Genomic DNA, 53,901 nt, shown 5'->3' with positions numbered 1-53,901 from the left:
CAGCTTTTGCGGCGCACACAGTACTTGTGGTTACCCCAATCCACTGTGGAAGCTGTGTTCCCATAGCTTTTGCGGCGCACACAGTACTTGTGGTTACCCCAATCCACTGTGGAAGCTGTGTTCCCATAGCTTTTGCGGCGCACACAGTACTTGTGGTTACCCCAATCCACTGTGGAAGCTGTGTTCCCACAGCTTTTGCGGCGCACACAGAACTTGTGGTTACCCTCAATCCTATGTGGGAGCGGAGCTTGCCCGCGAAAGGGCCCTCACAAACGCCGCAGAATCCCGACAAAAACAACACTCCCTAGTATGATCTGCGCTTTGCATACCACAGGGCGTGGATCATGACCGCAACGAAAGACCGGGTTCGTATCATCAACAGCACCATCCTCTCGGACGACTGGTACCTGCTGAAGAAAACCACCTTCGACTTCCTGCGCAGCGACGGCACCTGGCAGCGGCAAAGCCGCGAGACTTATGATCGCGGCAATGGCGCGACCATCCTGCTGTTCAACCGCGAAAAACAGACTGTGGTGCTGACCCGGCAATTCCGTTTTCCGGTGTTCATCAACGGTCACGACGGCATGCTGGTGGAAGCCGCCGCCGGCCTGCTGGAAAACGCTTCACCCGAAGACCGCATCCGTGCCGAAGCCGAAGAAGAAACCGGCTACCGCGTGCAGAACGTGCAGAAGATCTTCGAAGCCTTCATGAGCCCGGGCTCAGTGACCGAAAAACTGCACTTCTTCCTCGGCGAATACGACGGCGACAGCAAAGTCAGCCACGGTGGTGGCCTGGAAGCCGAGGGCGAGGACCTGGAGGTGCTGGAGCTGTCCCTGGACGACGCGCTGCAAGCCATCCACCGCGGGGACATCGTCGATGCCAAGACCATCATGCTGTTGCAGTATGTGGCCCTGAACAAGACCCTCGACACCCCACGCTGATCCCGCCTCACACCGGCAAGTAAGGCAGGGCCCGTTTATGCGCAGTCCTGCCGTAGGCCGCTTCGATAATCGCACGGGCCTGCGCCGACACCGGCTGCCCCAGCAGGTAGGCGTCGATCTCGGCATAGGTGCAACCATAGGCGACCTCGTCCGGCTTGCCCGGCACCAGCTCTTCCAGATCGGCCGTCGGCTCCTTGTATACCAGTGGCTCCGGCGCGCCCAGGGCCGAGGCCAGCCGCCGCACCTGGCCCTTGGTCAACCCGGACAACGGCGCCAGGTCGCAGGCCCCATCACCGAACTTGGTGAAAAAGCCCATCAGCGCCTCCGCGGCATGATCGGTACCGACCACCAGCCCGTTGACGAAGTTGGCGAGCGCATACTGGGCCATCATCCGCGCCCGGGCCTTGACGTTGCCCTTGACGAAATCCACCTGCGCCGGCATTGCTTCCAAGCCCTCGGCCTCAAGACTGCCCATCAACCCGTCCACGCAAGCCGAGATGTTCGCGCTGCTGACCTGATCCGGCCGGATAAACGCCAGGGCCGCCTGGGCATCGCTTTCGTCAGCCTGAGTCCGGTACGGCAAGCGCATGGCGATAAAACGCGCCGTGCCACCCTCCTCGCGCAACTGCTCCACCGCCAACTGACACAGCCGGCCAGCCGTCAGTGAATCGACGCCGCCGCTGATCCCCAGCACCAACGCCTCGCAACCGGAGCGCTTCAACAGCGCCTTGATGAAATTGATGCGCCGAGCCAGCTCCGCCGCCTCGTCACCCTGTGCCAGTTGCCGGTTCACCCCAAGCGCCTTGGCAATACGATCCTGATTCTCGGTTCCCATCTCACACCTCCAGCTTCTGGTTGAATTCAGTCACGTTGAACACCTGCGCCGCATAACGCAGGAACGAGGGGTCCTCGCAGACGTTTTTCACCGGATCATCGGAAAACTTCACCACCGGTTCGCCATGCACGCGCACCAGCTTCATCACGATGCTCAGCGGTTCGACGCTCTCGACATCGCAGGCCAGGCTGGTGCCCATGCCGAAGCCGAACCGGGCCTTGCCGCGGATGTGACGAAGGATCGGCAGGCACTTCTCGAAGTTCAGACCATCGGAAAACATCAGGTCCTTGGTCAGCGGATCGATTCCCAGCTGCGCATAACGTGCCAACACCTTGTCGGCCCAGACAATCGGGTCGCCCGAATCCTGGCGCAGGCCGTCGTAGAGCTTGGCGAAGTAGAGGTCGAAGTCCTTGAGGAAAAAATCGGTGCTGATGCAGTCGGTCAGGGCGATCCCGAGACGCCCGCGATATTCGTGCACCCAGTTCTCCAGCGCCGCATTCTGGCTCTCGCGCAGGCGACCGAGTTGCTGGTGCACCATCAACCATTGGTGGGCCATGGTGCCGATCAGTGGCAGATCGAACTCGTAGGCCAGGTGTGCATTGCTGGTGCCGACGAACACGCCGGGGAAATCCCGCCGCATGATATCCACCACCTCGCGCTGGGCGCGGAACGACAGGCGCCGGCGGGTCGAGAAGTCCGAGACCCGCAGGTCGGCCAGTTCGTCGCGGCTGAGGTTCTTCTCCAGCCACTCGAACTTCTGGTAGAGCTTGCGGCTGACGTCTCCCAGCGCCACGTCGGGATATTTGTCACGGTTGCGCAACTCGCTGACCAACGCCAGCACCGGCTGTTCGAACATGATGCAGTGCAGCATCGGGCCACGAACGCGGATGCTCAACTGACCGTCGATTTCACTGACCTGGATGTAGCGCAGATTGAACCGGAACAACTCGAGGAACTGCTCGAAGTCCGGCGTCAGGTATTCACGGAAACGCCGATTGAACAGGAAACGCAGTTCACCTTCACGCATTTGCAGGCCGGCGAGTTTTTCCAGTTCGACACGCAGCTCAGGGACCAGGTGCGCAAGCTTCTCCCGGGAACGCACGATGAACTGATATTCCACCTCGACGTTGGGGTACTGGTGCAACACCGCCTGCATCATGGTGAAGGTGTAGTAGTCAGTATCCAGCAGCCCCTGAATGATGCCGCCTTCGCGGTCGAATGCACTTTCCATGACTTACTCCTTGTGGCCCGCCGCACGGGCCAGTTGTTCGCGACTGTTGACGACTTCGATACGCGCCTGTTGCAGATCGTGGACTGCCTGCTGCGCGCCATCGGCACTGATGGCGCGACAGGCCGGCAGATAGACGATGACCCGGAAACCCGCCCCCGCCAGTTGCAGCGCGGTGGTCTTGACGCAGAAATCCAGGGCCAGGCCGCCGACGATCACCTGCCGGACTTGCTGGGCATTGAGGTACTCGATCACTCCAGTGGAGAGCTTGTGCTGGAGATCGTGAAAGCAAGCACCATAAGGGTGCAATGCCGGCTCCACGCCCTTCCAGACGAAATAGTCGTAGTCCTGGGGCGCCGGCAGTTCATCGAGCAGCGTGAAGCCTTCGGTACCCGGTACGCAGTGGCTGACCCAGGTCAGGTCGGCATGCTCAAGGCCCGTGGGCTTGAGCATCTGCTCATGAGAACCCACCACCCAGGGGGCCTGGGGACTGTGGGCGTCCTTGCTGCCGACGCGGATGGCGGCCAGCGAAGCCATGAAGTTCAGCTCGGCACCGATCAGGTGACCGCCCACCACCGGCAGTTCATCCGGGCAGAGTGGCGTGAAGCCCTTCTGGGCGTCGACATCGAAGGCGGCGGTCTTGATCACTTGAGTATTCATGCTGGGTTCTCCCTTGGCGACGATTTAAAAGTACATGTCATGTACTTTTAAATCAAGAACGATTCGGTGGTTTTTTAAGTTAAAAATCTAAATGGTGACGATACTTTGTCCTCCTCTTGATCAATAAGTACATGACGAGTACTTTAAAAAACAAAAGGAGACCCACCCATGTACGAGCTTGCAATCTACGGCGGCGCCTTCAATCCCCCACACGCCGGTCATGCCCAGGTGATGATCGAAGCATCCCGTCGCGCGCGGTCAGTGTGGGTGGTGCCGTCCTTCAGGCACCCCTACGGCAAGCGCATGGCCGAATACGAGCGGCGTGCGGGTTGGCTGCAATCGATCGTCGAACAGGTGCGACCGGCCTGTTCGTCGGCAATTGCGGTGTGTCGGATCGAACAGCAACTGGCCGAAAATACCGAGACGCCCATCTACAGCTATGAGCTGCTGTGCGCCCTGGCCGAGATGACCGGCCTGCCCACCCGACAGCTCGCCCTGGTGGTCGGGCACGACGTCGCCACGCAGCTGCCGGACTTCCATCTGGGGGCGCAGTTACTGGAACGCTTCTCGGTGCTTTGCGTGGAGGAACAAGCAGGTGTACGCAGTACACAGCTGCGCGAACGACTGGCGCTGGGCGAAACATTACCCGCCCACTGGATGGCTCCCGGTATGGATCCGGTAGACTACGGGCTCTATGCCGTACACAGGAATTGATATGTCGGACCGTTCCCCCACCGCGCCGAGGAAAAGCGACTACCTGCACACCGTCGACTTGTGCGTGCTTTTCTACTGCCGTGACAGCCAGGCCCTGCAGATCCTGCTGCACAAACGTGAAGCCGATCCCTTCCAGGGCCATTGGGCATTACCCGGTGTAGTAGTCAATGGCGCGGTAGCCGACCTGACGCTGGACGATGCGGTGGAACGCCTGCGCGCCAGCGACAAGGTCAATCTGCCACTGGCCTGGATCGAACAAGTGGGCACCGTGGGCGATGCCTTTCGCGACCCGCGCTGCTGGTCATCCTCGACCTTCTACCTGGCCATTGTCAGTGACGAGCCGACCCTCAACGAACAACAGGCCTGGTTCGCCCTCGATAGGGTCGCCGATGCTTCGGTGCGCCTGCCCTTCGACCACAACGCACTGGTGGCGGCGGCACAGGAGCGACTGTTATCCAAATCGCTGTACAGCAGCCTGCCACTGATGTTTCTCGGTTCTGAATTCAGTGCCCCGGAAGCCACCGCGATCTTTTCCCGGGTACTGGGGCGCCCGGTGCTCAAGACCAGCACCCGGCAACGCTTGCTGAAGATGACCGAGGCCGGCTACCTGCGGGAAACCGGACGCAAGAAACAGGGTGACGGCGGCCGGCCGCAAGCCACCCTGGAAAATCTCAAACCTGACGCGCTCTATCTGTTCGACCGCTGCTTTCTGGAGTAACGCCACGCATGAAGCCCGACACCGAATCTGAATCCGAATGCCTGCTGCATACACCCTACTTCGACGTGGTCAAGGAACGGGGTTATTTCGTCATCAAGGAAGCCCAGGCCATCAATGGCGTGGTCGCCGTGCCCGTCCTGCCGGATGGCCGCCTGATGTTGGCGGTGCTGCGACGCCGGGCCATCGGCGCCCAGTCGATCGAGTTCCCCCGCGGCGCCATCGACCGCGGTGAAACCGCCGGCGACGCCGCCGCTCGCGAACTGCTGGAAGAAACCGGCTGGCCGGCCCTGAAGGTCACGGAGTTGGGCCTGCTGCACAGCAACACCTCACTGATTGCCAGCGCGGTTGCCGTCTGCCGGGTGGACATTGACGGCGACGCAGTGGAAGGCACCGATGGCGAGGTCGACAAGGTGCTGTTCGTCAGCCTGGCCCAACTCAAGGCGATGATTGCCGCAGGCCAGATTACCGATGGACATACCTTGTCGGCGGCGATGATGCTGATCGCCCATACGCCGGGCCAAGCCTTATAGGTTCAAGCTACCGGCGATGCAGGTCACGGCGGCACCGCCGACCCAGATCTCGTCCCCCACCTGCTCGACCCGGATCCGCCCGGCACGGCCCATCGCCGTGCCTTGGCTGACCCGATACGACTGCGGAGCCCGCCCCTCTCCCAGCAGCCAACGCGCAATACCGGCGTTCAGGCTGCCGGTGGCCGGGTCTTCGCACATACCTTCACCGGCGATCAGCGCACGCACTTCGAACTGACACTCGTCACCGTCCAGTGCCGGACTCCAGGGTGCGACCAGCCCCACCGCCAGCCCTGTCAACTGGGCATAGTCGGGTTTTACCGCCAGCACCCGTGCCCGATCGGGCAACATCAGCACCAGCCAGTCCACCCCGTTATCGACCCACTGGGCATCGAGTACCTCCTCAGGAGCCAGTCCCAGGCCCAGGCGAACTCGCTCGCGCAGCGCCTCGTCCAGGGGACCTGCACGCCGCAGCGGCGGTGCGATAAACGCCAGGTCGTCGCCTTGGCGTCGAATCCGCACCAGGCCGATCCCGCACTCCTGGATGATCTCCTCACCCTGGGGAATGCCACCCGCCTCCAACCAGGCATGACAGGAACCCAGTGTCGGGTGACCGGCGAAGGGCAGTTCCCGGGTAGTGGTGAATATCCGCACCCGATAGTCTGCCCGAGGGTCCCGAGGTGTCTGCAGGAAGGTGGTTTCACTGAGATTGGTCCAGGTCGCGAAAGCCTGCATCTGCTCGTCATTCAGTTGGTCGGCGGCGAAGACCACGGCCAGCGGATTACCTTTGAAGGGCTCGCGGCTGAAAACATCCAGTTGCTTGAAATCGTGCTGGCTCATGGTTGGGCTCCCTGGCAAAAAATGGTTGGTGATCAGCCCTGGGATTTCATCACACAACCCTGCTCTTGAACCCGCACAGTCTTATCCTTTTCAGCCCCTACACCTGCCAGACAGCTCCATCATTGCCGTCGATGGTCACCATCGACCCAATGAAGTTCTCTTAAAAATCCAGGCGCGTAACCTTCGCTCCATACCCAACACATAACACCCGGAGCACACCACCATGAAACGCCAACTCTTTCTCGGCCTCGCTTTCTCGGTACTAGCAGTCAACGCTTTCGCCGCCTCCTCGGCTCAACCCGTGGTCGCCCACACTCAACAAGCGGTGGCTGAAGGCGGCTCTGATCGTCTGATCGACCGTCGCGTTGCCGAAGGTGGTTCCGATCGTCTGATCGACCGTCGCGTTGCCGAAGGTGGTTCCGATCGTCTGATCGACCGCCGTGTAGCCGAAGGTGGTTCCGATCGCCTGATCGACCGCCGTGTAGCCGAAGGTGGTTCCGATCGCCTGATCGACCGCCGTGTTGCCGAAGGTGGCTCTGATCGTCTGATCGACCGCCGTGTTGCCGAAGGTGGCTCTGATCGTCTGATCGACCGTCGCGTTGCCGAAGGTGGTTCCGATCGTCTGATCCAGAACCGTGCATGAGTCGCTATACCGCAGTATCCAGCCAAGAGCCCGGCCTACCAGCCGGGCTTTTCTTTGAGCGCTGTACTGAAACGCAAGACAATCAACGCCCGCGCCACGCACCTGGATGAACCAGACGACAGCGGATTTCGATCCGCGACTCAGATTCCGTCGCGGGCAATGTCCATCGCGAAGTAGCTCAGGATGATGTCCGCCCCGGCACGCTTGATCGCCCCCAGGCTCTCGCGAACGATACGAGGCTCGTCGATGGCTCCGGCCTGGGCACCGAACTTGATCATCGCGTACTCGCCGCTGACCTGATACGCCGCCAGCGGCAGGCGCGAGGCTTCGCGGATATCGCGAATGATGTCGAGGTAAGCGCCGGCCGGCTTGACCATCAGCGCATCGGCCCCTTCCTGTTCGTCCAGCAGCGACTCACGCACCGCTTCGCGCCGGTTCATCGGGTTCATCTGATAAGCCTTGCGATCGCCCTTGAGCGCCGTGCCGCCGGCCTCGCGAAACGGGCCGTAGAGCGCCGAGGCGAACTTGGTCGAGTAGGCCATAATCGAGGTGTCGAGAAAGCCGGCCGCGTCCAGGGCACTCCGAATGGCCTGGACCTGCCCATCCATGGCCGCCGACGGCGAGATGAAGTCCGCCCCCGCCTGTGCGGCGACCACCGCCTGGCGGCCGAGGTTTTTCAGGGTGGCATCGTTGTCGACCGCCTCGCCATGCAGCACGCCGCAGTGACCATGGGAGGTATATTCGCAGAAACAGGTGTCGGACATCACCACCATTTGCGGCGCGGTGTCCTTGCAGATCCGCACCATGCGCGCCACCAGGCCCTCTTCGTTCCAAGTGTCGCTGCCCGTCGCGTCCAGATGATGGGAAACGCCGAAGGTCATCACCGACTTGATACCGGCGCGGGCGTAACGCTCGATCTCGCTGGCCAGTTTCTTTTCCGGGATCCGCATCACCCCGGGCATGCTGGTAATGGGCACGAAATCGTCGATGCCTTCCTCGACGAAGATCGGCAATACCAGGTCGTTGAGGCTGAACTCGGTTTCCTGGAACAGGCCGCGCAGGCTTTCATTTCGGCGCAGGCGACGCAGGCGCGTCGTCGGAAATAGCTGTGACATCGTGTTTCCCGAGGCGGATTCAGAAGCTACCGAGCTTAAGCCAGTATTGCGCCGGTTTACATCGGCAGATCCAGAAAGGTCTGTTACGCAGGCTGCAACAGTGCAACCCCCTTGAATTCGCGGGCGGCGACCGTCGAGCCGTTGAAACCGAGACTTGATGGTCACGTTTCGTCCGCATGGCCCTTTCGCAATGTTGTAAGAAATCACGATTTAGCAATATGTAGTGCTTAAAAATATTCACTACAAAATAGTTGACGCCTGCTTTCGGCGCTTGCATGATGGACCTGCCTCCCCGATCGGGAGCACCGCAAAAGCTGTTGTTACAACAGGCTCGACAAGCCGTCGAGCTGTTCCGGATCTGTACTGCCCACAAGGCAGATTGATGAAGCTGACCTGTCGTGATCGTCCCAACGGGCGAGAAGCACTGGCCTAACGTCCTCAAAATGCTTGTGGCTGACTTCGTTACTGTCGTCAGCGCCGTTCAAGGATCGCGCTGTTGTTTCTTCTCGTTGAAACGTTGTGTGTAGCAGGCTTTCACTCTCGCTACACGAATCACGCCCAGGGCCGGCGCCACACTCGACGGACAGCATTGTCCGCGTGCGGCACCACAGCGATTCGCCGTCTTGGCATCGATACACGCGTAAACCAGACAGATTAACGAGTGGTCAAAGGGGCTTTAACATGAATCTGAACAATCAACCAACTATCGATCAACTGGCTCGACTGTTCGCAGCGCGCAAGGACAGCCTTGACGACCATATTCTCTGGATCAGCGAAACCGGGGACGTGAAACTTGACGGCCGCTCGCCCTACACCGATGAGCGCGCCTTCAGCCAGGCCCAGCCCGCGCTGTTCGCCTGCATCAAGATGTACCGTCGGGGCCAGGGTTACGTCGGCAAGAAAGCCGCCGCGGACAAGGACTTCATGGCCCGTGTGCTGCAAACCCTGAAGTCGGAATGGGCCTCCCGCCAGGCCCTGCCGAAAAGTGCTTGACGACTCGCTGTAACTGAGCCTGTGGGAGCGGTGCTTGCCCGCGAAGAACGATGATGCGGTCTATCTGAAAAACCGCAGTTCCTTCTTCGCGGGCAAGCACCGCTCCCACATTAAAGGCACGCGCCTGGATGTCACTGCCGTGCAGAATCCAGAAGCATGCTGGATTTGTCCAATTTCCGCTCGCCCTACTCCTCCACACTTGAGCCATGGCCACAGCCCACGGCCCAATCCCTACGAGGAGAAATACCATGAGCGAATATGTATTCGCCCCCCACGCTATTCCATCCCTGGCCGTTGAAGGCGAGTCGGCGCGCTTTCCGATTCGCCGGGTGTTCTGCGTCGGCCGCAACTACTCCGAACATGCCCGGGAAATGGGTCACGACCCGGACCGCGAACCACCGTTCTTTTTCACGAAGCCCGCTGATGCGGTGGTGCCGGCCAGCGGCGTGATCGCCTATCCGCCACTGACCGAGGACCTGCACCACGAAATCGAACTGGTGGTGGCTATTGGTGAAGGCGGTACTGATATCGACCCAGCCAACGCCCTCGCCCATGTCTGGGGCTACGGTGTCGGTCTCGACCTGACCCGCAGGGATATCCAGGCCCAGGCCAAAAAGCTCGGACGGCCGTGGGATTGGGCCAAGGGTTTCGACGAGTCGGCACCTTGCACGGCCTTGCGTCGGGCCAGCGCAGTGGGGCATCCGCAAAGCGGGGCGATCTGGTTGAAGGTCAACGATGTCGAACGCCAGCGCGGCGACCTGGCGGACCAGATCTGGTCGGTACCGGATGTGATCAGCCATGTGTCGCGCTCGGTTGAACTCAAGGCCGGCGACCTGATTTTCACTGGCACACCGGCAGGCGTCGGCGCTCTGGTGACGGGGGATCGGGTCAGCGCGGGGATCGAGGGGATTGCGACGTTCGAGTTGACGATTGGCTAACGCTGATCGGTGGCCAGGATGCCAGGTATTGCGGGGGCTTCCCGCGCTGTCGAAGATCATGCCCACATCCAACGCACGACCTTCGACGGCACATTTCTTAAGTATGTGACCTTCGAGTCCGTCGGCTTTTACGCCTTCTTCCTCGCCGCCTGAGGTCGTTTTTTTCGAGTGACCGACTTCACCGCAGCCGCCCTTCCCGGCCATAGTGACACACCCAGGGCAATAAGAATCACTGCCCCTAGACCACACACCGAGATCATCACAACATTCGTCTTCCACTCGCCCATCGCGACAGCTTCGCTTCTCCAAGCCATCCATGGATGGTCTGGCGACACCCTTAGCCCCTCGGTTGCCGCCTTGTCGCAGAATCGTTTCGTGAGCGCGGTCTGCTCACTCGCGCTGATAACGGGATCGGGGTGACGGCTATATCTCGGCGTATCTGGAGGTGTCTAGGTTTCCTGGTGGTGACGAGCGAAGTCGTCCCCGTAGCTGAACGTGGCCGAGACGTCCCACCACGAGTCCTGTTTGCTGTAGCGCATATTCATCGAGCATTGATCAACTCGAGCCACGACCGATGGCCAGTCACGCGCTTGCCAAAGCGTGGCGGCATCGTAAAGCGCCATGCCAGCGCAAACGAGGAAGACCATCCCGAATACGATGAGGACAATCGAACGAATACCGGAGAAAAAAGTTATGACCCAGGTAAAAAATTTCTGCATGGTTTCCCTTGAGAGGTAGCCTTTGGTTTCTAAAATCGGATTCAAAAGCCCGATACGCTCGCCACTGGCATGACCCGACACCTCGAACAATTGATCGGCATCGGCCTGTATTTGCGACTGGGGGAAATGCTTCAACATTGCACGGTGGACCGTTTCGTTGAGCTTGGCAATCCGGCCGAGCACCTTGAAGGGAGCACGCCGTCGCAAAGACCTCTCCCGCCCCTTAGAATGCCGGTATCCGGTTCAGCTCAAGGACAGTGTCGATGTCGAGTTCCTCCCGTGTGCGCACCTATGGCATGCAGCAACGCAGCGACCGCCCGGACTTCTATATCCGTGACAAGCAGGCCCGCCCGGCTATCGTCACCCCGCATCGGCATGACTACTTCCAGATCCAGATCAACCTGGGCGGCGACACCGTGCAGCACATCGGCGGCGCCATCCGACCTTATCCGCACCAGGCCCTGGCGTTTATCCTGCCCCATCGCCTGCACCTGATCCCGCACCCGGAAGACGGCAACTTTGTCCTGATCAACTTTTCCCAGGCGTTTTTCCTGCCGCACTTGCAGTGCGACCCACTGGACCTGGAGGACCTCTCCATCCATGACCTGCCGGAACTGTCACCGTTCCAGTATCAGGAGCACCTGGATTTCATCCTCGCCGACCACGACTTCGCCGAGGTCCTGGGCTTGCTGGAAAAGATGCGCGAGCTGGATCAGGGCCGCGACCTCGGGACCCGACAGGCGCTCAAGGGCTGCTTGCTGCAACTGACCGGCAAGGTTTGCAGCCTGTATGCGAGCGAATTGCAGGCCTTGTCGGCGAACAAAGCCGCACACCGTGGTCGACGAGATGCGCTGGCGCGGGTCTCGAGCTATCTGCGCGAGCATATCGCCGACCCGGCACTGAACCTCAAGGACACCGCCGAAGCAGCCTTTCTGTCACCCAACTACCTGACCCACTTGCTGCGCAAGGAAACCGGCAGCACCTTCTCGGAGCTGGTACTGGAACGCCGCATGCGCCTGGCGCGCACGCACCTGCTCAACAGCGAAAAACCGGTGAGCCAGATTGCGCAATTGTGTGGTTTTGCCGACGAGGCTTACTTTTCACGCCGGTTCAAGGCGACCCAAGGGCTACCGCCGGGGCAGTTTCGGCGCCGGCGGCAAGAGCATGGAAGCAACTGAATCCCCGCCACTGAGTTTATTTCGCCAACGCTGTAACAAAAAAGCTACTCGCCCGCTCCACAGATCAAACTCCGTGCAACCACGGGGGTCGGCGTTCGCACGCCGATTCAAAAAGAGCTGGGTGAGGTGGCGAGTTGATCAACACACGATTTTCCTGCGTTGGCTGCGGTAAATGCTGCAATGACCATTACGTTCCGCTGACGCTCGAGGAGTCCCGCCAATGGGCCGCGGACGGCGGTACGCTGATCGTCCTGGTGGAAGCGTTCCTGGAAAACGGCCACGGGGTAGCCGCTGAGCAATTCGAACATGCCCGTCGCCGTTCGATCCGGGTCTCCAGCGGGACCACCCGGGCCTGGCTGGCCATCACTTTCGCCGCCTACAACAACGGGCCATGCCGTAATCTCAATGCCGACAACCGCTGCGGCATCTATGAACGGCGCCCGTTGGTGTGCCGTATCTATCCCGCGGAAATCAATCCACATATCCCGTTGCGAGCGGACCGCAAGGACTGCCCGCCCGAATCCTGGGAACAAGGCCCCGCCCTGATCGTCGGAGGACAGCTGGTTGACCGGGAGTTGGCCGGGCTGATCGAGCGCTCGCGCCAGGCCGACCGTGAAGACATCGAGGCCAAAGCAGCCATCTGTGCCCGCCTCGGTATCAGCACGACGGCCCTCAAGGGCAACGGCTTTGCCACTTACCTACCCGACATGCACAGGTTCATGGCAAGCATCGCAGAGGTCCGCGAGGGTCGAGCAGCCCGCTCAGCTGAACAACCCTGGGCTTTTCAGTTGGCAGACGAAGACAGCGCCCAGGCATTGCTCGCCCACGGAGCAGCAGTCACTCAAACGGGTGCAGGACACTACCGTTTTATCCCCTTGCGATCGTCAGATTGAGGCGCTTGACTCAGCGAACGGCGGCCATCTACGGCAAAAGATCGGGCTATGACGTTTTTTCAGCATCTACAGGCCGCTTTCCGCATCGTCCTCACAGTATCCGTCTACGATTCTGTAAGAGTGCCACGATGGAGTGTGGCCCCCCCAAACAAGAACACTAAGAACAGCAAGAGAGAGCCGTCCATGAAAACCGTCGCAGAGCTGTTGAAACTCAAGGGTAGCCAGCATCAGGGCGTGCATACCATCGCCCACAACCATACGGTGTTCGAAGCCCTGATATTGATGGCTTCGAAAAATGTCGGCGCCCTTCCGGTACTCGAAAACGGCCAGGTCGTGGGCATCATCAGTGAACGCGACTATGCCCGCAAAGTGATCCTGCACGGACTCAGCTCGGTCACCACCAAGGTCCACGAGATCATGAACGCCCCGGTGATCAGCGTGGACTCGCGCCAGAACGTGGAAACCTGCATGAGCATCATGACCGACAAGCATCTGCGCCATCTTCCAGTGGTCGAGGACGGACAACTGATCGGCCTGCTATCCATCGGTGACCTGGTGAAAGAGGCCATTGCCGAACAGGCTGACCTGATCCGGCAACTGGAACAGTACATTCGCGGTGAATAAGGCCAGTCCCCGACCATGGACAGATTCACGACAGGAGCGAGCCGACTCGCTCCTGTCCCGCCACCAACCGCCCGATAAAGTATGTCAAAATGTTTATAAAACCCAGGTAAAACGGGGCTCCTGGCGCTATTTCCAATTTTTTCACAACACTTTCACTTCACTCCCACCTGCACCTCTCTACACTCCGCCCCTTGCCCTCACAGGGCCTTGTCTATCCTTTACAGTTTTAAACATCGAAACTCTGGATCGGGCCATCAAGTCCATGCATTGTGCCTGCCCCGCTCAAACCCTAGCTGCGGCGCTTACCGCTAAGGTCGACCCATGAACCCTCACGTGTTTCCACTTTCCGCAGCGACGCTCAGGCGCTGGTCCATACCGGTACTGCTGCTGGCCTTCGCGGTCTTCTACCTGCTGCCCATGACGGGCCACGGCTTGTGGATTCCCGACGAACCGCGCTATGCCCAGATCGGCCAGGAGATGTTGTTGAGCGGCAACTGGACCTCCCCGCACTTCATGGGCCTGCGCTACTTCGAAAAACCCATTGCCGGTTACTGGATGATCGCCATCGGCCAGGCAATATTTGGCGAGAACTTTTTCGGGGTGCGTGTGGCTTCGGCCGTGGCCACCGGCCTCAGCGTGCTGCTGACGTACCTGATCGCGCGGCGCCTGTGGAACGACCCACGCAAGAGCTTCGCCTCGGCCCTGCTGTTCATGAGCTTCGGCCTGATCGCCGGGCAAGCCAGCTACGCCAACCTCGACCCGCAATTCACCCTGTGGTCGAACCTGAGCCTTTTCGCCTTCTGGTTCGCGGTCGACAGCACTGAGCGGCGCCATCGCCTGTACGCCTGGGCCGGACTCGGCCTGGCCTGCGGCATGGGCTTCCTGACCAAGGGCTTCCTCGCCCTGCTGCTGCCGGTACTGATCGCCCTGCCCTACATGATCTGGCAACGCCGCCTCGGTGAACTGTTGCGTTATGGCCCGCTGGCCGTGGTCGTGGCGGTGATCATCGCGCTGCCCTGGGTACTGGCGGTCAACGCCCAGGAGCCCGACTACTGGAATTTCTTCTTCTGGCACGAGCATATCCAGCGTTTTGCCGGCGACAACGCCCAACACGCCCGGCCTTGGTGGTTCTACCTGCCGCTGCTGGTGGTGTCCTGCCTGCCGTGGTCGGTGCTGCTGCTGCCGACGTTCAAGCAGGCCTGGCAGGACAAACGCCAGCCCGGCACGGGTTTCCTGTGGCTGTGGTTCCTGCTGCCCCTGGCCTTTTTCAGCCTGAGCCGAGGCAAACTGCCGACCTATATCATGCCGTGCCTGTTGCCCCTGGCACTGATGATGGGCAATGCACTGATCGATCGGGTGGCCCGTGCCGATGGACGGATGCTGCGGATCAACGGCTGGCTCAACCTGGTCCTTGGCGTAGTGGCCATGGCGGCCCTGATCTACCTGCAAACCAGCCGTTCGATCTACGAAAACAGCCATGCGGAAGTCTTCAACCTTTCGCTGGTGTTCATCATGCTGATGGGCTGGATCATCGCCAACGCCCTGCAGGTGCTACGCCCGCTGACCCTCTGGGCCATGCCGGCGCTGGGGATCGGCCTGCTGGTGGCGCTGCTGCCGGCGGGCATGCCGGCCAGCATCGTCAACAACCGGATGCCGGATCAATTCATTGCAGAACATGTCAATGAATTACGCCAGACCAACCGCCTGTTGAGCAACGAGCTGGGGGCGGCGTCCGCGCTGGCCTGGCGCCTGCAACGTCCGCGGGTGGATTTGTTCAACACAGCGGGTGAATTGAAGTACGGTCTCGACTATCCTGATGCCGCCGAGCGGCAGGTCAACTCCGCCAGCATCGAACAATGGATGACCGAGGCCCGTAAACAGGGATCGGTCGGTGTAGTCATGCGCCTCAAGAGCGTAGAGGATTTCCGCGAAGTCGGGCAGCTCCCACTGGACGGCAAGCGTTATCAAAAGGGTAATACCATCATCATGATCTTCCCGCAGACCCAACCATGAATCAGAGTTTCTGGAAAACAGACAAGGGCGCACTGACGCTCCTGCTTATCGTATCGGCCATCCTTCTGCTGGTGGGCCTGGGCCAACGAGAGTTGTGGGGCGCGGAAACACGCTGGGCCAACATCGCCCTGCAGATGTTGCAATCGGGCAACTACTTCGACCCCTACCTCAAAGGCTCGCCCTATTACGACAAGCCGCTGCCGTCCTATTGGTTGATCACCGCCAGCGCTGGCCTGATGGGTGGCCTGGGCCACTGGTCACTGCGCCTGTCGTCGGTGATCGCCGCCTGGCTGACGGTCTGGCTGGTCTACCTGATCGGCGAACGCCTGTGGCGCAAGGGTACAGGCCTGATCGCCGGCTGGATGTTGGCCACTACTTTCTATTTCGTGTTCTGGGCACGGGTAGCAACCGCCGACATCCTCACGGTGTTCGGTGTGGTCGCGGCCATCTGGTGGTACTGGCGCGGGCCGGACGATACCCGGCTGGGTCGCTACACGGTGTTCTTCCTGATCCTGTCCCTGACCTCGCTGCTCAAGGGGCTGATCGGCTTCATCCTGCCAGGCCTGATCCTGCTGCCCCATGTGCTGGCTGACGGGCGCTGGAAACGTCACCTCAACCCACGGCTGTTCATCGCCCTGGTGATTGCCGGCGCGCTGTACTCCATTCCTTTCGTGCTGTCGCATTTCTATGGCTCGCCAACATACGGCGAAAGCGGCCTGGCGCTGGTGTTCAAGGAAAACGTGGTCCGTTTCTTCAACCCCTTTGACCACATGGGACCGATCTACACCTACCTGATCTACCTGCCGGCCTACACCCTGCCCTGGGCCCCGTTCTGGATCCTCGGCCTGTGGGTCGCCATCCGCCAATGGAAGAAGATCGAGCCCAACACCCGCTGGCTGGTCTGGGGATTGGGGCTGCTGTTCCTGTTCTTCACCCTCAGCGGCAGTCGCCGTAGCTACTACGTGCTGCCTCTGGTGCCGTTCGCCCAATTGCTGGCGGCCTGGTGGGTAACCCGACGCCTGGAAGAGAAACGTGCGGCCGGCAAGGTCGCGGGCCCCGGTTGGTCGAAAGGCTTCGCGGCGGCGGCGCTGCTCCTGCTGCTGGTGATCGGCGTGCTCTACCCGTGGACCAACAGCGGCGGTGGTGTGATCAAGTTCGCCGACGACGTGCGCGCCAAGGCCAGCCAGCAAATGCCTTGGGATGAATGGAAAATCGTCATGATCGAGGTGGACAACAAGCTGCCGATGTACATGAACAACCAGGGCACGCCGTTCTACTATGTCAAGGACTCCCAGGACTATCCGCGTACCGGCGACAGCGCTGCGTTGATGGCCTGGCTGGAGAAAACCAGTGGCCAGCACTGGGATCCGTCACGCACCCTGATCGTCACCAGCTACAGCAAGCACGACGAGGTGCCGCTGGGCTACCTCTCGGCCGATCATGAGGTGGTCACCACCGAACTCACCAATGGTGCGCGGCTGGCCAAGAAGAAAGAGAGTGGCAGCGTGGCCTATATCCCCAAGGCCAAAGGTCTTTAGCCAATGAACAAGGGCACCGAAAGGTGCCCTTTTCTCTTTCAAGGAGCCGCGATGAAACCGCGCATACGGACATGCCCTCTTCCCGCCGACTCGGCGATCCACCAGTACCTGCCGGGGGCGAGCTTCGTCGATAGCCAATGCGTGGACGTCGATCACACCGAGCACACCGCCCTGCGGCATGCCTTGAACCTGATGTCGATGACACCGGCCTGGATCGATAACCTGATGCTGCTGCGCAATCGCCTGGTCCAGTTGTTCGGGCTCAAGGACCTTGGGCACCTGACCCGGGTTGACCTCTCCAGGGACGATGGGTCCTATGGCGAGAATGATCGGGTGGGCATCTTCACCCTGATCGCCAATCGACCCGACGAAGTGGTGCTCGCCGACAAAGACAAGCACCTGGACGTCTACCTGACGCTCAACCGCTCGGCGATAACACCGGAAGGTACACGTACGATCGTCCTGTCGACGGTGGTGCGCACGCACAATCTGCTGGGCAGGCTCTATATGCTTCCCGTGGGGCCCTTTCACCGGATGATCGTGCCGATCACCCTGGGAAACATCGCCCGACTCTGAACGAGTCGCCAGGAGGCTCCGGATGGCGGCGATGGCGGCGCTGAATGTAACATCGCCATCGCCGGCAAGCCGGCCCCCACAACGTCAGGCGTGAGCCTCAATATCCCAGCGACAAGCCGGTATTACGCCGCGGATCGTTCGCACCGTAGAAGCGGTTGTTGCCCACCGGCTTGCCGCCGAGGGACGGCGCGCCGACCAGGATCGCCGCCAGGTGGTTGGCGTCCTGGGGACCGGCAAACTTCTGCCCCCAGCTCTCGAGGATCTTGCGGGTATCCGGGCTGACCGCGAAGTTCTCCAGGTTGGTGGTCTCCGGCATCCACTGCTGGTGGAAACGCGGCGCATCCACCGCTTCCTGGATATTCATCCCGTAGTCGATGACGTTGAGCATGGTCAGCAAGGTCGCGGTGATAATCCGGCTGCCGCCAGGCGTCCCCACCACCATGACCGCCTTGCCATCCTTGGTGACGATGGTCGGGCTCATCGACGACAGTGGCGTCTTGCCCGGAGCGATCGCATTGGCCTCGCCCTGGATCAGGCCGTACATGTTCGGCACGCCGATCTTGGAGGTGAAGTCGTCCATCTCATCGTTGAGAATGACCCCGGTCTTGCTCGCCATGACCCCGGCACCGAACCAGTCGTTGAGGGTGTAGGTCACCGACACCGCATTGCCCCATTTGTCGACAATGGAGTAATGGGTGGTGTTATTGCCTTCATGGGGCGCTACCCCGGGCTTGATGTCCTGGGAGACCCCGGCTTTCTGTGGATCGATAGCCGCCCGCAGCTTCTCGGCATAGCCCTTGTCCAGCAGGTGCGCCACCGGGTTCTTGACGAAATCGGGGTCACCCAGGTAGCTGTTGCGGTCGACATAGGCGTGACGCATGGCTTCGATCTGATAGTGCAGGCCCTGGGCCGAGTGATAACCCAGGTCGGCCATCGGATAGCCTTCAAGGATGTTCATGATCTCGCAGATCACCACGCCACCCGAGCTCGGTGGCGGTGCCGAAACGACGTGGTAACCACGGTAGTCGCACTCGACGGGCGCCAGTTCGCGGGTCTTGTATTTGTCGAGGTCGGCCTGGGTGATGATGCCCTTGCCGGCCTTGCTCGAATCGACGATGGCCTTGCCGACCCAGCCTTTGTAGAAGCCGTCGGTGCCCTTGGCGGAGATTTCCTTGAGGGTCCTGGCCAGGTCTTTCTGCACCAGTTTCTGACCGACCTGCATCGGCTCGCCCTTGTTCAGGAAGATCGAGCCCGAATCGTGGATGTCTTTCTTGAACTCGTCGGTGGCGGTGTGCAGCAGGTCGACATCGCCCTGCTCCAGGACAAAACCTTCGTCGGCCAGCTTGATGGCTGGGGCCATGACCTGCGCGCGCTTTTTCGTGCCGTATTTTTCCAGCGCCAGCTCCATGCCCGAGACGGTCCCGGGTACGCCGACCGCCAGATGTCCTTTCGAACTCAGGTTGGGGACGACGTTGCCGTCCTTGTCCAGGTACATGTTGGCCGTGGCGGCCAGGGGGGCTTTTTCGCGGAAATCGAGGAAGGTCTTGCGACCGTCAGCCAGCTGCACGGTCATGAAACCGCCGCCGCCGAGGTTGCCGGCAGCCGGGTAGACCACCGCCAGCGCATAAGCGACGGCGACCGCCGCATCGACCGCGTTGCCGCCGGACTTGAGCACATCGACACCGACATGGGTGGCCAGGTGCTGCGCCGTGACGACCATGCCATTTTCGCCCGCGACCGGGGCCTGGGAAGCAGCATGGGCAGGGGAAACAGCCAGGATCAACGCCGTCGCCAAGAGCGAACGCGCAAGGGGTTCAAACTTCATAAGCCGACTCTCTTGTTCTTATTTGCGGGGAACGCAGACTCCTGTCTGCGCAGGCCTTTACCAAGGTAGGCGCTCTCGCGATATTTACCTAGTACCAATACGCAACTTTTTGCCGGTGCCACGCACCGCCAGTTTGTCCACGGAAGACTCAAGTTAGGCAAAGGCGGCATCGACCTGTTCAAGTGCCAGCCGGGTCTCGTCATCGAACAACCGACCTTCGGCAGTCACCGTCTGGCGCCGAGTGGGGCGCTGTCAAATCAACCGTTCGATCTGCTTGTGCTGCCACACGCCTCGGTAATACGCGGTCTGCAAAACCAGCATGCACAGGTATGCCACCGGAAAGGCCATCCACACCCCTTCCAGCCCGTAACGCCCATCGAGTAGATAGGCCATCGGCAACTCCACCCCGACGATGCAGAAAATCGAGATGATCATCGGCGCCAGTACCGTGCCGCTGGCGCGCATGATGCCGCCGATCACCGCCTGGAAACCGAAGACCAGGATACTCCAGAGCATGATATGCAACAGATGCTCGGCTTCGGCGCGGGTGAGCGGGTCGGTGATGAACAGGCCCAGCAACCAATGGGACAAACCATACCCCAGGATGATCAGCGCACCGGTCAGGCAGACGTTGATCATCAGGCCCGTGCGCAGGATCGGTCCCATGCGTTCCAGACGCCCGGCACCAATGGCCTGGGCACCGAGAATCGAGGCCGTAATGGCAATCGACAGCGCCGGGAACTGCACATAGTTGACGATCTGGGTCACCGCGCCATACGCCGCTGTCGCCTGGGAACCGTGATGGTTGACCAGGGACAGGATCACCAGCTCGGACAACGACAACACCACCATCTGCAACCCCGTGGGCAGGCCGATTTTCAAGACTTTGCTCAAGATGCTCCAATCCAGACGCATCGCCATCAGCAATGCCTGATCCGGGGCCATGACACTGGCTTTATGGCGCAGGCGCAAGGCCAGGAACAGCATCGCCAACCCTGTGCCGACCAGCCCCGCCACGGCCGCGCTCTGGATACCCATCTGTGGCAGGCCGAACCAGCCACGAATCAACGCCGGGGTCAGGAGTAAACCGGTGGTGGTGGAGACCGCCAAGGCCAGCAATGGCGACAAGGTATCGCTGATGCCGCGCAACAACTGGGTGAAGAGCACGAAAACCAGCAACAGCGGCATGATCAGCATCATCACCTGGGCATAACCGACCGCTTCGTCGAGCACATCGGCGGGTGTACCCAGGCCGATCAGCGCCGAACGCGCAAACACGCTGCCCAGCACCGCGGCAACCAGGCCGATCAAGACGCCCAGGGCCAAGGTCGTGCCAGCGACCGCCCTGACCAGGTCCGGCTCGCGAGCCCCCCAGGCTTGCCCGATCAATACCGAGGCGCCCGCGCCCAGCCCGATGATCAGGGCGATAAAGAAGAAGACGATGGGAAACATCCCCGACACCGAGGCCAATGCCTGGGTACCGAGCATCTGGCCGATATAGATGCTGTTGAGCGTGCCGGAGAGCGACTGGAGGAAGTTGGAAAGCACCATGGGCGCCAGAAAAACCAGATAGATCTGCCAAAGCGGGCGCTGAGCATTTTTTTGCATGAAGGGATAGAGTTCCGAATGATGGCATCTGCGATGCTGGCCGACTCTACCCTATAGAGGCCCCTGTGTTGAGCATTCGTGCGCCAGATCAAGGACGGGGTGTCAGATTCCCTTGCGGCTCGACCAGCACCCGCTGCTCCACGGCTGTCGCCAGATACCCCTCGATCTGGGCCGACAGGTAGTGGGTCGTGGCCGTCACCCCGCCACTGGGATCCGACACCAGCTTGAGCCACGCCTTGTCGAAGGCATCCCCCAGGCTCTTGCGAATCCGCACTCGGGTATCGGGCTGTTCATGCTCGTGGACGACCGCGCGAAAACCCGCCACTCCCAGGGAAATCATCGCTCCGGCGACCCGCCCGACCGCTGTCGCGACCGCACCGGCCACCCCGCGACTGGTGAACTCGGACTGGAGCTTTTCGCTGGTCTGCCGCGCGACCGAATTGATCCCCGCACTTGATGTTCCGTCATTGGTGCCTCCAGCCAGGTGCAGACGCGCGTTCAAGGCGATATAAGCCGGCAGTTTGGCCAACGGCGCGGCATGCAACGCTTGATACAGCGACACGCTGTGGTCGGCGGGCGGAGCCAGGGAAATCGCCGGAATCTGATTGATATGCTGGTCGAGCTGGTCAGCCGGTACGCCATAACGCTGGGCGATCACCGTCAGTTGCTTGCCCATCTGTTCAAGATAAAACTGCGCCGCCTGATCCATGATCGAATCGGGATCGATCTCCAACGCCACCGGGGCCAACACCCGCGCGCGATATTGCTCCTGCAGGTAACTCGCCAGGCGCTTGGCCGACGGGTCCTGCTCGCCCTGGTCATTGAGCCGGTACCAACCGACCTTGATCGACAACCACTCCTGGGTCCAGTAACCGTCGAACCAGGGAATGAATTTTTCGTCAGTCTGCTGATAGATCCGCGTACGCCAATATTCCATGGTGCTACGTGCCCAGTCGTCAGCCTGCACGGTGGCTTGCTCGGAGGCCTGGATCAGATCGACATCGACCTGCTGCCAGACCTTCGGCGAAACCGGCGTCGCCACCGTCGCCCCAGGGGCGCGCTGCTGGCCGACACACGCGGCCAGCAGCACCATCAAGGCAAGAATCAGCACACGCAGGCTCAAGGTCACAACTCCCTAAAACCGGCTCAAGCACGGTCGTGCCGCCGGCATCACCTGTCTTGAGTATAGGTTGCGAACCTGCCGGGGCCGGGCGCCTGTAACTTTCACCGGGCAATCAACGGTACGAAAAGGTGTCAAAAAAGTTACCCAACGGAGAAATGCCTGAAACCTGGCTCCTTGCAGAATGCGCCCACGCCTGAACGCCCAGGCACTCATATCAGCCCATAAGCGAGGCTTTCCATGATGGTGCGCACGCGTCCCCTGCAAGCGAATTACAGCATTGTGCTAGTCAACTATAAGACCCATGAGTTGACTCGGACCTGTCTGGAGTTGCTGAAAACCGCCTTGCACGGAACCGATGTCCCGGTGTTCGTGGTGGATAACGATTCGAACGATGCGAGCACCGACTACTTGCGCGGCCTGGACTGGATCAACCTGATCGAACGCAAAAGCCACGCACCTGAATGCGGGAGCGCGGCCCATGGCCGGGCCTTGGACCTGGCCCTGGCAGTAGTCGAAACCGAATACCTGTTTCTGCTGCACAGCGACACCTTTATCCATGACGCGGGCGTGTTCAGCCTGATGATCCGGCAGTGCTCGACCCCGGAGGAGGTCGTCGCCGTCGGCTGCCTGGAGCAGTTGAATCGGGGCCTGGTCCGCTCGGCCTGGCGCCTGACCTCACGCTTTGCCAAACATTACGCCCGACGCGGCCTGCGCGCCCTGGGTCTGAATGCCAGGGCGCCGAGCCGGTTCCGGGAAAAGCACCTGAAGAGTTTTTGCACGTTGTGGAATGCACGCCTGATCAAGCACCACGGGCTGCACTTCCATATGAACGGTGGCAATCCCGGCTATGAACTGCAAGACCGCATGACCGAACTGGGCTATCGGGTCGAGTGCATTGCGCCACGCCTGTTGTTTCGCTATCTGGACCATATCCAGAGCGGGACGGTGGCGGCCACCGGCGGCTTTGCCAAGAACCACCGTCGGGTCAAAATGTACAACCGACTGAGCCGGGAGCCCGTGCTGGCGATACCCGCTTCGCCGCATCTATAACCTGGCGTTTGAATCATCATTTCGATTGATCATTCAAATCGTAAAACAGAATTTTTCATTTTTTTGCAATCCGTCCAGGATAGGCCCGCCCCTACAGTCCCGGACCCTGCCCCCATGAATCTCAACTTTGCCATTGCCTGCGCCGTCGTCGTATCCTTCGCCATTGCCCTGCTTCACTCCTGAGTGCGGCTCAAAGCGTAGCCACCGCATCGCCCAGCCAGCTCCTGAACGCCGCCATCGCCGAGGTTTCAGGACGCGACTGCAAACGGGTCAGCCAGTAGCTGCCCGTGGCAATCGCGATATCGAAGGGTTGTAGAACCAGCTCCGCCTCCAATTGCCGGGAGAACATCATCACCGGTACCAGCGCCACACCCGCCCCCTGAAGCGCCGCCTCCATCATCGCCAGCGAGGAATCGAAGACGATGCTCTCCGGTACCCGTCCCTCCTCCGGCAAGCCAGCCGCCTGAAACCACCGCGGCCACTCGTCCGTTCGATAAGAGCGCAACAGCGTCTGCTTCAGCACATCGACCGGACTTTTGAGTTGTCGTGCGATCTGCGCGGTACACAGCACTGAAAGGGGCGTTTCCAGCAGATGCATGGCCTCGACCCCGTGCCAGGCACCGGCACCGAAACGAATGGCGAAATCAAGGCCCTCGGCCGCCACGTCGACACGGTTATTGTGGGTTGACAGGCGCAAGTCGACAAACGGATGCCGGGCACGAAAATCCGCCAATCGCGGCAACAACCAGCCCAGCGCAAAAGTCCCCACCGCCCCCACCGAGAGCACCTCCCGATAGTGCCCGCCCTCAAACCGCCCCAGAGTCTGGGCAATCCGGTCGAAGGACTCGTTGAGCACCGGCAACAGGCTTTCGCCTTCGGCCGTCAGCATCAGTCCGCGGGCAATGCGTTTGAACAGTGTCACCTTCAACTGCCGCTCAAGGCCCTTGACCTGATGACTCACCGCGGCCTGGGTCACGCACAGTTCAATTGCCGCCCGGGTGAAACTCAAGTGCCGCGCGGACGCCTCGAAGGCGCGTAGCGCGTTCAACGGCAAGTGCGGTCGAACCATAATCAAGCCCCAAAATTTTCTAATAGCTAATCCGAAATTTCATTGTTTGTCGATTTCCCGCGCACTGACTACATTCGGCGTCCCGGCCCTTGTATGGGCTGTAAAAAAACCACGGAGAGCCGCATAAATCAGCGGTTGCCCCCCTCCACCAGCGCAGCCGGATGATCGCAGCGACGTATTTTCGACACAAAAAACCGCTCCAGGGTGAGCGGTTAACATAATGAAACATAATGGGAGCCGTTGAACCATGTTCAAGAAGAACCTTGCCAAACTGGAAGTCCTGGTGACCTCCCTCTTGCTGATCGGCGCAAGCAACAGCTTCGCGGCGGACCAGACCCGGGACAACATCCAGTCCATCGTCGACGCCGCCATCGGCCCGATCATGCAGGAGCAGAATATTCCCGGCATGGCGGTGGCCGTTCTGGTGAACGCAAAGCCGTATCACTTCAACTACGGGTTGGCCTCGAAGAGCAACCGGCAAGTGGTGACCGATGACACCCTGTTCGAGATCGGCTCAGTCAGCAAGACCTTCGCCGCCGCCCTCGCCGGCTATGCCCAGGCCCAGGGCAAACTGGTCCCGTCGGAGCGCGTCAGCCACTACCTGCCGGAACTGCAAGGCAGTGCCTTCGATAACATCACGGTGTTGCAACTCGGCACCTACTCAGCCGGTGGCCTGCCGTTGCAGTTCCCGGACGCGTTCGACGCCCAGGACAAGATGCTCGACTACTTCAAGCAATGGAAACCGACCTATCCGGCCGGCACCTATCGGCAGTATTCGAACCCGAGCCTGGGGCTCTTCGGTTATGTGGCCGCGAAAAGCCTCGGCGCCCCCTACGATGAACTGATCGAAAAAACCCTGCTGCCGGCGCTAGGCATGAAACACACCTATCTCCACGTGCCGCCGGCACAGATGGGTCATTACGCCGAGGGTTACACCCAGGATGGCCAATCCGTCCGGGTCGGCCCGGGCGCACTGGATGCCGAAGCCTACGGCATCAAGACCACCGCGACCGACCTGCTGCGTTTTGTCGAGGCCAACCTCCAGCCGGAAACCCTCGAAGCCCCGCTGCACAAAGCCGTCGACCTGACGCAGAGCGGTTACTACCAGGTCGATGGAACCACCCAGGGACTGGGATGGGAGTTCTACCCCTACCCGGTCAAACTTGAGCAATTGCTGACGGGCAACTCCTCGAAAATGGCGTATGAGGCCCACAAGATCACGACGCCGTTCCCCCCCGCGCAACCGCCGCAAAAGAATGCGCTGTTCAACAAGACTGGCGCGACCCGAGGCTTCGGCGCCTACGTCGTCTACGTGCCGGCAAAGAAAATCGGCATCGTGATGCTGGCCAACAAAAACTATCCCAACCCGGTCAGGGTAAAAGCCGCCTACCAGATCCTCAACGCGCTGGAGACCGTTAAGTAAGCGGATAGGCAAAGGCCGGCCGGGTTGGCTATGATCGGAGTCCATGACAGCCTTACCGATCCGTCAGCCCTGCCCACCCGGCGCCTGCATTTGCGAGCGGGAACAACTGCTGCAGATACAGGGCGCCGACCTGCGCATCCTGGCTCTGACCCGCCAGCAGGAAAAGGTTCTGCTCGAACGCCTGGAAAACCTCAAGAGCCTGACCGACCTCGAACACCTGCAACAGCGGATGTACCAACAGCTGGGCCTGCGTGTGTCCGTCGCCCCGGGCTTCAATGAAGTACGGACCATGCGCGGCATCGACATCCAGATCGCCGAACACCCCGGCCTGTGCCGCAAGACCCGCCAGTCGATTCCGGCGGCGATCCGCCGTGGCCTGGAGAAAAACCCGCAGATCGCCTACGCCCTGCTCAACGCCAACGACCTGTTGCGTGATACCTGAGGCGCGGTCTCAGCGCAGCCGCTGGCCACGTTTGAGGGTCTCGCTGGGCAGCTCGCCGAACAACGCCCGATAGCTGTTCGAAAATCGCCCCAGATGCCAGAACGACCAATTCATCGCCACCTCGGCCACCGTCTTGTCCAGGGCATTGCGCCCGAGCAGTTCATGGCGGGCGCTGTTGAGCCGGCGCAAACGCAGCCAATGGCTCGGCGTCATACCTGTGTAGGCCTTGAAGGTGTGCTGTAACTGACGCAATGAAACCCCGGCGAAACCGGACAGTTCCAGCAGGTTGAGGGTTTCATCAGGCGAATCGGCCGCCCACTCGCCGATGCGCTTCATGATCGAACGCTCCTCGGCGCGGCGCTGCAAGGAACCTGGGTCCAGGCAGACAGCGTTATCGAGAATGTAGAGACAGTCGTCCAGCAGTTGCTGGGTCAGGCTTTCCCGACTCGGCGGATCGAAGGTCTGCGCCAGGCGGGTCAGGGTCCCGCTCAGCCAGCGACTGAACAAGCCGTTCTGTTGCGAGTTGAGCGGCGCCATGAACAACCCCTCCAGTCGCGCCACGTCCAGGCCATGCTGCTGCACGAACTCCGCACCGAACACCACTGCCACTTCCTGATAGTTCTCGGGAGTGATCCAGATATTGCGGCTCTCGCCGTTGAGCACATACAAGGCGTTGTCACTGCGATCGAAACAGAAGGCCAGCGCCCCCGACGGCGCACTGAAATTCTGCTCGACCCGGGTGTTCATGCACTCCTCGTAGATCTGCACCCCTTGCAGGTCCAGGTAACGAATCTGCCCGGCGAAATGTCCCGGCGACATCTGCTGGTAATGCTGCACCCAACCCGGTGTGGCGCGTATCTGCTCGGCCACATCGGCGGTATTGAACGCTTGAACCCGCAAGGCGTTTGACTCTGTCATCGGATGACCGTTCGCACTCATTTGGTGCGTCTTATGCCGTCATAAAGTGGATAGATGGGCCCCCCATCGCTCGCCCAAGATAGTCGCCAATGCGCCGCAGGGGAAGTCTCTCGCCGCTCGGCCGGGATGCAGACAGATCAGCCGGCGCAGAAAAAAACCAACAACGAGGTCTTTATGAATGCCCCTTTCGATCAGCTGTCTTCGTGGCTGAAAGAACACAAGATTACCGAAGTAGAGTGCGTGGTCAGTGACCTGACCGGTATCGCCCGCGGCAAGATCGCACCCACCAACAAGTTCCTGCATGAGCGAGGCATGCGCCTGCCGGAAAGTGTGCTTTTGCAAACGGTAACAGGGGACTTTGTCGACGACGATGTCTATTACGACCTGCTCGACCCCGCCGATATCGACATGATCTGCCGGCCGGATTCGTCGGCCATGTATGTGGTGCCATGGGCCATCGAGCCGACCGCCATCGTGATCCACGACACCTTCGACAAACAGGGCAACCCTATCGAGCTGTCGCCGCGCAATGTCCTGAAGAAGGTCCTCAAGCTGTATGCCGACAAAGGCTGGCAACCCATTGTTGCCCCGGAGATGGAGTTCTACCTGACCCAGCGCTGTGAAGACCCGGACCTGCCGCTCAAGGCCCCTTTGGGGCGTTCGGGTCGCGCGGAAAGCGGTCGGCAGTCGTTCTCCATCGATGCCGCCAACGAATTCGACCCGCTGTTCGAAGACGTCTACGACTGGTGCGAAGCCCAGGGCCTGGACCTCGATACGCTGATTCACGAAGACGGCCCGGCGCAGATGGAAATCAACTTCCGTCACGGCGATGCCCTCGACCTGGCCGACCAGATCACCGTGTTCAAGCGCACCCTGCGCGAAGCCGCGCTCAAGCACAACGTCACCGCGACCTTTATGGCCAAGCCGATCGCCGACGAGCCCGGCAGCGCCATGCACCTGCACCAGAGCGTGGTCGACAGCGTCACCGGCAAACCGATCTTCGTCGATGCCGACGGACAGATGAGCCAGCTGTTCCTGCACCATATCGGCGGTCTGCAGAAGTACATCCCCAAGCTGCTGCCGATGTTCGCCCCCAACGTCAACTCGTTCCGCCGCTTCCTGCCGGACACTTCGGCGCCGGTCAATGTCGAGTGGGGCGAGGAAAACCGCACCGTCGGCCTGCGGGTGCCGACCTCCAGCCCCGACGCCATGCGCGTGGAAAACCGCCTGCCAGGCGCCGATGCCAACCCTTACCTGGCGATTGCCGCAAGCCTGTTGTGCGGCTACCTGGGCATGGTCGAGCAGATCGAACCGAGCGCCAAGGTCGAGGGCCGCGCCTATGAGCGCCGCAACCTGCGCCTGCCGATCACCATCGAGGACGCGCTGGCGCACATGGAAGACTGCCCGACCATCGAACGCTACCTGGGCACCCAGTTTGTCCGTGGCTACGTGGCGGTGAAGCGTGCCGAACACGAAAACTTCAAGCGTGTGATCAGTTCCTGGGAACGCGAGTTCCTGCTGCTGAGCGTCTGATCCAGAACCTTTACCCAGACCGAAAAACAACCCCAACAAGAGGTGTCGAATGCGTCTATTGAAATCCGTCGTTCCGCTAGCACTGGCCTTGCTGTTCAGCGCCACCGCACAAGCCGAGCCGACCGTCAGCGTCTACAACTGGACCGACTATATCGGTGATACCACCCTCGCCGACTTCCAGGGCAAGACCGGTATCAAGGTGATCTACGACGTCTTCGACTCCAACGAAACCCTGGAAGGCAAGTTGCTCGCCGGCCGCACCGGCTACGACGTGGTGGTGCCTTCCAACCATTTTCTCGGCCGCCAGGTGAAAGCCGGGGCCTTCCTGAAACTGGATCGCGCGCAGTTGCCGAACTGGAAGAACCTCGATCCCAAGCTGCTCAAGCTGCTGGAGAAAAACGACCCGGGCAATGAACACTCGGCGCCCTACCTGTGGGGCACCAACGGTATCGGCTATAACGTCGACAAGATCAAGCAGGTGCTGGGCATCGACCATATCGATTCCTGGGCGGTGCTGTTCGAACCGGAGAACCTGAAGAAGCTTACCCAGTGCGGCGTGTCGTTCATGGACTCGGCCGACGAAGTATTCCCGGCGATGCTCAACTACATGGGCATGGACCCACGCAGTTCGAAACCCGAGGACTACAAGAAGGCTGAAGCCAAGCTGCTGACCCTGCGTCCCTATATCACCTATTTCCACTCATCCAAGTACATCTCGGACCTGGCCAACGGCGACATCTGCATCGCCTTCGGTTACTCGGGCGATGTGTTCCAGGCCGCCAACCGGGCCAAGGAAGCCAAGAACGGGGTGAACATCGCCTACTCGATTCCCAAGGAAGGCAGCAACCTGTGGTTCGACCTGCTGGCCATTCCCGCGGATGCGACCAATGTGAAAGAAGCCCATGCCTTCATCAACTACCTGCTGGACCCGCAAGTGATTGCCAAGGTCAGCGCCACCGTCGGCTACGCCAACCCCAATCCGGCGGCCAAGCAGTACATGGACGAAGCACTGGTGAACAACCCCGAGGTCTATCCGTCCCAGGAAGTCCTCGATAAGCTCTACATCTCCACCACTCCGACACCCGAGATCATGCGCCTGATGACCCGCTCCTGGAGCAAAGTGAAGTCCAACAAATGAGTCAAGCCAGCCCAATGGAACATGCTCGCTCCTATTACGCGGCGACCGCCGGCTCGAAGCCGGATTATCCCCGGCTCGACTCCCAGGTGACTGCCGATGTGTGCGTGATCGGCGGCGGTTTTACCGGCGTCAACACCGCCATCGAACTGGCGCAGCGTGGGCTGTCGGTGGTGCTGCTGGAAGGCCGGCGGATCGGCTGGGGGGCCAGCGGGCGCAATGGCGGGCAGTTGATTCGGGGCATCGGCCATGATGTCAGCGGTTTTGCCAAGTATGTCGGCACGGAAGGCGTGCGTTATCTGGAGCGTGCCGGTATCGAGTCGGTCGAGGTGGTGGGCAATCGCATCCGCGAGCATGCCATCGACTGCGATCTGCGCTGGGGTTTCTGCGAACTGGCCAACACTCCGGCACAGTTCGCCGCGTTCCGCGCCGAGCAGGAGCATCTGGCGGAACTGGGTTATGCCCATGAAACCCGGATTGTCGCGCCCCAGGACATGGCCCAGGTGGTGGCCAGCACGGCGTATGCCGGCGGCCTGATCGACAGGGGTTCTGGACATTTGCACCCGCTCAACCTGGTGCTCGGTGAAGCCCGGGCGGCGCAGGCGCTGGGAGTCCAGATCTTCGAGCACAGCCCGGTGCTGGAGCTGATCCATGGCAGTACGGTGGAGGTGCGTTGTGCCAGCGGCAGTGTGCGCGCCAATAGCCTGGTACTGGCCTGCAATGCACACCTGGAGGACCTGGAACCACGTTTGAGCGGCAAGGTGCTGCCGGCTGGCAGCTATATCATCGCCACCGAACCATTGGCCGCCGAGCTGGCGGCCGAGCTGATTCCGCAAAACCTGTCGCTGTGTGACCAGAAAGTCGGGCTGGATTACTACCGTCTCTCTGCCGACAAGCGCCTGCTGTTCGGCGGTGCCTGCCACTACTCAGGGCGTGATCCGGGGGATATCGGTGCCTATATGCGACCGAAGATGCTCAAGGTGTTCCCGCAACTGGCGGATGCGCGCATCGACTATCAATGGGGCGGCATGATCGGCATCACCGCCAATCGTTTCCCTCAGGTCGGGCGCCTGCAACAGCATCCGAATGTGTTCTATGCCCAGGGCTATTCGGGTCATGGCGTCAACGTGACCCACTGGACCGCGCGGTTGTTGGCCGAGGCGATCCATGCCGGACAGAGCCAGGGCATGGATATCTTCAGTGCCGTGCCGCATATGACCTTTCCGGGGGGCAAGATCTTGCGCTCGCCGCTGCTGGCGCTGGGGATGTTGTGGCATCGGTTGCGTGAGGCGCTGGGCTGAAAACCGTTGCCAGAGAGGTTTGGAAACGACGATGTCTATGGGGGCATCAGGCCTTGGCCGCAATCACCATGATTTCCACCAATACCTCAGGCCGCGCCAGGTTGGCTTCTACCGTGGCCCGTGCCGGAGCACCGCCCTCCGGCAACCAGGCATCCCAGACTGCGTTCATCGCCGCGAAGTCGCGGTCGATATGCTTGAGCCAGATCTGCGCGCTGAGCAAGCGAGTCTTGTCGCTGCCGGCCAGGGCCAGCAGTCCGTCGATCTTCTCCAGCACCTGGCGGGTCTGGGACTCAATGTCGCCTTGCAGATCGCCCGGTACCTGGCCGGCGAGGTAAAGCACATCGCCATGGCTGACCACACCGGACATCCGCCCATTGCTCTGGAAACGTTGAATCGTCATCGGTCTTTCTCCTTGGATAAACGTCAGCCGGCCGCGTGTTCGACCAACCGCACCAGGCGCTGCGCGCTGCCAAAGGCCAGGGTCATGCCCAGTGCGCCATGCCCGGTGTTGAGGTACAGGTTACTGTCTGCGAGGTGTTCAAGCACAGGCCTGCCGGTGGGCGTCGCCGGCCGCCAACCGCTCCATGGCTGACAATCCCCGGTGTGCCAGCCGCCGCCGAACAGTGCCTCGGTCGAGGCTTGCAGTTGCTCGATCCGCGCCGCCGGAATCGATGCGTCCATCCCGCACAACTCCACCATTCCGGCGACCCGCAGACGATCACCGATCCGGGCAAACACGGTCTTGCGGCGCATATCGGTAATGCTGACCGTTGGCGCCCGGGTGTGCTCGGTAATCGGTAAGGTAATGCTGTAGCCCTTGAGTGGATAGACTGGCAAACGGCTACCCAGTTGCGCCAGCAAGCCCGTGCTGTAGGCGCCTGCTGCCAATACCACCGCCTCGCTGTGCAGCACTTCAGCCCCTTTATCGACATGCCTCAGGTTCAGCGCGGTGATCTGCTCACCACGGCGTTGGAAACCTTCGACCTTGCGGTCGAACAACAATTGAACGCCCTCGCCCGCCATGATCCGGGCCATTTCGCGACACAGCTTGAGACCGTCCACCGCGCATTCGCTATCGGTGTGAATCGCACCATGAAACGCCGACTGATAGCCAGCCAGCGCTGGCTCGATCGCCACCGCCTCACCGGCGCTGACCACCTGCTGTCGCGAGCCGAGACCGGCCTGGAACCGCACCTGACGCTGCGCCTTGTCCAGCCCTTCGGCGTCCGGGTACAGCACCAGCTTGCCGGTGCGGGTGAAATCGCAGTCCAGATGCTGCTCCTGCATAAACCCATCCAGGGCCTGGCGACTCTCGGTTGCCAGCGCCAACAACTCCACCGTGGTCTGGCGCGAGACCGAAGTCCGGCAGGCCGCCAGAAACGCCATGCACCAGCGCCATTGTTCCGGACTCCACTGCGGGGTGAAGCGCAACGGCCCACTACGGTCGAGCAACAGTTTTGGAATCCCCGGCAACAGCGACGGATCGGCCAACGGCTGCACATAGCTGTAGCTCAACTGCGCGCCGTTGCCGCCCACGGCCCCCATGCCGGGACCGGACGCCTGGTCGATCACCGTGACACGATGCCCGGCCCGGTGCAGGAACCAGGCACTGCTCAAGCCGACGATGCCGGCGCCCACCACGCAAATCTCCATTACACCGCCTCCTTGCCCAGGGCCCAGCCGCTCGGGGTCAGCCGATGCCAATCGGTCTGCTGCTGATAGGCATGACCGATGCGCAGGATCAGCGGCTCGGCGAACGCCTTGCCGACAATCTGCATCGACACCGGCATGCCTTGACCGTCAAAACCCACCGGCAACGCCACCGAACACAGATTGAGCAAGTTGGCGAAACGCCCCAGCAAGGCCAGCGGCGTGCCGTACTCATCGACCTGATCCAGGGGCACGCTGCCGACGGCATTGGTCGGGAACACGCAGGCATCGACATTCAGCATCGCCTCCTGCATGGCCTTGCGCGCGGCGCGGCGTTGGTTATGCAAGTCGATATAGGCCGCCGAATCGATGGCCTTGCCGCTCAATACACGGCGCTGGACGTGAGGATCGAAACGCAGGTCGCTCTGTTCGAACAGGGCCCCCAGGCTGGCATAACCTTCGGCACTCATCAGCCCGCCGGCCACCCGCATGCACAGTTCCAGCGAGCGCGGCAGTGGCTGCTCCACCAGGTGCATGCCCAACGCGGCCAGTTGCTCCAGCCCTTGATCGTAGGCCGCCAGGATATCGCTCGCAATGGCGGCGCGTTCGGCCTGGGGCAATATCCAGATTCTGAGCCCTGCCACCGGTTGATCGAGTCCCGCCGCGGCACTGAACATCGGCGCCTGCGCCGAGACCGGGTCCAACGGATCGGGGCCGAGCAAGGCATCGAGCATCCAGGCCGCGTCCTCCACGGTATGGGTGAGCGGTCCCACCGAGTCCAGCGACGGGCAGAGTTCGATCAAGCCATGGCGGCTGATCAGCCCACGGGTGGTCTTCAAGCCCACCAGGCCGCACATGCCGGCGGGAATCCGCACCGAGCCACCGGTATCGGTGCCCAGGGCGGCGCTGGCCAAGCCGCTGGCCACCGCCACCGCCGAGCCGCTGCTGGAACCGCCCGGCGCCCGGTGGACTTCGCGGTCCCAGGGATTCCAGGGTGTGCCCATCACCGCATTGGTGCCCCAGCCACCGAAGGCGAACTCCACCGTATGGGTCTTGCCCAGGATAATCGCCCCGGCCCGCTCCAAACGCTGCACGGCGGTTGCCGTGAGGCGCGAGATGCGCGGAGGCTGCGCCAGCGAGCCAGCGGTGATGGCCTGCCCGGCGATTTCAAACAGGTCCTTGATCGCTATCGGAATGCCATGCAACGGCCCGAGGTCGACCCCGGCGGCCCGCTGCTGGTCAGCCGCAATGGCCGCGCCCAGCGCACGTTGGGTATAGGCCTCGACATAGGCGTTGAGCTGGCCGTTGAAGCGCTCGATGCGAGCCAGTTGGGCGCGCACCAGGGACTCGCTGGTCAGGCGGCCACTGCGCAGCGCCTGCTGCAACTGGCCGATACTGTGGAAAGTGCTGTGGTCCAGGGAATTCATCCAGTCAACCTCTCAGGCTTTTGCGGCCACGGGAAAAGCGCTTCTCAAGCACCCGCGACAGCAGGGAAAGCGGGAACGCGATCACGAAATAGAACAGGCCGACCAACAGGAAGATGTGCATCGGCAGAAAGCTCTCCGAAGCGATCGCCCGGGCAGCCAGCATCAGCTCGTCGGTGGCGATCAGCGCGCACAGCGAACTGTCCTTGAGGATCGACACATAGGCGTTGAGCAAGGGTGGCAGCATCCCGCGGATCGCCTGGGGCAGGATCACCGCGGTGAACGCCTGGAACGGTGTCAGGCCGACGGCAATCGCCGACTCACGCTGCCCACGGTGCAAGGCATCCAGGCCGCCGCGCAGGATCTCGGCGATATAGGCACTGCCCTGCAAGCCCAGCCCGAGGATCCCGGCCTCGAAGCCGGACAAGGTCAGGCCCAGGCTCGGCAGGGAGAAATACAGCGCCAGCAGCAAGGCCAGCAGCGGCAATGCACGCATGCCCTGAATAAAATACAGCGCCGAGCGCCGCAGCCAGGCAAACGGGCTGCGCAAGGCCCAGGTCAGCAAGCTACCGAGCAGCGCCGCCAGGGCAAAGCCGCCCAGGGACAACTTCGCGGTGACCACACCGCCTTGCAGCAGACGCGCGGTCCAGTCGCTCCAATATTCGGGGTATTGCGCAAAGAAGCTGATCATCGTGCGCTCCCCCAATGCCGTTCAAGGCGGATAAAACCCAGGCCGATGGGCAGAATCATCGCGGCGTAGAGACACATCACCGCGAAGTAGATCAACGAGGTCTGGAAGGTCGAGGTCACCAGGTTGCGCGCCAGGAACATGATTTCCGGCACGGCGATGGCCGAGGCGATGGAGGTGTCCTTGATCAACTGCGTGACGTAGTTGGCGAAGGCCGGCAACGAACGGCGCAGCGACTGGGGCAAGAGGATGCTGGCCAAGATCTGCGAACGGGTCAGCCCGACCGCCAGGCCGGCCTCGTATTGCCCGACATGCAGCGACTGCAGGCCGGCGCGAAAAATGTCGCAGAGCACGGCACTGCCCACCAGGCTCAGGCCGACAATGGCCGCCAGCCACGCGGGCAGATTGATCCCCAGGTACGACAGGCCGAAGTAGATCAGGAACAAATGCGCCAGGGCCGGCACATTGCGCATCCATTCGATAAAACAGGCAATACCCGCCTGCACCAGCCGCGAGCGGCTGAAGGTCAGCCACACCGCCAGTGCCAGGCCGCCGATACTGGCCAGCACCAGGGTGCACAGGGCGATTTCGAGTGCCGTCAGGGCACCGCTCAACAGCAGGGGCAACAAGCCGAAAAAGGTCTGGAGGCTGCTCATTCAAGCCTGCTCCATGGCCATGCGCCCGAGGAAGCTGCGGGTGCGCTCATGGCTGGGCGTGTCGATCACCTGGGCGGAAGGCCCCTGCTCGACGATATGGCCGCCGTCCATGAAAATCACCCGATCGGCCACATCACGGGCAAAGCGGACTTCGTGGGTGACCATGATCATGGTCCGGCCCTCTTCGGCCAGCTCACGGATCACCGCCAGGACTTCGCCCACCAGTTCGGGGTCGAGGGCCGAAGTCGGCTCATCGAACAGGATGACCTTGGGTTGCTGCGCCAGGGCCCGGGCAATGGCTACCCGCTGCTGCTGGCCGCCGGACAACTGCTCGGGGTAAGCGTCGGCCTTGTGCCGCAAATGGACCTTCTCCAGCATCGCTTCGGCCAGCTCGTAAGCCTGCTTGCGCGGCATGCCACGGGCCTTGATCGAACCCAGCGCGACGTTGTCGCGGACGTTCAAGTGCGGCCACAGGTAGAACAGCTGGAAGACCATGGCGATCTCCAGCCGTTGCGGGGCCATTTCCCGGTCGCTGAGCAAACGCAGGCGCGAACCGTCGCGGGCTTGCCCGATCAGTTCATCGCCGAGCCAGATTTCACCCCGGCTGGGTTTCTCCAGGTAATTGATGCAGCGTAGACAGGTCGACTTGCCGGAACCACTGGGGCCGATCAACGACAGGGTTTCCCCGGCCTTGAGCTCCAGGCTGATGCCCTTGAGCACCTCCAGGTCGCCATAACTCTTGTACAGGTCACACACGCGCAACAGCGCAGGTTCTACCAGGTTGGACATCTTGCTCACCCGCTTTTTTCTCGGTCCGGCGCAGGGTCGACCAGCTGACCCTGCGCACCACGCTTTATTATTGGCAGCCAGGCAGTTTCCAATCCGCCGGACGGTCGACGCTCAGGCGCAGATCCTTGCCCTGGGGCATGAACCAGACATCCTGGGTCAGGCCGTAGCGAGCGCCGATCTTGCGCATCTCGCAGGTTTTCCAGAGCGCCTGGATCTGTGCATTGACCGCCGCCAGCAGCTGCGGATTGTCCTTGTTGAAACCGAACACCACCTGCCCCAGCCCGGTCAGCAAGGGAAAATCGGGGTCATTGTCGGTAAAGGCATTGAAGTGCAGGTGCCACTGGGCGTTACGGGAAATGGCGTACTGCATGACCGGCGGATCACCGATCACCGCATCGATACGCCCGGCGAGCAGGTCACGCACGGCGGCGTCCGAGGTGTCGTAGAGCGTCACTTGCAGCCCCGGGATCTTGCGCATCTCGGGAATGAAGGAGAACCCGGTGATGGTCCCGACCTTCTTGCCCTGCAGGTCCTTGAGGGTCTTCCAGTCGGTCTTGTCGGTCTGGGTGATGCCGTTCTTGAAATAGTGGATCGGATCGCTCAGGGCCATGATTTTCGAGCGCTGCTCGGTCCAGCCCATGGTCCCGGCCATGACGTCGACGCGGCGGGCCTGCACCGAGGCAATGGTCCCCGACCACTCCATCAGCGCCGGCTTGACCTTCATCCCCAGCTTCTCGGAAATTTGTTGAAGGATTTCACCGTCGTAGCCGACCATCTTGCTATCTTGATAACCGGTCCCCGGCATGTCACCGCTGAAGGCGATGGTCAGGCTGCCCGGCTCCACGGTGTCCAGCGCGAACGCCGGGCCCGCGGCCAGCAGGGACAGTATCAACCCGGCGCAAAAGCCGGTAAAACGTTGTATGTCAGGCTTGTTCATCGTGTGCACCTCGTTGGTTTTCTTATTGAACGACAGGATGGTGGGCAGGCCTTCATCCTAGGGCCGAGGGCACCTGAATCAGTTGGATGCTTTGCACAAATGATTGAATATTTGCGACATCTTCATGAAACCGCGAACGAGGCCGGCGAACCGAGCCTGGTGGCGCGCCTCGACCAGCAACCGGCGCCCGCCCCGCGCAAGCGCCGCGGAACGGCCGAACTGTCGGTGGGCATCGTGCTCTGGCCGCGCTTTCCGTTGCTGTCGTTGTCCGGGCTGACCGATGCGCTGCGCCATGCCGCCGACACCGGCGACCAGAGCCGGCCGATCCGCTGCGAATGGAAAGTGCTGGGCACGCCAGGGCAACGCGTCGCCTCCAGCGGAGGGCTGGATGTGCCCATCGACAGCGAGATGGGCGACCCGCAACGCTTCGACTACATCGTGGTGATCGGCGGCCTGCTGGATTCGCTGGCCGATGTGCCGAAAAGCTACCCGGCGTTCCTGCACCAGGCCGCGGCGGCCGGCGTGCCCTTGATCGGCCTGTGCACCGGCAGCTTCGTCCTGGCTCGCCACGGACTGATGGAAGGCCACACCGCCTGCGTGCACGCCTACCATGCCGATGACTGGAAACGCCTGTTCCCGACGCTGCGGTTTATCACCCACAACGACTTTCTGATCGACAAGGACCGCATCACCTGTGCTGGTGGCGTCTCGGTGATCGAGCTGGCAGTGCATCTGATCGGCATGCACTGCGGCCCGGACCGCGCCGGCAAGGTGGTGCACCAGATGACCGTGGCCAAGAGCGGCACCGGCAGCTTTCTCGAACGGCGCAAGGCCCTGGGTTATGCCAGCTCGTCCAACCGGCGCCTGCACGAGGCGGTGATGCTGATGGAAAAACACATGGCCGAACCGCTGGAAATCGAAGCCATCGCCCATTGGGTCGGCACCAGCAAACGCCAGTTGGAACGGCTGTTCATGGCGGAAACCGATACCAGCCCGGCGCAGTTCTACCGCCAGGTGCGGCTGCGCTTCGGGCGCTGGCTGCTGGTCAGCTCGGATCGGCAGATCGGCGAAATCGCCTTTGAATGCGGCTTTGCCGACGCGCCGCATTTCATCCGGCATTTCCAGAGCCTGTTCGGCCTGTCACCGGGCAAATTGCGCAAGGAGTTGCTGAAGCACGCGGGGCCGTGAAGGGGAAACAACTCGGCCTGGATTCACTCTGCATATTTCATGATTGAGGTAATCTATTCTTCCCGCAGGTCCAGGGTGCTTCGGAGTCAGTATGCTGCGTATCGGTTTCATCACCTTTCCCGGTTTCGGTGACAGCGAGCGGATACGCCGCGCCTTTGTCCGGGCGTTCGGCGAACCGCCACGGGCCATGCGGCGCAATGCCCGAGTCAAGACCGGGCCGGCGCAACAGCGCGAAGCCATTTCTTGAGTCGAAATGCAAGCTGGGCTTACCTCAAACCTGAAGATGAACATGGACTTGTGGCGAGCGGGCTTGCCCGCGTTGGGGCGCGAAGCGGCCCTAAAACCGGCGAACGCGGTGTTTCAGAAAGAGCGAGATATCCGATTTAACGACTGCTTCGCAGCCGAGCGCGGGCAAGCCCGCTCGCCACAAAACCGCGTTCACCTTTGAGTGACCCACCCGCCTGGACGTCCCGAAACGAGGGTTAAACGACACTTTTCATGGTCCTCGGACGATTAGGCTGGCTCACAGATGAACACGCATTGTCCTTTGAGTCGCAGAACGCCTGCCAGGAGCAACCATGAAGCTGTTTCCCACCACCCGCATCGCCACCTGTTCCCTGCTGCTGGGTGCACTGATCACCCTCTCCACCAGCAGCGCCTTCGCCGCCTCGAACGAAGACGAGGTGCGCGGGTTCTTCAGCGATTTCGTCAAGGCGCAGAACGCCCACGACCTCAAGCAGATCCGCTCGATGCTCTGGGATTCGCCGCAGATGCTCTGGTACGCCCGGGGCGGCGCCAGTTGGGGACCGGATGCGGTGGTCGAACGCTTGAAAGACTACTATCAGGGCGTCTGGCAACTGGACCCGGACATGAGCAAATTCCGCACTACGCAGCTCAATGACACGGTGGCGCAGATCCTGGTGCCCGTGACTTTCACCCGCAGCCACGCCGGTGAAACGCCGCAGAAAAACACCCTCCTGATCAGCCAGACCCTGCTGCGCAACGCCGACGGCTGGCGTGTCGCGACGATCATGCCGGTGGCCGATACCCACTTCAAATAAGCCGCACCAGCAGCTCAGCCGAAGATCACCCCAACCACCAGCGCAGCAGGAAAAAGAACGCCATGCTCAGCAACATGCTGAGCAAGGTGTTGCGGGTGTAGAGCACCAGGCCGATGGCCACCAGCGAACTGAGCAGGTACGGATTGTCGTATTGCAGGTTCAACTGGTGATCGGGCATGAACACGATCGGCCCGCAGATCGCCGTGAGCATGCCCGGCACGGCAAAGCCGAGGAACTGCCGGGCATTGCTGCTCAGGCGCACCGGCAAGCGCGGTTCGAGAAACACATAACGGTTGAGGAACACCAACAGGCCCATCCCGAAAATCACCGCCCAGACCATCATTCGCGCCCCCGATACAGCTTGTTGCAGAGAAATCCCGCCGTCATTCCCGCCAGCCCCGACAGCACCAGCGCCGAACCCAACTGCCAGTAGCTGAACAGCACCGAACAGAACAACGACACCGCCACGCAGACCACGGTCGGCACATTGCGCACCACCGGGGTGATCAAGGCGATAAAGGTCGCCGCGATGGAAAAATCCAGCCCCAGGTGCTCAAGGCCGGGAATGCTGCGGCCCAGCACGATCCCCGCCAGGGTGAACAGGTTCCAGGCGATATAGAACGTCAGCCCGACCCCCAGCGCATACCAGCGGTTGAACTGTTGCTTGTCGTGCTGGCTGGTCAAGGCGAACAGTTCGTCGGTCAGCAGGAAGCCCAGGCCGACCCGCCAACGCCCGGACAACGGGGAAATCACCGAACGCATGCTCATGCCGTACAACAGGTGCTGCGAGGTCAGCAGCGCGGTGGTGAGCAGGATCGAGAAGATCCCCGCGCCGCCCTTGAGCATGCCGATCGCCACCAGTTGCGCGGCCCCGGCAAACACGATGCTGGACAAGCCCTGGCCCTGCAGCGGGGTCAGGTTGGCCTCGATGGCCATGGAGCCGGCCAGCAATCCCCAGGGCGCGGTTGCCAGGGACAACGGCAGGATGGCCACGGCACCGCGCAGGAAGGCGGTACGAGGTAAGAGATGATCGGACATAAGACTCAGGCACAAAGAAAAAGACGCTGACTTTGCCAGCCCGTCGCGCGCCTGTCTTGAACATTTGTGCACAACGCGACACTTGAGCTGCGCCTCGATTCAAGCGCCGCCCAAGTGGTCCGCAGAGCGATCAGCGAATCGGGGGCACGCGCACCGGCCCTTGCCGGCATTGATTCCTGACACCCTTGCCGCACTCGCCGAAGCCCAGGTCCTTGGTCAGGCACACACGCACCTCGGCCAGTTCCGGTCCGCTGCAGCGCACCGTCACACCGCCCTCGGGCAGCCCCGGGTTGCTCTGGCGGAACAGTTGGACGATCTGCTCGGCGGAGTATTCACGCGGCGTCGTCGAGGGTTGCAGGGCTTGCGGAACCACCACCGTTCCCAGCGCCTTGTCGGCCGCATTCAGGTAGCCCGAAGCGCCCAGGCCACTGCAGGTGCCGTGCTTGTCCCACTCATGCTCCAGCAGTTTGCCCGAGGGAAACAGCGTGAGGCCCTTCTGCCGCTCCTGCTGCGTCAGGGGTGTCAACGGCGGACAGGATTGCGGCCAGCCGCCCTTGGCATACTGCGGCCACAAGCCATGGAGCACGAAGCCATAACCCTTGCCACTGCATTGCTGGGCGTTGGCATGGGTCAGACAGAAGGTCGGCGACCAGGACAAGGTCAACAGGTAATAATCGAAGACCCCCGCCACCGATTCGGTCTGCTGCCTCGACTGCCGGGCTTCGCTGAGACCGGCATGGCCCACCGTCAGGACGATGAACAAGGCGACTACAGAAGATAATTTCATTGGTTTTCCTACCCCATAGGGCGCCATCATGGCGCTCAAAACATCGTAACCATCGCTTCAGATCAAGATCCGGCGTTAACAATAACTGTCAAATACCACTATAAAACAGTAACATTCAGCACTTTTTTCCAGGCTTTGCCGCGCCGTCCCGGCGCACGCCACAGATGCCGCAGTCGCTCTAGGGAGCAGTGTTTCATGAGTATTCGCAACATCCGCAAGAAAGTCGTCTCCATCCTCTGGACACTGGCCGTACTCTTGCTGATCTACTGCTTTCCGAAAACCGTCCTCGGCTTTCTGCTTCTGGTTGTGGTTTGCGGTGTCTATGACTTCCTGCGCAACGGCATCTACACCGCCGAGCTGGCGAAGAAGTATTTTATCGGCAACGGCCGCAACACCTGGGTGCTGTCGCCCTTCAACTCGCTGTTCGACCTGATCAGCAAGCCCAATCGCGGCATCTACAAGATGCAGGACCTGCCGCAAGACTGCCAGCGCGACCTGCAGCAGGTCATCGACAAGGCGATGAGCCACAAGGACGAGATCATCCAGTACCTCGACTCACGGATGGCGGAAAACAAGCGCGGCATGCTGTTCTTCCAGTGGTACGGGCGCAAGATCGACACCGAACTGGACATCCCGGAACTCCAGCAGAAGTTCCCCTATGTCAAGACCGTGGGCGTATCGGTATTCAATGAAAACCGCTCGACGTCCTTCCACTTCGGCCCGCTGCGCATGATGTTCCGCGTGCTCTACAACATGGCCCCGGCGCCACACCATGACGGCGTCTATATCCAGTGCCGGAATCAGAAACACTACTGGCATGACGACCCGCTGTTCATTTTCGATGACACGCTGCTGCATGCGTCCTTCAACAAGAACGACGCCAAGCGTTACTGCCTGTTCATCGATATCGTGCGCCCGTCCTACGCCCCGCGCATTATCAGCGGCGCGATCGCGGCGTTCGCCAGCGCGGCGTTCACCCTGCGCCAGGGCTTCTACAAGAACTGGAAGGTCATCAAGTAACAACGGCCAGGGGTTGCGCCGCGCCTTCGAAGCGGCGCGGCCAAACCCGGCAATCACCTTGGGGAGCCGGATGACCCGGCCCCTCAAGCGCCCGCCTCGGACCCGCAGGACGCGGGCGCCGATTCAGGCCTGGATCAGATTGACGATCGCCACGTCCGGGCTGACATCGGCTTCGTAATCCACACCCTCGACGCCGAAACCGAACAGACGCAGGAACTCGGCCTTGTAGCCGGCGAAATCCGTCAGTTCGTTGAGGTTTTCGGTGGTGACCGCATCCCACAGCTTCGCCACCTGCGCCTGGACTTCCGGCTGCAGTTCCTTGTAGTCGGCACGCAGGCGACCGTCTTCGTCGAGGATCGGGGTCGGCGAGTACAGGCTGTCCTTGTACAGGCCGTAGACCTGCTCGATGCAACCTTCGTGGGAGCCCTGCTCCTTCATCACCTTGAACAGCAACGACAGGTACAGCGGCATGATCGGGATCGCCGAGCTGGCCTGGGTCACCACGGCTTTCAACACCGAAACCCGCGCGTCGCCGCCTTTGGCCGCCAGACGCTGGCGAATCTTCAGGACCTTCTGGTCCAGGTCCTTCTTGGCCGCGCCGATGGAGCCGTTCCAGTAGATGTCGTGGGTCAGTTTTTCGCCCAGGTAGGTGAACGCGGTGGTTTTCGCACCGTCAGCCAGCACACCGGCTTCGTCCAGGGCATCGATCCACAGCTGCCAGTCTTCACCGCCCATGACCTTGACGGTACCGTCGATCTCTTCCTGGGTTGCTTCGGCCAGCGTGGTGACGTTGACCTCTTCCTTGTCGGTGTTCAGACCACGCTGGGTGACCGACTTGCCGATCGGCTTGAGCGTCGAGCTGTAGACTTCACCGGTTTTCGGATCGGTACGACGCGGTGCCGCCAGGCTGTACACCACCAGGTCGATCTTGCCCATGTCGCGCTTGATGGTTTCGATGGTCAGGCGCTTGACTTCATCGGAAAACGCATCGCCGTTGATGCTCTTGGCGTACAGGCCCTTGGCTTCGGCAAACTTGTGGAACGCCGCGCTGTTGTACCAGCCGGCGGTGCCGAGCTTGCCTTCGTCGCCTTCACGCTCGAAGAACACGCCCAGGGTGTTGGCACCACAACCGAAGGCCGCGGTGATGCGTGCCGCCAGGCCGTAACCGGTGGATGCACCGAGCACCAGGACGTTCTTCGGTCCGTCACTGACCGGGCCTTGCTGGGTGACGTAGTCAATCTGTTGCTTGACGTTGGCTTCGCAACCCACTGGATGGGTAGTCACACAGATAAAGCCACGAACGCGTGGTTTGATGATCATAAGGTTCCCTTTTTTCATAGGCCGATATCGACACTGGCGGTAAGCAGCGTCGCGGATTCTAGTCATAGACGTTCAAAAAGCCGATGCGTCACTGCTTTTACAACACGGGCCCGCGCGGGGAAAGCAAATTCCCTTGCCATGTATCGCCTGGACCTTGATTAGCCGTCGTGCACGCAACATTCTAGCGCCCATCTCAGCCAGCGAAGCCTGATCGATCATGAGCGCCACGCCCTCTACCGAAACCGATAGTGACGTCTACAAGACCCTGCTTGAATCGACCAAGGCGATTCCCTGGCGGATCGATTGGCCAACCATGACCTTCAGCTACATCGGCCCGCAGATCGAGAGCCTGCTCGGCTGGACACCGGACAGCTGGGTCGGGGTCGATGACTGGGTGGCCCGCATGCACCCGGATGACCGCGAGTATGTGGTGAACTTCTGCGTGTCGCAGTCCAAGGCCGGTGTCGACCACGAGGCCGACTACCGGGCGCTGACCCGCGACGGCGACTACGTCTGGATCCGTGATGTGGTGCATGTGGTGCGCAAGAACGGCGAAGTCGAGGCGCTGATCGGCTTCATGTTCGATATCAGTGAGCGCAAGAAAACCGAGGAACACCTGATCCGTCTGCAAAAGCAGCTGGAGGAGTACTCGTTCCAGGATGGCCTGACCGGTATTGCCAATCGCCGCATGTTCGACACCGTGCTTGCCCGGGAGTGGGAACATGCCCAGCGCAATCAACTGCCGCTGTCGCTGATCATCCTGGATATCGATTTTTTCAAGCAGTACAACGACCACTACGGGCATATCAAAGGTGACGAGGCCCTGCGCCAAGTGGCCCAGACCCTGTCCCAGGCGACCAATCGGCCCCGGGACTTCATTGCCCGGATCGGCGGTGAGGAGTTCATCTGGCTACTGCCCGAAACACCGGCGGACAAGGCCCGGCAAGTGGCGGAGAAATGCCTGCAACTGGTTCGCCAGCAGCAGATCGAACATGAGAAGTCGGCGATTTCCGGACTGCTGAGTCTCAGCCTCGGAGTCGGCACCATACGCCCCGCCATCGACGAACCGGCACTGGGGTTTGTCGAGAAGGTCGATGAATTGCTCTACCGGGTCAAACGTAACGGTCGCATGGGAGCCGAATACGCCAACTTCAGCGACTGATAGGCGGAGGCCCCGGATATTGAAGTCGAGACCCGGCCACTGCGGAGGCGCTGACATGATCGCCGATAAATCGCGCAGATTAGTATCAATACTGACTATCAATACAGCTGATAAGCCATCCCCCGCCGACAATGCTACTGTTCGCCTCGATGGCAACGTTATGCCTCACCTATTCTCCGGCGACTTGCCGGGAACAGTCAGTGAGTCATCTCGACTTCATCATCCCTTTGGTAAGTTTTAGCTACTGCGCTGAGTGCCCTGTACTTTGTGCGGTAGCTTTTTTTGGGTTATGCAGCAACTCGAACTTGATTAATCCAAGGCACTGGTCGTGGGCGCTACTTTTTCATGGCGCGGCAAACAGTGCCTGGCAACGGGCGAAAAGCCGAGGGCCAGCGCCCGGTTTTTTTGCATACCTGTGTATCCGTAGTCCGTCAGATACACTGCAATACAAAGGCCCGATGCCAGCCGCTGCCACCCTCGCTAGACTGAGCTCCAAATCAACATTGGCGGAGCTGCCCCATGGATCATGTCGATCACATTCTGATCGTGGACGATGACCGCGAGATCAGAGAGCTGGTGGGCAACTACCTCAAGAAAAACGGCCTGCGCACCACCGTGGTCGCCGACGGTCGGCAGATGCGCGCCTTCCTCGAAACCACCCCGGTGGACCTGATCGTGCTGGACATCATGATGCCCGGCGACGATGGCCTGCTGCTCTGCCGTGAATTGCGCGCCGGCAAGCACAAGGCTACGCCGGTGCTGATGCTGACCGCCCGCAGCGATGAAACCGACCGCATCATCGGCCTGGAAATGGGCGCCGACGATTACCTGGTCAAACCCTTTGCCGCCCGCGAGCTGCTGGCCCGGATCAACTCGGTGCTGCGCCGTACACGGATGCTGCCACCGAACCTGATCGTCACCGAAAGCGGTCGACTGCTGGGCTTCGGGCGCTGGAAACTCGACACCAGCGCCCGTCACCTGCTGGATGAAAACGGTACCCTGGTGGCCCTCAGTGGCGCCGAATATCGCCTGTTGCGGGTGTTCCTCGATCATCCGCAGCGGGTGCTGAACCGCGACCAATTGCTCAACCTCACCCAGGGCCGCGACGCCGACCTGTTCGACCGCTCCATCGACCTGCTGGTGAGCCGCCTGCGCCAGCGGCTGCTGGACGATGCCCGTGAGCCAGCCTATATCAAGACCGTGCGCAGTGAAGGTTATGTGTTCTCGCTGCCAGTGGAAATCCTCGGTGCAGCCCAATGAAACGGTTGCTGCGCTGGCCGCGCACCCTGGGCTCGCGCTTGTCGCTGATCTTCCTCACCGGATTGATCCTCGCCCAGGCGCTGTCCTTCGGCGCGCAGTCCTACGAGCGTTATCAAAGTGCCAAGAGCGCCATGCTTGGCAACCTGGAAACCGATGTCTCGACCTCCATCGCCATCCTTGAACGCCTGCCGGCGAACGAGCGTGAAAGCTGGTTGCCGCGCCTCGCACGGCGCAACTACCACTATGTGCTGAGCGAGGGCGTACCGGGCACGCCCATGAGTCCGGATGAAGTACCGATCGCCGTCCCCACGCTCGAAAACGCCATCGGCCATGACTACCGGCTGACCTTTAGCGACATCCCCGGCCCGCGCAAACACTTCCAGGCCCATCTGAAACTGCGCGACGGCAGCCCGCTGACCCTCGACGTCACCCCGTCGATCATGCCCATGTCGCCCTGGCTGCCATTTGTCCTGCTCGGCCAGTTGCTGCTGATGCTCGGCTGTGCCTGGTTGGCGGTACGGATTGCCGTGCGCCCGCTGAGCCGCCTGGCCCAGGCCGTGGAAAACCTCGACCCCAATACCCACGGTGTGCCCCTGGACGAAACCGGCCCGACCGAAGTGGCCCACGCGGCGGCGGCCTTCAACGCCATGCAGGCGCGTATCGCCACCTATCTCAAGGAGCGCATGCAACTGCTGGCGGCGATTTCCCACGACCTGCAAACCCCCATCACCCGCATGAAGCTGCGGGCCGAGTTCATGGACGACTCCATCGAAAAGGACAAGCTCTGGCAGGACCTGGGCGAAATCGAGCACCTGATCCGTGAAGGCGTGGCCTATGCCCGCAGCGTGCATGGCGCCACCGAAGCCAATTGCCGCATCGACCTCGACGCCTTTCTCGACAGCCTGGTCTTCGACTATCAGGACACCGGTCAAGCCGTGGAGCTGACCGGCAAGAACGGCGGGCTGATCGACACCCGCCCCCATGCCTTGCGACGGGTACTGGTCAATCTTGTGGACAACGCGCTGAAATTCGCCGGCAGTGCGCAGATCGTGATCACGACCGGGGAAAACCGGCGACTGTCGATCCTGGTCCTGGACCGCGGCCCGGGTATCGCCCAGGCGCAATTGGAGGAAGTCCTCAAACCCTTCTACCGCGTGGAAAGCTCGCGCAACCGCAGCACTGGCGGCACCGGCCTGGGCCTGGCCATCGCCCAGCAACTGGCGATTGCCATGGGCGGCACGCTGACCCTGAGCAATCGTGACGGCGGCGGACTGTGTGCCGAACTCGAACTTGATGCCCGCTTGAACTGAGCACCGGCAATACACCTGCGGGTTTCGCGGCGCGGTAAAATCCTGCAAGCTGAACCCGCCGGCACCGACCACCTGGGTGCCCGATTTAGCTATGCTAGGAAAACGCGTGCGCGCGAAGCCTTTCTGGTGCTGCCGGCGCCTTAGCAGCCCGGCGACATCGCCTTGATGGAATAAAGCATGACCCAACGATCGGTAATCAACGCCTCGGTTAGCCCCAAGGGCAGCCTCGAAACCCTTTCCCAACGCGAAGTGCAGCAACTGAGCGAAGCCGGCTCCGGCAGCATCTACACGTTATTCCGCCAGTGCGCCCTGGCCATCCTCAACACCGGCGCCCATGTCGACAATGCCAAGACCATCCTCGAAGCCTACAAGGACTTCGAGATCCGTATCCACCAGCAGGATCGCGGTGTCCGCCTGGAACTGCTGAACGCTCCAGCCGACGCCTTCGTTGATGGCGAAATGATCGCCAGCACCCGCGAAATGCTCTTCAGTGCCCTGCGCGATATCGTCTACACCGAGAATGAGCTGGAAAGCCAGCGCATCGACCTGGACAGCTCCCAGGGCATCACCGACTACGTCTTCCACCTGCTGCGCAACGCCCGCACCCTGCGTCCCGGCCTGGAACCGAAGATGGTGGTGTGCTGGGGCGGTCACTCCATCAGCACCGAGGAATACCAGTACACCAAGAAGGTCGGCCATGAACTGGGCCTGCGCAGCCTGGATATCTGCACCGGTTGCGGTCCTGGCGTGATGAAGGGGCCGATGAAAGGCGCAACCATTTCCCACGCCAAGCAACGCATCACCACCGGCCGCTACCTGGGCCTGACCGAGCCGGGGATCATCGCCGCCGAGGCGCCGAACCCGATCGTCAACGAACTGGTGATCATGCCCGACATCGAGAAACGCCTGGAGGCGTTCGTGCGGGTCGGCCACGGCATCATCATCTTCCCGGGCGGTGCCGGTACGGCCGAAGAGTTCCTCTACCTGCTCGGCATCCTGATGCACCCGGACAACCGCGAACTGCCGTTCCCGGTGATCCTGACCGGTCCGCGCAGCGCGCAAGCCTACCTGGAGCAACTGAACGCCTTCGTGATCGCGACCCTGGGTGAAGCGGCACAAAAACACTACGAAATCATCATCGACAACCCGGCCCAGGTAGCCCGGCAGATGGCCCATGGGTTGAAGGCGGTGAAACAGTTCCGCCGCGAACGCAACGACGCCTTCCACTTCAACTGGCTGCTGAAGATCGACGGCGGCTTCCAGCACCCGTTCGATCCGACCCATGCCAACATGGCGAGCCTCAACCTCAGCCGCAGCCTGCCCGCCCACGAACTGGCGGCCAACCTGCGCCGGGCGTTTTCCGGGATCGTCGCCGGCAACGTCAAGGACAAGGGCATTCGCCTGATCGAAGAGCACGGCCCCTACGAGATCCACGGCGACGCGGCGGTAATGCGACCATTGGACAAACTGCTCAAGGCCTTCGTTGAGCAACACCGCATGAAACTCCCCGGTGGCGCGGCCTATGTGCCTTGCTATCGCGTGGTGAGCTGAAGCCGCGACAACGATCTGTTTGTACCTGCCGAACCGGTGCAAACAGATCGCCCTCCTGCGCCCAATACATCGTTCCTGAGCATGCCTGATCGATTCAGGCAGAGCCCCATGTACGGGTTTCAGCGTGTCGCGACCACGAACAACCTGGGAAACGGCAACAGCACGGTTCCATCGGCGAGCGCCGGGTAAGCCCCGGTGATCGCCGTCAGGTAAGCCTGCAGGAACGCCGCTTGCTGCTCCTCATCCAACGGTGCCAGGTACGGCCGCAGCGCCGAGCCCTTGAACCACTCCAGCACGGCGGCATGACCGCCGGCCAACGGGTGGTGATAGGTGGTGCGCCAGACATCCACGTGGCTGCAGTGCGGACGCAGCAGTTCGTAATAGAAACTCGCGTCGTGCCGCGGCGGGTGCCGAACCGTCGCGATCTTGTCCGCCCACGGTCCGTTGGCGGCCACTTCCCGCGCCAGCCGGTGCGATGGCTCCTGCATATTGTCCGGAGTCTGCACCGCCAGGCTGCCACCAGCCGCCAACTTGCTCACCAGATGGGGATAGAGCGTGGCGTGATCCGGCACCCATTGCAGCGAGGCATTGGCCAGGATCACATCGAAGGTTTGATCCGGGTTCCAGGTGGCGATATCGGCGAGTTCGAAATTCAACGCGGGCAAGCGCGCCCGAGCACTGACGAGCATATCGTCGGAGCTATCCATGCCGGTGACCCGCGCCTCGGGAAAACGTTGGGCCAGGACTTCGGTGGAGTTACCCGGACCGCAACCCAGGTCGACGGCCACGCCGACCGTGCCGGTGGGGATGGCGGCCACCAGATCGCGGACGGGACGGGTGCGTTCTTCTTCAAATGTCGAATATTGCTTGGCTGACCAGGTCATCACGCGTCCTCTTGTGTGTGGGGGGGGAGTGAGCACAAGCGTAGGTTTTGCACGCCATGATGACAAATGCTAATAATGACAATCTGCCATACTAAAAAGGTATTGAAATGCTAGACCTGCGTCGCTTGCATGCGTTTGTCGTGATCGCCGAAGAGGGTCATATCACCCGGGCGGCAGAGCGCCTGCATATGCAACAACCACCCCTCACCCGCCTGCTCCAGAAGCTGGAGGCCGAGATGGGCGTGGCGTTGATGGAACGCCTGCCACGGGGTGTCCGTCCGACCACCGCGGGCCTGGCCTTGCTGGAAGAAGCCCGCGCCGTGTTGGCGCGGGCCGAGGGCGTAACCGAGGTGGTGCGTCGCGCTGCCCGGGGTGAACAGGGGCGGCTTGGTATCGGCTTCACCAGTTCGGCTGCGCTGCACCCGTTTGTGCCGGGCGTGCTGCGGCACTTTCGCGAGGCGTTTTCCGGCGTTTCGGTGGTTCTGGAAGAAGCCGGAACCGGGGAATTGATGGATGCCCTGGTGCACGAACGCCTGGATGCCGCCTTCGTGCGCTCGCCCTTGAGCGGTACACCGACCTTGCAGGCCGAGCCGATTCTGGTCGAACCGATGTTGCTGGCACTGCCGATGGATCATCCCCTGGCACAAGACACCCGCGTCCCCCTGCCCTTGTCCGCGCTCGCCGGCGAAGCCTTTGTGCTGTATCGACGTCGGGTAGGATTGGGGCTCTACGACGCCATTCTAGTAGCGTGTCGCGAGGCGGGATTCAGCCCACAGGTGATTCAGGAAGCCCCACGCATGGCCGCCACCTTGAGCCTGGTCGCCGCTGGCCTGGGGGTTTCCATCGTCCCGGCCTCGATGCAGCGCCTGCGGGGCGACGGCATTGCCTATCGCGCATTGTCACAGTGTCCGGGACTGATCGCACCGCTGCACCTGGCGACCCGCGTGGGCGATAGCTCATCGGTGTTGCGGCGATTTCGGGAGTTGGTGATCGAAGCGGCGTCGATGGAAAGTCAATCTACCCAAACCTGAAACAACCTGCACTTTCAATTATCCGGCATTTACCTGATACTACTCGGCAAATGCCGGATACCAAGAGGTGCATCCAATGCTAGCCGAAGTCATGCGAGAACCCGCCTACGGTGCCTATCGGTTGCGGCTGGAATACCTCCTGCAGATTCCGACGGATGCGAGCGAACTCGAAATCCACGAGATGATCCAGTTCGGCTTCGAAGCCCAGAGGCTGATGAAGCTGTGCGACCAGGGCGATGTCACGCCATTGGAACGCGATCAGATCATTCCGCTCAAGACCCTCAAGACCCGTATTGCCAAGGAGCAGCGGCTGACCGTCGATGAGAGTGACCGGTTGTTTCGTGCCGCCCATATTACCGCCATGGCCGATACACTGTTCGGCAACGACGAGAAAGCCAGGCGCTGGCTGTCCAAACCCAAGGACCGCTTCTCGGGGAGAAGCCCCATGGCGATGCTGTCGACCATCCAGGGGACCCGGCAGGTCGAGGAGATGCTCATACAACTGGCCGAAGGGTTTTCCTTTTGATTTTCTGGCGAATCAGCGCCTTTGCCGACTTGACGGGGCGTGGCGGGGTCCTCGCCAGTGGACGCTGGCACACGGCAGGCAGGCCCGTCGTTTATCTCGCGGGAACCCCGGCAGGGGCCATGCTGGAAATCCTGGTTCATCTGGAGGTGGATCAGGAAGATTTTCCAGAAACCCTGCAACTGCTCAAGGTTGAGATCCTGGGTGATGTCAGCATCGCTCCGGCCCCGTCACTCAATGCAGATTGGGCCGATGACCTGCGTCACACCAAGGGTCTGGGCGATGCATTTCTCAAGAGCACAACGGCACTGTTACTGCCGGTACCCAGCGCCATCATGCCGCACACACAGAACTATCTCTTCAATCCCCTGCACACGGACTCGACCAAGGCCGTTGTGACCCGCGAGGCCTTCAAGCTGGATAATCGCCTGCTCAAGAAACCCTAGGTTTCAGCGATGTCCTTCAGGAGCCAGCGTGCTCTGCATCGGCAATTGACAAAACCATCGCCAGCTTTTAAAAATGGACGCCTGATCCAGGGTGCAAACAAACATGTCCGCAACGTTCAACCTCATCGCTATTGCCATTGGCTTGAATGCCAAGGCAGCGGCCTGCGTTGCGCTTGCCCCTAAATCGAAGAAACAGTCGCTCATGTGACCGGGGCGCGCTGTCCCGTCAGATGAGCTGACAGGACATTGAGCGCGACGACGGGTCACCCCTGCTCCTTGCCAACTTCCTTCTACGCTTCTGACGGTGACGACACGGTCAACCATCAGGAGAAAGTGCATGTCATCGCTTCAAGGTATCTGGGTTCCCCTCGTTACGCCGTTCGTGAACCAGGCCATCGACTTCGTCGCCCTGCGGCGGCTGGTCAGCCATCTGCTGGACAGCGGCGTCGATGGCATCGTGGTCTGTGGCACCACCGGGGAAGCCGCCGCACTGGGCAAACATGAACAGCTGGCGGTGCTGGATGCCGTGCTGGAGCTGGTCCCGCCGGAACAGGTGGTGATGGGCCTGGCGGGCAACAACCTCAGCGAGTTGCTGCAGTTCCAGAGCGAGATACTCAAGCGCCCCCTGGCCGGGCTGCTGGTACCCGCGCCCTACTACATCCGCCCGTCCCAGGCCGGCCTGGAAGCGTTTTTCAAGACAGTCGCCGATGCTTCCAGCGTACCGATCATTGTCTATGACATTCCCTACCGCACCGGGGTGAGCTTCGAGCAGGCGACTCTGCTCAGGATCGTCGCCCATGAGAATATCGTCGCCATCAAGGACTGCGGCGGCAACCTGAACAACACCCTGGCGGTGCTCGCCAGCGGCCTGGTCGATGTACTGTGTGGCGAGGACAACCAGATGTTCAATGCAATGTGCCTCGGCGCGACCGGTGCGATCGCCGCCTCGGCGCATATCCATCCCGAGTTGTTCGTCCAATTGCACCGGCAGATCCAGGAGCAGCAGCTCGCGGCCGCCAGGAAGACGTTTTTCCAACTGACTCCGCTGATCCAGGCCCTGTTTGTCGAGCCCAACCCCGGCCCGGTGAAAACCGCCCTCGCCCTCCAGGGATTGATTCGTGACGAACTGCGTGCGCCCATGCAAACCAGCAGTGAGGCCACGACCCGGCGCCTGCAAGACATTCTCGCAGCGCTCAAGCCCGACGCCCGGTAGAGCCCGGACCGGCGACCCGAGTAGGATATCCAGACTTACGTCATGAATCAGAAAGGGAAGTCGAGATGTTCTACCGGATAGCGGCCGACGGGCTGGTGTCGTTTCACCTGTTGTTCATCCTGTTCGTGTTGTTTGGCGGGCTGTTGGTGCTCAAATGGCGCCGGCTGATCTGGCTGCACCTGCCCGCCGCGACCTGGGGTGTGGCTGTTGAAGTCTTGCACCTGGAGTGCCCGTTGACCCGTTGGGAAAACCTCTTTCGCCAGGCCGCCGGACAAGGCGGTTATGGCGAGGGTTTTATCGAGCACTACCTGATTCCGCTGATCTACCCCGCCGGGCTTACGCCGACGATACAGCTTGGTTTCGGGGCCTTGGTGCTGGCGCTCAACCTCACGGTTTACCTGCGCCTGTTCAAAACCCGAAACCTGAAAGCCGCCCTCTAGACACCTCACCGAGGCGCTGCGACGAAACAGCGCTGTTGCAGTTTCTCGGATTGACCCTCTGACAAAACCACCATATAGTGTGCCTACGACAAATAAAAACACTACATGATGTGCCAACCTTCTCCTACGGCACCGCTCATCACCCTGGAGCGCCAGGGTTTTCCAATGCCTGCTTGTGCCGTGAATCCTGTTGAACGGGAGCCCTGAACACGTGTCTACCTGTCTGACGAAAAGGCAGTGAACCAGGCCTACAAACACCCCACACAAGGAATACCTGATGCTCAGCTGGGACGAATTCGACAAGGAAGAAGGCGCGGCCGCCATCAAGGGCGTCAACGCTGGCCATCCTACCGAAGCCAACATGGACCGCCTCGACAGCGCCGGTGGCGCCGCGGCCCTGGCA

The 53,901-nt window shown here is 61.3% G+C and carries 55 protein-coding genes; 32 read left to right on the top strand and 23 right to left on the bottom strand.

Features of this window, described 5'->3' with window-relative positions:
• The first annotated feature begins 344 nt into the window (after window positions 1-344).
• Window positions 345-941: an NUDIX domain-containing protein gene (locus M5B99_RS24710; RefSeq protein WP_248806513.1), complete on the top strand. Its 597-nt coding sequence runs from the start codon at window positions 345-347 to the stop codon at window positions 939-941.
• 7 nt (window positions 942-948) lie between these two features.
• Here M5B99_RS24710 and nadE read toward each other — a convergent pair whose 3' ends face one another.
• From nadE to M5B99_RS24695, 3 genes are read right to left on the bottom strand one after another with little or no spacing between them, the layout of a single operon-like run.
• Window positions 949-1,776, bottom strand: a complete 828-nt coding sequence (gene nadE / locus M5B99_RS24705) for an ammonia-dependent NAD(+) synthetase (protein ID WP_248806512.1) — start codon at window positions 1,774-1,776, stop codon at window positions 949-951.
• 1 nt (window position 1,777) lies between these two features.
• Window positions 1,778-3,007 carry a nicotinate phosphoribosyltransferase gene (gene pncB / locus M5B99_RS24700; protein WP_248806511.1) on the bottom strand — a complete coding sequence of 410 codons (1,230 nt, stop codon included), beginning with the start codon at window positions 3,005-3,007 and terminating at the stop codon, window positions 1,778-1,780.
• Between the two features lie 3 nt (window positions 3,008-3,010).
• Entirely contained in the window at window positions 3,011-3,664 is a 654-nt protein-coding gene (locus M5B99_RS24695) for an isochorismatase family protein (RefSeq protein ID WP_248806510.1), read from the bottom strand.
• Window positions 3,665-3,832: 168 nt separating this feature from the next.
• Between M5B99_RS24695 and M5B99_RS24690 the strand changes: the two genes are divergently transcribed.
• The 3 genes from M5B99_RS24690 to M5B99_RS24680 are packed head-to-tail and all read left to right on the top strand — an operon-like array spanning window position 3,833 to window position 5,626.
• Window positions 3,833-4,378: an adenylyltransferase/cytidyltransferase family protein gene (locus tag M5B99_RS24690; RefSeq protein WP_248806509.1), complete on the top strand. Its 546-nt coding sequence runs from the start codon at window positions 3,833-3,835 to the stop codon at window positions 4,376-4,378.
• A gap of 1 nt (window position 4,379) precedes the next feature.
• A complete protein-coding gene (locus tag M5B99_RS24685) occupies window positions 4,380-5,096 on the top strand; it encodes an NUDIX hydrolase (protein ID WP_248806508.1) in 717 nt (238 codons plus the stop codon).
• A gap of 8 nt (window positions 5,097-5,104) precedes the next feature.
• On the top strand, window positions 5,105-5,626 hold the full coding sequence (locus M5B99_RS24680; RefSeq protein WP_248806507.1) for an NUDIX hydrolase: 522 nt from the start codon (window positions 5,105-5,107) through the stop codon (window positions 5,624-5,626).
• Here the strand turns inward: M5B99_RS24680 and M5B99_RS24675 are convergent.
• Complete coding sequence (locus M5B99_RS24675) at window positions 5,621-6,463, bottom strand: PhzF family phenazine biosynthesis protein (protein ID WP_248806506.1); 843 nt, start codon at window positions 6,461-6,463, stop codon at window positions 5,621-5,623. The two genes, M5B99_RS24680 and M5B99_RS24675, sit on opposite strands and share 6 nt — an antisense overlap.
• 223 nt (window positions 6,464-6,686) lie before the next feature.
• Here M5B99_RS24675 and M5B99_RS24670 point away from each other — a divergent pair, with 223 nt between their 5' ends.
• Window positions 6,687-7,106: a phage infection protein gene (locus M5B99_RS24670; protein ID WP_177143648.1), complete on the top strand. Its 420-nt coding sequence runs from the start codon at window positions 6,687-6,689 to the stop codon at window positions 7,104-7,106.
• A gap of 140 nt (window positions 7,107-7,246) precedes the next feature.
• Here the strand turns inward: M5B99_RS24670 and hemB are convergent, their stop codons facing one another.
• Window positions 7,247-8,221, bottom strand: coding sequence for a porphobilinogen synthase (gene hemB, locus M5B99_RS24665; RefSeq protein ID WP_248806505.1), 975 nt, complete (start codon window positions 8,219-8,221; stop codon window positions 7,247-7,249).
• Between the two features lie 681 nt (window positions 8,222-8,902).
• Here hemB and M5B99_RS24660 point away from each other — a divergent pair.
• Together M5B99_RS24660 and M5B99_RS24655 are read left to right on the top strand one after the other, a co-directional pair.
• A complete protein-coding gene (locus M5B99_RS24660; protein WP_248806504.1) occupies window positions 8,903-9,214 on the top strand; it encodes a hypothetical protein in 312 nt (103 codons plus the stop codon).
• A 248-nt stretch (window positions 9,215-9,462) separates the two neighbouring features.
• Window positions 9,463-10,152: a fumarylacetoacetate hydrolase family protein gene (locus tag M5B99_RS24655; protein ID WP_248806503.1), complete on the top strand. Its 690-nt coding sequence runs from the start codon at window positions 9,463-9,465 to the stop codon at window positions 10,150-10,152.
• Between the two features lie 449 nt (window positions 10,153-10,601).
• On the opposite strand, the gene M5B99_RS24650 is transcribed toward M5B99_RS24655, so the two are convergent.
• Window positions 10,602-11,078, bottom strand: a complete 477-nt coding sequence (locus M5B99_RS24650; protein WP_248806502.1) for a hypothetical protein — start codon at window positions 11,076-11,078, stop codon at window positions 10,602-10,604.
• Window positions 11,079-11,134: 56 nt separating this feature from the next.
• On the opposite strand from M5B99_RS24650, the gene M5B99_RS24645 reads away from it, so the two are divergent.
• The 6 genes from M5B99_RS24645 to M5B99_RS24620 all read left to right on the top strand — a co-directional run bounded on the left by M5B99_RS24645 (window position 11,135) and on the right by M5B99_RS24620 (window position 17,693).
• Window positions 11,135-12,049, top strand: a complete 915-nt coding sequence (locus tag M5B99_RS24645; RefSeq protein ID WP_248806501.1) for a helix-turn-helix transcriptional regulator — start codon at window positions 11,135-11,137, stop codon at window positions 12,047-12,049.
• Between the two features lie 137 nt (window positions 12,050-12,186).
• The gene (locus M5B99_RS24640) at window positions 12,187-12,942 is read left to right on the top strand and encodes a YkgJ family cysteine cluster protein (RefSeq protein ID WP_248806515.1); all 756 of its coding nucleotides are present in this window, start codon (window positions 12,187-12,189) and stop codon (window positions 12,940-12,942) included.
• A gap of 183 nt (window positions 12,943-13,125) precedes the next feature.
• A complete protein-coding gene (locus M5B99_RS24635) occupies window positions 13,126-13,566 on the top strand; it encodes a CBS domain-containing protein (RefSeq protein ID WP_248798301.1) in 441 nt (146 codons plus the stop codon).
• A gap of 321 nt (window positions 13,567-13,887) precedes the next feature.
• The gene (gene arnT / locus M5B99_RS24630; RefSeq protein ID WP_248806500.1) at window positions 13,888-15,579 is read left to right on the top strand and encodes a lipid IV(A) 4-amino-4-deoxy-L-arabinosyltransferase; all 1,692 of its coding nucleotides are present in this window, start codon (window positions 13,888-13,890) and stop codon (window positions 15,577-15,579) included.
• On the top strand, window positions 15,576-17,117 hold the full coding sequence (locus M5B99_RS24625; RefSeq protein ID WP_248806499.1) for an ArnT family glycosyltransferase: 1,542 nt from the start codon (window positions 15,576-15,578) through the stop codon (window positions 17,115-17,117). The genes arnT and M5B99_RS24625 overlap by 4 nt, the downstream gene beginning before the upstream one ends.
• 51 nt (window positions 17,118-17,168) lie before the next feature.
• Entirely contained in the window at window positions 17,169-17,693 is a 525-nt protein-coding gene (locus tag M5B99_RS24620) for a DUF2867 domain-containing protein (protein ID WP_248806498.1), read from the top strand.
• 97 nt (window positions 17,694-17,790) lie between these two features.
• On the opposite strand, the gene ggt is transcribed toward M5B99_RS24620, so the two are convergent.
• The 3 genes from ggt to M5B99_RS24605 all read right to left on the bottom strand — a co-directional run bounded on the left by ggt (window position 17,791) and on the right by M5B99_RS24605 (window position 22,255).
• Window positions 17,791-19,518, bottom strand: a complete 1,728-nt coding sequence (gene ggt / locus M5B99_RS24615; protein ID WP_248806497.1) for a gamma-glutamyltransferase — start codon at window positions 19,516-19,518, stop codon at window positions 17,791-17,793.
• A gap of 252 nt (window positions 19,519-19,770) precedes the next feature.
• The gene (locus M5B99_RS24610; RefSeq protein ID WP_248806496.1) at window positions 19,771-21,126 is read right to left on the bottom strand and encodes an MATE family efflux transporter; all 1,356 of its coding nucleotides are present in this window, start codon (window positions 21,124-21,126) and stop codon (window positions 19,771-19,773) included.
• Between the two features lie 88 nt (window positions 21,127-21,214).
• Entirely contained in the window at window positions 21,215-22,255 is a 1,041-nt protein-coding gene (locus M5B99_RS24605; RefSeq protein ID WP_412548759.1) for a hypothetical protein, read from the bottom strand.
• Window positions 22,256-22,486: 231 nt separating this feature from the next.
• On the opposite strand from M5B99_RS24605, the gene M5B99_RS24600 reads away from it, so the two are divergent.
• Complete coding sequence (locus M5B99_RS24600) at window positions 22,487-23,299, top strand: glycosyltransferase (protein ID WP_248806494.1); 813 nt, start codon at window positions 22,487-22,489, stop codon at window positions 23,297-23,299.
• 190 nt (window positions 23,300-23,489) lie between these two features.
• Here M5B99_RS24600 and M5B99_RS24595 read toward each other — a convergent pair whose 3' ends face one another.
• Entirely contained in the window at window positions 23,490-24,368 is an 879-nt protein-coding gene (locus M5B99_RS24595) for a LysR family transcriptional regulator (RefSeq protein ID WP_248806493.1), read from the bottom strand.
• A 247-nt stretch (window positions 24,369-24,615) separates the two neighbouring features.
• On the opposite strand from M5B99_RS24595, the gene ampC reads away from it, so the two are divergent.
• Both ampC and M5B99_RS24585 read left to right on the top strand, forming a co-directional pair.
• Complete coding sequence (gene ampC / locus M5B99_RS24590) at window positions 24,616-25,791, top strand: class C beta-lactamase (protein ID WP_248806492.1); 1,176 nt, start codon at window positions 24,616-24,618, stop codon at window positions 25,789-25,791.
• Between the two features lie 43 nt (window positions 25,792-25,834).
• Complete coding sequence (locus M5B99_RS24585; RefSeq protein ID WP_248806491.1) at window positions 25,835-26,233, top strand: hypothetical protein; 399 nt, start codon at window positions 25,835-25,837, stop codon at window positions 26,231-26,233.
• Between the two features lie 9 nt (window positions 26,234-26,242).
• On the opposite strand, the gene M5B99_RS24580 is transcribed toward M5B99_RS24585, so the two are convergent.
• The gene (locus M5B99_RS24580; protein WP_248806490.1) at window positions 26,243-27,151 is read right to left on the bottom strand and encodes a helix-turn-helix domain-containing protein; all 909 of its coding nucleotides are present in this window, start codon (window positions 27,149-27,151) and stop codon (window positions 26,243-26,245) included.
• 174 nt (window positions 27,152-27,325) lie between these two features.
• On the opposite strand from M5B99_RS24580, the gene M5B99_RS24575 reads away from it, so the two are divergent.
• The 3 genes from M5B99_RS24575 to M5B99_RS24565 are packed head-to-tail and all read left to right on the top strand — an operon-like array spanning window position 27,326 to window position 31,120.
• The gene (locus tag M5B99_RS24575) at window positions 27,326-28,684 is read left to right on the top strand and encodes a glutamine synthetase family protein (protein WP_103495212.1); all 1,359 of its coding nucleotides are present in this window, start codon (window positions 27,326-27,328) and stop codon (window positions 28,682-28,684) included.
• Window positions 28,685-28,733: 49 nt separating this feature from the next.
• Entirely contained in the window at window positions 28,734-29,822 is a 1,089-nt protein-coding gene (locus M5B99_RS24570) for a polyamine ABC transporter substrate-binding protein (RefSeq protein WP_248806489.1), read from the top strand.
• Complete coding sequence (locus M5B99_RS24565) at window positions 29,819-31,120, top strand: NAD(P)/FAD-dependent oxidoreductase (protein WP_248806488.1); 1,302 nt, start codon at window positions 29,819-29,821, stop codon at window positions 31,118-31,120. The genes M5B99_RS24570 and M5B99_RS24565 overlap by 4 nt, the downstream gene beginning before the upstream one ends.
• A 46-nt stretch (window positions 31,121-31,166) precedes the next feature.
• Here M5B99_RS24565 and M5B99_RS24560 read toward each other — a convergent pair whose 3' ends face one another.
• From M5B99_RS24560 to M5B99_RS24530, 7 genes are all read right to left on the bottom strand, one after another.
• Window positions 31,167-31,520 carry a RidA family protein gene (locus tag M5B99_RS24560; RefSeq protein ID WP_248806487.1) on the bottom strand — a complete coding sequence of 118 codons (354 nt, stop codon included), beginning with the start codon at window positions 31,518-31,520 and terminating at the stop codon, window positions 31,167-31,169.
• Window positions 31,521-31,543: 23 nt separating this feature from the next.
• On the bottom strand, window positions 31,544-32,773 hold the full coding sequence (locus M5B99_RS24555; protein ID WP_248806486.1) for a D-amino acid dehydrogenase: 1,230 nt from the start codon (window positions 32,771-32,773) through the stop codon (window positions 31,544-31,546).
• Window positions 32,773-34,197: an amidase gene (locus M5B99_RS24550; RefSeq protein ID WP_248806485.1), complete on the bottom strand. Its 1,425-nt coding sequence runs from the start codon at window positions 34,195-34,197 to the stop codon at window positions 32,773-32,775. Before M5B99_RS24550 ends, M5B99_RS24555 begins: the two co-directional genes overlap by 1 nt.
• Before the next feature lie 4 nt (window positions 34,198-34,201).
• Window positions 34,202-34,885: an amino acid ABC transporter permease gene (locus M5B99_RS24545; RefSeq protein WP_248798320.1), complete on the bottom strand. Its 684-nt coding sequence runs from the start codon at window positions 34,883-34,885 to the stop codon at window positions 34,202-34,204.
• Window positions 34,882-35,538: an amino acid ABC transporter permease gene (locus M5B99_RS24540; RefSeq protein ID WP_248806484.1), complete on the bottom strand. Its 657-nt coding sequence runs from the start codon at window positions 35,536-35,538 to the stop codon at window positions 34,882-34,884. Before M5B99_RS24540 ends, M5B99_RS24545 begins: the two co-directional genes overlap by 4 nt.
• Window positions 35,539-36,327: an amino acid ABC transporter ATP-binding protein gene (locus M5B99_RS24535; protein WP_152742277.1), complete on the bottom strand. Its 789-nt coding sequence runs from the start codon at window positions 36,325-36,327 to the stop codon at window positions 35,539-35,541.
• 67 nt (window positions 36,328-36,394) lie between these two features.
• Window positions 36,395-37,264, bottom strand: a complete 870-nt coding sequence (locus tag M5B99_RS24530; protein WP_248806483.1) for an ABC transporter substrate-binding protein — start codon at window positions 37,262-37,264, stop codon at window positions 36,395-36,397.
• Between the two features lie 99 nt (window positions 37,265-37,363).
• Here M5B99_RS24530 and M5B99_RS24525 point away from each other — a divergent pair, with 99 nt between their 5' ends.
• From M5B99_RS24525 to M5B99_RS24515, 3 genes are all read left to right on the top strand, one after another.
• The gene (locus M5B99_RS24525) at window positions 37,364-38,452 is read left to right on the top strand and encodes a GlxA family transcriptional regulator (RefSeq protein WP_248798324.1); all 1,089 of its coding nucleotides are present in this window, start codon (window positions 37,364-37,366) and stop codon (window positions 38,450-38,452) included.
• A gap of 91 nt (window positions 38,453-38,543) precedes the next feature.
• A complete protein-coding gene (locus M5B99_RS24520; RefSeq protein ID WP_248806482.1) occupies window positions 38,544-38,699 on the top strand; it encodes a hypothetical protein in 156 nt (51 codons plus the stop codon).
• Window positions 38,700-39,030: 331 nt separating this feature from the next.
• Window positions 39,031-39,513 (top strand): nuclear transport factor 2 family protein, encoded by a 483-nt coding sequence (locus M5B99_RS24515; protein WP_248806481.1) that lies wholly within the window; start codon window positions 39,031-39,033, stop codon window positions 39,511-39,513.
• A gap of 25 nt (window positions 39,514-39,538) precedes the next feature.
• On the opposite strand, the gene M5B99_RS24510 is transcribed toward M5B99_RS24515, so the two are convergent.
• From M5B99_RS24510 to M5B99_RS24500, 3 genes are all read right to left on the bottom strand, one after another.
• Entirely contained in the window at window positions 39,539-39,853 is a 315-nt protein-coding gene (locus tag M5B99_RS24510) for an AzlD domain-containing protein (RefSeq protein ID WP_248798369.1), read from the bottom strand.
• Window positions 39,853-40,551: an AzlC family ABC transporter permease gene (locus M5B99_RS24505; RefSeq protein WP_248806480.1), complete on the bottom strand. Its 699-nt coding sequence runs from the start codon at window positions 40,549-40,551 to the stop codon at window positions 39,853-39,855. Before M5B99_RS24505 ends, M5B99_RS24510 begins: the two co-directional genes overlap by 1 nt.
• A gap of 130 nt (window positions 40,552-40,681) precedes the next feature.
• A complete protein-coding gene (locus M5B99_RS24500) occupies window positions 40,682-41,338 on the bottom strand; it encodes a ribonuclease T2 (RefSeq protein ID WP_248806479.1) in 657 nt (218 codons plus the stop codon).
• Between the two features lie 195 nt (window positions 41,339-41,533).
• Between M5B99_RS24500 and M5B99_RS24495 the strand changes: the two genes are divergently transcribed.
• Entirely contained in the window at window positions 41,534-42,358 is an 825-nt protein-coding gene (locus M5B99_RS24495; RefSeq protein ID WP_248806478.1) for an aspartyl/asparaginyl beta-hydroxylase domain-containing protein, read from the top strand.
• Between the two features lie 123 nt (window positions 42,359-42,481).
• Here the strand turns inward: M5B99_RS24495 and fabV are convergent, their stop codons facing one another.
• Entirely contained in the window at window positions 42,482-43,678 is a 1,197-nt protein-coding gene (gene fabV / locus M5B99_RS24490) for an enoyl-ACP reductase FabV (RefSeq protein WP_248806477.1), read from the bottom strand.
• A gap of 217 nt (window positions 43,679-43,895) precedes the next feature.
• Here fabV and M5B99_RS24485 point away from each other — a divergent pair, with 217 nt between their 5' ends.
• The 4 genes from M5B99_RS24485 to ppnN all read left to right on the top strand — a co-directional run bounded on the left by M5B99_RS24485 (window position 43,896) and on the right by ppnN (window position 48,961).
• On the top strand, window positions 43,896-44,840 hold the full coding sequence (locus M5B99_RS24485; RefSeq protein ID WP_248806476.1) for a sensor domain-containing diguanylate cyclase: 945 nt from the start codon (window positions 43,896-43,898) through the stop codon (window positions 44,838-44,840).
• 519 nt (window positions 44,841-45,359) lie between these two features.
• Complete coding sequence (locus M5B99_RS24480) at window positions 45,360-46,100, top strand: response regulator (protein ID WP_100943072.1); 741 nt, start codon at window positions 45,360-45,362, stop codon at window positions 46,098-46,100.
• The gene (locus M5B99_RS24475) at window positions 46,097-47,410 is read left to right on the top strand and encodes a sensor histidine kinase (RefSeq protein ID WP_248806475.1); all 1,314 of its coding nucleotides are present in this window, start codon (window positions 46,097-46,099) and stop codon (window positions 47,408-47,410) included. Before M5B99_RS24480 ends, M5B99_RS24475 begins: the two co-directional genes overlap by 4 nt.
• Before the next feature lie 177 nt (window positions 47,411-47,587).
• Entirely contained in the window at window positions 47,588-48,961 is a 1,374-nt protein-coding gene (gene ppnN / locus M5B99_RS24470; protein ID WP_248806474.1) for a nucleotide 5'-monophosphate nucleosidase PpnN, read from the top strand.
• A gap of 119 nt (window positions 48,962-49,080) precedes the next feature.
• On the opposite strand, the gene tam is transcribed toward ppnN, so the two are convergent.
• Window positions 49,081-49,845 (bottom strand): trans-aconitate 2-methyltransferase, encoded by a 765-nt coding sequence (gene tam / locus M5B99_RS24465; RefSeq protein ID WP_248806473.1) that lies wholly within the window; start codon window positions 49,843-49,845, stop codon window positions 49,081-49,083.
• 107 nt (window positions 49,846-49,952) lie between these two features.
• On the opposite strand from tam, the gene M5B99_RS24460 reads away from it, so the two are divergent.
• The 5 genes from M5B99_RS24460 (at window position 49,953) to M5B99_RS24440 (ending at window position 53,498) form a co-directional block, all read left to right on the top strand.
• A complete protein-coding gene (locus M5B99_RS24460; protein WP_248806472.1) occupies window positions 49,953-50,876 on the top strand; it encodes a LysR family transcriptional regulator in 924 nt (307 codons plus the stop codon).
• A gap of 76 nt (window positions 50,877-50,952) precedes the next feature.
• Window positions 50,953-51,402, top strand: a complete 450-nt coding sequence (locus tag M5B99_RS24455; RefSeq protein ID WP_218223414.1) for an antitoxin Xre/MbcA/ParS toxin-binding domain-containing protein — start codon at window positions 50,953-50,955, stop codon at window positions 51,400-51,402.
• A complete protein-coding gene (locus M5B99_RS24450) occupies window positions 51,399-51,845 on the top strand; it encodes an RES family NAD+ phosphorylase (protein ID WP_263860627.1) in 447 nt (148 codons plus the stop codon). Before M5B99_RS24455 ends, M5B99_RS24450 begins: the two co-directional genes overlap by 4 nt.
• A 337-nt stretch (window positions 51,846-52,182) precedes the next feature.
• A complete protein-coding gene (gene dapA, locus M5B99_RS24445) occupies window positions 52,183-53,058 on the top strand; it encodes a 4-hydroxy-tetrahydrodipicolinate synthase (RefSeq protein ID WP_248806471.1) in 876 nt (291 codons plus the stop codon).
• Window positions 53,059-53,123: 65 nt separating this feature from the next.
• On the top strand, window positions 53,124-53,498 hold the full coding sequence (locus M5B99_RS24440) for a DUF2784 domain-containing protein (RefSeq protein WP_248806470.1): 375 nt from the start codon (window positions 53,124-53,126) through the stop codon (window positions 53,496-53,498).
• Window positions 53,499-53,901 lie beyond the last annotated feature (403 nt).

The organism is Pseudomonas sp. MWU13-2100, from assembly GCF_023242365.1.
In the GTDB taxonomy this organism is placed as follows: Bacteria; Pseudomonadota; Gammaproteobacteria; order Pseudomonadales; family Pseudomonadaceae; genus Aquipseudomonas.
This window is presented reverse-complemented; position numbering and strand designations above follow the sequence as displayed.

Bases quoted from the DNA above. Each gene is read 5' to 3' on its own strand.
- M5B99_RS24710 (WP_248806513.1), top strand. From the start codon at position 345: ATGACCGCAACGAAAGACCGGGTTCGTATCATCAACAGCACCATCCTC.
- nadE (WP_248806512.1), bottom strand. From the start codon at position 1,776: ATGGGAACCGAGAATCAGGATCGTATTGCCAAGGCGCTTGGGGTGAAC.
- pncB (WP_248806511.1), bottom strand. From the start codon at position 3,007: ATGGAAAGTGCATTCGACCGCGAAGGCGGCATCATTCAGGGGCTGCTG.
- M5B99_RS24695 (WP_248806510.1), bottom strand. From the start codon at position 3,664: ATGAATACTCAAGTGATCAAGACCGCCGCCTTCGATGTCGACGCCCAG.
- M5B99_RS24690 (WP_248806509.1), top strand. From the start codon at position 3,833: ATGTACGAGCTTGCAATCTACGGCGGCGCCTTCAATCCCCCACACGCC.
- M5B99_RS24685 (WP_248806508.1), top strand. From the start codon at position 4,380: ATGTCGGACCGTTCCCCCACCGCGCCGAGGAAAAGCGACTACCTGCAC.
- M5B99_RS24680 (WP_248806507.1), top strand. From the start codon at position 5,105: ATGAAGCCCGACACCGAATCTGAATCCGAATGCCTGCTGCATACACCC.
- M5B99_RS24675 (WP_248806506.1), bottom strand. From the start codon at position 6,463: ATGAGCCAGCACGATTTCAAGCAACTGGATGTTTTCAGCCGCGAGCCC.
- M5B99_RS24670 (WP_177143648.1), top strand. From the start codon at position 6,687: ATGAAACGCCAACTCTTTCTCGGCCTCGCTTTCTCGGTACTAGCAGTC.
- hemB (WP_248806505.1), bottom strand. From the start codon at position 8,221: ATGTCACAGCTATTTCCGACGACGCGCCTGCGTCGCCTGCGCCGAAAT.
- M5B99_RS24660 (WP_248806504.1), top strand. From the start codon at position 8,903: ATGAATCTGAACAATCAACCAACTATCGATCAACTGGCTCGACTGTTC.
- M5B99_RS24655 (WP_248806503.1), top strand. From the start codon at position 9,463: ATGAGCGAATATGTATTCGCCCCCCACGCTATTCCATCCCTGGCCGTT.
- M5B99_RS24645 (WP_248806501.1), top strand. From the start codon at position 11,135: ATGTCGAGTTCCTCCCGTGTGCGCACCTATGGCATGCAGCAACGCAGC.
- M5B99_RS24635 (WP_248798301.1), top strand. From the start codon at position 13,126: ATGAAAACCGTCGCAGAGCTGTTGAAACTCAAGGGTAGCCAGCATCAG.
- arnT (WP_248806500.1), top strand. From the start codon at position 13,888: ATGAACCCTCACGTGTTTCCACTTTCCGCAGCGACGCTCAGGCGCTGG.
- M5B99_RS24625 (WP_248806499.1), top strand. From the start codon at position 15,576: ATGAATCAGAGTTTCTGGAAAACAGACAAGGGCGCACTGACGCTCCTG.
- M5B99_RS24620 (WP_248806498.1), top strand. From the start codon at position 17,169: ATGAAACCGCGCATACGGACATGCCCTCTTCCCGCCGACTCGGCGATC.
- ggt (WP_248806497.1), bottom strand. From the start codon at position 19,518: ATGAAGTTTGAACCCCTTGCGCGTTCGCTCTTGGCGACGGCGTTGATC.
- M5B99_RS24610 (WP_248806496.1), bottom strand. From the start codon at position 21,126: ATGCAAAAAAATGCTCAGCGCCCGCTTTGGCAGATCTATCTGGTTTTT.
- M5B99_RS24600 (WP_248806494.1), top strand. From the start codon at position 22,487: ATGATGGTGCGCACGCGTCCCCTGCAAGCGAATTACAGCATTGTGCTA.
- M5B99_RS24595 (WP_248806493.1), bottom strand. From the start codon at position 24,368: ATGGTTCGACCGCACTTGCCGTTGAACGCGCTACGCGCCTTCGAGGCG.
- ampC (WP_248806492.1), top strand. From the start codon at position 24,616: ATGTTCAAGAAGAACCTTGCCAAACTGGAAGTCCTGGTGACCTCCCTC.
- M5B99_RS24585 (WP_248806491.1), top strand. From the start codon at position 25,835: ATGACAGCCTTACCGATCCGTCAGCCCTGCCCACCCGGCGCCTGCATT.
- M5B99_RS24580 (WP_248806490.1), bottom strand. From the start codon at position 27,151: ATGACAGAGTCAAACGCCTTGCGGGTTCAAGCGTTCAATACCGCCGAT.
- M5B99_RS24575 (WP_103495212.1), top strand. From the start codon at position 27,326: ATGAATGCCCCTTTCGATCAGCTGTCTTCGTGGCTGAAAGAACACAAG.
- M5B99_RS24570 (WP_248806489.1), top strand. From the start codon at position 28,734: ATGCGTCTATTGAAATCCGTCGTTCCGCTAGCACTGGCCTTGCTGTTC.
- M5B99_RS24565 (WP_248806488.1), top strand. From the start codon at position 29,819: ATGAGTCAAGCCAGCCCAATGGAACATGCTCGCTCCTATTACGCGGCG.
- M5B99_RS24560 (WP_248806487.1), bottom strand. From the start codon at position 31,520: ATGACGATTCAACGTTTCCAGAGCAATGGGCGGATGTCCGGTGTGGTC.
- M5B99_RS24555 (WP_248806486.1), bottom strand. From the start codon at position 32,773: ATGGAGATTTGCGTGGTGGGCGCCGGCATCGTCGGCTTGAGCAGTGCC.
- M5B99_RS24550 (WP_248806485.1), bottom strand. From the start codon at position 34,197: ATGAATTCCCTGGACCACAGCACTTTCCACAGTATCGGCCAGTTGCAG.
- M5B99_RS24545 (WP_248798320.1), bottom strand. From the start codon at position 34,885: ATGATCAGCTTCTTTGCGCAATACCCCGAATATTGGAGCGACTGGACC.
- M5B99_RS24540 (WP_248806484.1), bottom strand. From the start codon at position 35,538: ATGAGCAGCCTCCAGACCTTTTTCGGCTTGTTGCCCCTGCTGTTGAGC.
- M5B99_RS24535 (WP_152742277.1), bottom strand. From the start codon at position 36,327: ATGTCCAACCTGGTAGAACCTGCGCTGTTGCGCGTGTGTGACCTGTAC.
- M5B99_RS24530 (WP_248806483.1), bottom strand. From the start codon at position 37,264: ATGAACAAGCCTGACATACAACGTTTTACCGGCTTTTGCGCCGGGTTG.
- M5B99_RS24525 (WP_248798324.1), top strand. From the start codon at position 37,364: ATGATTGAATATTTGCGACATCTTCATGAAACCGCGAACGAGGCCGGC.
- M5B99_RS24520 (WP_248806482.1), top strand. From the start codon at position 38,544: ATGCTGCGTATCGGTTTCATCACCTTTCCCGGTTTCGGTGACAGCGAG.
- M5B99_RS24515 (WP_248806481.1), top strand. From the start codon at position 39,031: ATGAAGCTGTTTCCCACCACCCGCATCGCCACCTGTTCCCTGCTGCTG.
- M5B99_RS24510 (WP_248798369.1), bottom strand. From the start codon at position 39,853: ATGGTCTGGGCGGTGATTTTCGGGATGGGCCTGTTGGTGTTCCTCAAC.
- M5B99_RS24505 (WP_248806480.1), bottom strand. From the start codon at position 40,551: ATGTCCGATCATCTCTTACCTCGTACCGCCTTCCTGCGCGGTGCCGTG.
- M5B99_RS24500 (WP_248806479.1), bottom strand. From the start codon at position 41,338: ATGAAATTATCTTCTGTAGTCGCCTTGTTCATCGTCCTGACGGTGGGC.
- M5B99_RS24495 (WP_248806478.1), top strand. From the start codon at position 41,534: ATGAGTATTCGCAACATCCGCAAGAAAGTCGTCTCCATCCTCTGGACA.
- fabV (WP_248806477.1), bottom strand. From the start codon at position 43,678: ATGATCATCAAACCACGCGTTCGTGGCTTTATCTGTGTGACTACCCAT.
- M5B99_RS24485 (WP_248806476.1), top strand. From the start codon at position 43,896: ATGAGCGCCACGCCCTCTACCGAAACCGATAGTGACGTCTACAAGACC.
- M5B99_RS24480 (WP_100943072.1), top strand. From the start codon at position 45,360: ATGGATCATGTCGATCACATTCTGATCGTGGACGATGACCGCGAGATC.
- M5B99_RS24475 (WP_248806475.1), top strand. From the start codon at position 46,097: ATGAAACGGTTGCTGCGCTGGCCGCGCACCCTGGGCTCGCGCTTGTCG.
- ppnN (WP_248806474.1), top strand. From the start codon at position 47,588: ATGACCCAACGATCGGTAATCAACGCCTCGGTTAGCCCCAAGGGCAGC.
- tam (WP_248806473.1), bottom strand. From the start codon at position 49,845: ATGACCTGGTCAGCCAAGCAATATTCGACATTTGAAGAAGAACGCACC.
- M5B99_RS24460 (WP_248806472.1), top strand. From the start codon at position 49,953: ATGCTAGACCTGCGTCGCTTGCATGCGTTTGTCGTGATCGCCGAAGAG.
- M5B99_RS24455 (WP_218223414.1), top strand. From the start codon at position 50,953: ATGCTAGCCGAAGTCATGCGAGAACCCGCCTACGGTGCCTATCGGTTG.
- dapA (WP_248806471.1), top strand. From the start codon at position 52,183: ATGTCATCGCTTCAAGGTATCTGGGTTCCCCTCGTTACGCCGTTCGTG.
- M5B99_RS24440 (WP_248806470.1), top strand. From the start codon at position 53,124: ATGTTCTACCGGATAGCGGCCGACGGGCTGGTGTCGTTTCACCTGTTG.